Source organism: Staphylococcus sp. Mo2-1, assembly GCF_046721385.1.
Taxonomy (GTDB): Bacteria; Bacillota; Bacilli; order Staphylococcales; family Staphylococcaceae; genus Staphylococcus; species Staphylococcus equorum_A.
This window is the reverse complement of the sequence record NZ_JBEUUK010000001.1, coordinates 2,825,903-2,877,945: the sequence shown is the minus strand read 5'-3', so window position 1 is coordinate 2,877,945 and position 52,043 is coordinate 2,825,903. Positions and strand designations below refer to the sequence as shown.

Annotated in this window: 30 protein-coding genes, 8 tRNA genes, 7 rRNA genes and 10 pseudogenes (1 of these 55 cut by a window edge); all 55 read right to left on the bottom strand. The window is 37.2% G+C overall.

Going from position 1 to position 52,043, the window contains the following annotated elements; all coding sequences use genetic code 11:
- Nucleotides 1-14: 14 nt before the first annotated feature.
- Nucleotides 15-90: transfer RNA gene (locus tag ABLV95_RS14630), tRNA-Ala, on the bottom strand.
- A 17-nt stretch (nt 91-107) separates the two neighbouring features.
- A tRNA-Pro gene (locus ABLV95_RS14625) sits at nt 108-181 on the bottom strand.
- 32 nt (nt 182-213) lie between these two features.
- A tRNA-Arg gene (locus ABLV95_RS14620) sits at nt 214-290 on the bottom strand.
- A gap of 17 nt (nt 291-307) precedes the next feature.
- A tRNA-Leu gene (locus tag ABLV95_RS14615) sits at nt 308-393 on the bottom strand.
- A gap of 8 nt (nt 394-401) precedes the next feature.
- Nucleotides 402-476: transfer RNA gene (locus ABLV95_RS14610), tRNA-Gly, on the bottom strand.
- Nucleotides 477-489: 13 nt separating this feature from the next.
- Nucleotides 490-562: transfer RNA gene (locus tag ABLV95_RS14605), tRNA-Lys, on the bottom strand.
- A gap of 6 nt (nt 563-568) precedes the next feature.
- Nucleotides 569-644, bottom strand: a tRNA-Thr gene (locus ABLV95_RS14600).
- A 13-nt stretch (nt 645-657) separates the two neighbouring features.
- Nucleotides 658-730: transfer RNA gene (locus ABLV95_RS14595), tRNA-Val, on the bottom strand.
- A gap of 18 nt (nt 731-748) precedes the next feature.
- A 5S ribosomal RNA gene (gene rrf / locus ABLV95_RS14590) occupies nt 749-863 on the bottom strand.
- A gap of 520 nt (nt 864-1,383) precedes the next feature.
- Nucleotides 1,384-2,871, bottom strand: a complete 1,488-nt coding sequence (lysS, locus tag ABLV95_RS14585; RefSeq protein ID WP_427705480.1) for a lysine--tRNA ligase — start codon at nt 2,869-2,871, stop codon at nt 1,384-1,386.
- Nucleotides 2,872-3,137: 266 nt separating this feature from the next.
- A pseudogene (gene folK, locus ABLV95_RS14580) lies at nt 3,138-3,618 on the bottom strand (2-amino-4-hydroxy-6-hydroxymethyldihydropteridine diphosphokinase).
- Complete coding sequence (gene folB / locus ABLV95_RS14575) at nt 3,618-3,983, bottom strand: dihydroneopterin aldolase (RefSeq protein ID WP_460872321.1); 366 nt, start codon at nt 3,981-3,983, stop codon at nt 3,618-3,620. Before folB ends, folK begins: the two are co-directional and overlap by 1 nt.
- A complete protein-coding gene (gene folP / locus ABLV95_RS14570) occupies nt 3,961-4,764 on the bottom strand; it encodes a dihydropteroate synthase (RefSeq protein ID WP_427705487.1) in 804 nt (267 codons plus the stop codon). The genes folB and folP overlap by 23 nt, the downstream gene beginning before the upstream one ends.
- A 217-nt stretch (nt 4,765-4,981) precedes the next feature.
- On the bottom strand, nt 4,982-5,914 hold the full coding sequence (gene cysK / locus ABLV95_RS14565; RefSeq protein WP_460876046.1) for a cysteine synthase A: 933 nt from the start codon (nt 5,912-5,914) through the stop codon (nt 4,982-4,984).
- A 154-nt stretch (nt 5,915-6,068) separates the two neighbouring features.
- Nucleotides 6,069-6,951, bottom strand: a pseudogene (hslO, locus tag ABLV95_RS14560) (Hsp33 family molecular chaperone HslO).
- A 220-nt stretch (nt 6,952-7,171) separates the two neighbouring features.
- Nucleotides 7,172-9,259 (bottom strand): ATP-dependent zinc metalloprotease FtsH, encoded by a 2,088-nt coding sequence (ftsH, locus tag ABLV95_RS14555; protein WP_460872319.1) that lies wholly within the window; start codon nt 9,257-9,259, stop codon nt 7,172-7,174.
- A 296-nt stretch (nt 9,260-9,555) separates the two neighbouring features.
- Nucleotides 9,556-10,095: a hypoxanthine phosphoribosyltransferase gene (gene hpt / locus ABLV95_RS14550; RefSeq protein WP_002508753.1), complete on the bottom strand. Its 540-nt coding sequence runs from the start codon at nt 10,093-10,095 to the stop codon at nt 9,556-9,558.
- 4 nt (nt 10,096-10,099) lie between these two features.
- On the bottom strand, nt 10,100-11,389 hold the full coding sequence (gene tilS, locus ABLV95_RS14545; RefSeq protein WP_427705492.1) for a tRNA lysidine(34) synthetase TilS: 1,290 nt from the start codon (nt 11,387-11,389) through the stop codon (nt 10,100-10,102).
- A gap of 212 nt (nt 11,390-11,601) precedes the next feature.
- A complete protein-coding gene (locus ABLV95_RS14540; RefSeq protein WP_002508751.1) occupies nt 11,602-12,000 on the bottom strand; it encodes a S1 domain-containing RNA-binding protein in 399 nt (132 codons plus the stop codon).
- 99 nt (nt 12,001-12,099) lie between these two features.
- A pseudogene (locus ABLV95_RS14535) lies at nt 12,100-12,499 on the bottom strand (FtsB family cell division protein).
- 18 nt (nt 12,500-12,517) lie between these two features.
- Nucleotides 12,518-12,781 (bottom strand): RNA-binding S4 domain-containing protein, encoded by a 264-nt coding sequence (locus ABLV95_RS14530; protein ID WP_057511366.1) that lies wholly within the window; start codon nt 12,779-12,781, stop codon nt 12,518-12,520.
- Complete coding sequence (locus ABLV95_RS14525) at nt 12,778-13,971, bottom strand: MazG nucleotide pyrophosphohydrolase domain-containing protein (RefSeq protein WP_427705495.1); 1,194 nt, start codon at nt 13,969-13,971, stop codon at nt 12,778-12,780. The genes ABLV95_RS14530 and ABLV95_RS14525 overlap by 4 nt, the downstream gene beginning before the upstream one ends.
- Nucleotides 13,971-15,518: an oligosaccharide flippase family protein gene (locus ABLV95_RS14520; RefSeq protein ID WP_427705498.1), complete on the bottom strand. Its 1,548-nt coding sequence runs from the start codon at nt 15,516-15,518 to the stop codon at nt 13,971-13,973. The genes ABLV95_RS14525 and ABLV95_RS14520 overlap by 1 nt, the downstream gene beginning before the upstream one ends.
- Nucleotides 15,508-19,020, bottom strand: coding sequence for a transcription-repair coupling factor (gene mfd, locus ABLV95_RS14515; protein WP_460876043.1), 3,513 nt, complete (start codon nt 19,018-19,020; stop codon nt 15,508-15,510). Before mfd ends, ABLV95_RS14520 begins: the two co-directional genes overlap by 11 nt.
- Nucleotides 19,017-19,590: pseudogene (pth, locus tag ABLV95_RS14510) on the bottom strand (aminoacyl-tRNA hydrolase). The gene mfd and the pseudogene pth overlap by 4 nt, the downstream one beginning before the upstream one ends.
- Before the next feature lie 207 nt (nt 19,591-19,797).
- Nucleotides 19,798-20,442 (bottom strand): 50S ribosomal protein L25/general stress protein Ctc, encoded by a 645-nt coding sequence (locus ABLV95_RS14505; RefSeq protein WP_069818259.1) that lies wholly within the window; start codon nt 20,440-20,442, stop codon nt 19,798-19,800.
- A gap of 128 nt (nt 20,443-20,570) precedes the next feature.
- The gene (locus tag ABLV95_RS14500; protein ID WP_002508743.1) at nt 20,571-21,536 is read right to left on the bottom strand and encodes a ribose-phosphate diphosphokinase; all 966 of its coding nucleotides are present in this window, start codon (nt 21,534-21,536) and stop codon (nt 20,571-20,573) included.
- 153 nt (nt 21,537-21,689) lie between these two features.
- Nucleotides 21,690-23,046: pseudogene (glmU, locus tag ABLV95_RS14495) on the bottom strand (bifunctional UDP-N-acetylglucosamine diphosphorylase/glucosamine-1-phosphate N-acetyltransferase GlmU).
- Nucleotides 23,047-23,524: 478 nt separating this feature from the next.
- Complete coding sequence (gene spoVG / locus ABLV95_RS14490) at nt 23,525-23,833, bottom strand: septation regulator SpoVG (protein ID WP_002508741.1); 309 nt, start codon at nt 23,831-23,833, stop codon at nt 23,525-23,527.
- 65 nt (nt 23,834-23,898) lie between these two features.
- Entirely contained in the window at nt 23,899-24,273 is a 375-nt protein-coding gene (locus ABLV95_RS14485) for a RidA family protein (protein WP_069818261.1), read from the bottom strand.
- A gap of 18 nt (nt 24,274-24,291) precedes the next feature.
- On the bottom strand, nt 24,292-25,116 hold the full coding sequence (gene purR, locus ABLV95_RS14480) for a pur operon repressor (RefSeq protein ID WP_002508739.1): 825 nt from the start codon (nt 25,114-25,116) through the stop codon (nt 24,292-24,294).
- Nucleotides 25,117-25,134: 18 nt separating this feature from the next.
- A complete protein-coding gene (gene ispE / locus ABLV95_RS14475) occupies nt 25,135-25,983 on the bottom strand; it encodes a 4-(cytidine 5'-diphospho)-2-C-methyl-D-erythritol kinase (protein ID WP_460872311.1) in 849 nt (282 codons plus the stop codon).
- 344 nt (nt 25,984-26,327) lie between these two features.
- Nucleotides 26,328-26,591 carry a biofilm formation stimulator Veg gene (gene veg, locus ABLV95_RS14470; protein ID WP_002508737.1) on the bottom strand — a complete coding sequence of 88 codons (264 nt, stop codon included), beginning with the start codon at nt 26,589-26,591 and terminating at the stop codon, nt 26,328-26,330.
- A 99-nt stretch (nt 26,592-26,690) separates the two neighbouring features.
- On the bottom strand, nt 26,691-27,581 hold the full coding sequence (gene rsmA, locus ABLV95_RS14465; RefSeq protein ID WP_069833241.1) for a 16S rRNA (adenine(1518)-N(6)/adenine(1519)-N(6))-dimethyltransferase RsmA: 891 nt from the start codon (nt 27,579-27,581) through the stop codon (nt 26,691-26,693).
- Nucleotides 27,582-27,584: 3 nt separating this feature from the next.
- Nucleotides 27,585-28,133 (bottom strand): ribonuclease M5, encoded by a 549-nt coding sequence (gene rnmV / locus ABLV95_RS14460; protein ID WP_069818264.1) that lies wholly within the window; start codon nt 28,131-28,133, stop codon nt 27,585-27,587.
- Nucleotides 28,134-28,271: 138 nt separating this feature from the next.
- Nucleotides 28,272-29,046: pseudogene (locus tag ABLV95_RS14455) on the bottom strand (TatD family hydrolase).
- A gap of 25 nt (nt 29,047-29,071) precedes the next feature.
- Nucleotides 29,072-31,055: pseudogene (gene metG, locus ABLV95_RS14450) on the bottom strand (methionine--tRNA ligase).
- A 329-nt stretch (nt 31,056-31,384) separates the two neighbouring features.
- Nucleotides 31,385-32,228: pseudogene (gene rsmI, locus ABLV95_RS14445) on the bottom strand (16S rRNA (cytidine(1402)-2'-O)-methyltransferase).
- A 3-nt stretch (nt 32,229-32,231) separates the two neighbouring features.
- Nucleotides 32,232-32,480 carry a GIY-YIG nuclease family protein gene (locus ABLV95_RS14440; RefSeq protein WP_002508731.1) on the bottom strand — a complete coding sequence of 83 codons (249 nt, stop codon included), beginning with the start codon at nt 32,478-32,480 and terminating at the stop codon, nt 32,232-32,234.
- A complete protein-coding gene (locus tag ABLV95_RS14435; protein ID WP_460876762.1) occupies nt 32,473-33,198 on the bottom strand; it encodes a tRNA1(Val) (adenine(37)-N6)-methyltransferase in 726 nt (241 codons plus the stop codon). The genes ABLV95_RS14440 and ABLV95_RS14435 overlap by 8 nt, the downstream gene beginning before the upstream one ends.
- Before the next feature lie 121 nt (nt 33,199-33,319).
- Nucleotides 33,320-33,661 carry a DNA replication initiation control protein YabA gene (yabA, locus tag ABLV95_RS14430; protein ID WP_427705504.1) on the bottom strand — a complete coding sequence of 114 codons (342 nt, stop codon included), beginning with the start codon at nt 33,659-33,661 and terminating at the stop codon, nt 33,320-33,322.
- Between the two features lie 15 nt (nt 33,662-33,676).
- Nucleotides 33,677-34,480, bottom strand: coding sequence for a PSP1 domain-containing protein (locus ABLV95_RS14425; protein ID WP_069818268.1), 804 nt, complete (start codon nt 34,478-34,480; stop codon nt 33,677-33,679).
- 2 nt (nt 34,481-34,482) lie between these two features.
- Complete coding sequence (locus ABLV95_RS14420; RefSeq protein WP_069818269.1) at nt 34,483-35,409, bottom strand: DNA polymerase III subunit delta' C-terminal domain-containing protein; 927 nt, start codon at nt 35,407-35,409, stop codon at nt 34,483-34,485.
- Between the two features lie 135 nt (nt 35,410-35,544).
- The gene (locus ABLV95_RS14415) at nt 35,545-35,874 is read right to left on the bottom strand and encodes a cyclic-di-AMP receptor (RefSeq protein ID WP_002508726.1); all 330 of its coding nucleotides are present in this window, start codon (nt 35,872-35,874) and stop codon (nt 35,545-35,547) included.
- A gap of 26 nt (nt 35,875-35,900) precedes the next feature.
- Nucleotides 35,901-36,518 carry a dTMP kinase gene (tmk, locus tag ABLV95_RS14410; RefSeq protein ID WP_069818270.1) on the bottom strand — a complete coding sequence of 206 codons (618 nt, stop codon included), beginning with the start codon at nt 36,516-36,518 and terminating at the stop codon, nt 35,901-35,903.
- A gap of 1 nt (nt 36,519) precedes the next feature.
- Nucleotides 36,520-37,864: pseudogene (locus ABLV95_RS14405) on the bottom strand (lysine decarboxylase).
- A 365-nt stretch (nt 37,865-38,229) separates the two neighbouring features.
- Nucleotides 38,230-38,344, bottom strand: a 5S ribosomal RNA gene (gene rrf, locus ABLV95_RS14400).
- Nucleotides 38,345-38,424: 80 nt separating this feature from the next.
- Nucleotides 38,425-41,349 (bottom strand): 23S ribosomal RNA (locus ABLV95_RS14395).
- A gap of 289 nt (nt 41,350-41,638) precedes the next feature.
- Nucleotides 41,639-43,191: ribosomal RNA gene (locus ABLV95_RS14390) — 16S ribosomal RNA — on the bottom strand.
- Nucleotides 43,192-44,903: 1,712 nt separating this feature from the next.
- A 5S ribosomal RNA gene (gene rrf / locus ABLV95_RS14385) occupies nt 44,904-45,018 on the bottom strand.
- An 80-nt stretch (nt 45,019-45,098) separates the two neighbouring features.
- Nucleotides 45,099-48,026, bottom strand: a 23S ribosomal RNA gene (locus ABLV95_RS14380).
- A gap of 289 nt (nt 48,027-48,315) precedes the next feature.
- A 16S ribosomal RNA gene (locus tag ABLV95_RS14375) occupies nt 48,316-49,868 on the bottom strand.
- The 16S, 23S and 5S rRNA genes sit together here, the layout of an rRNA operon.
- Before the next feature lie 539 nt (nt 49,869-50,407).
- The gene (gene recR / locus ABLV95_RS14370) at nt 50,408-51,004 is read right to left on the bottom strand and encodes a recombination mediator RecR (protein ID WP_002505985.1); all 597 of its coding nucleotides are present in this window, start codon (nt 51,002-51,004) and stop codon (nt 50,408-50,410) included.
- A 4-nt stretch (nt 51,005-51,008) separates the two neighbouring features.
- Nucleotides 51,009-51,326, bottom strand: a complete 318-nt coding sequence (locus ABLV95_RS14365) for a YbaB/EbfC family nucleoid-associated protein (RefSeq protein ID WP_069816781.1) — start codon at nt 51,324-51,326, stop codon at nt 51,009-51,011.
- Nucleotides 51,327-51,412: 86 nt separating this feature from the next.
- Nucleotides 51,413-52,043: pseudogene (dnaX, locus tag ABLV95_RS14360) on the bottom strand (DNA polymerase III subunit gamma/tau); it runs 1,089 nt beyond the window's last position.

The following is a 52,043-nucleotide window of genomic DNA, read 5'->3' as shown; positions in this document are numbered from 1 at the left end:
TTCAATAAATAATATGGTGGAGACTAGCGGGATCGAACCGCTGACCTCCTGCGTGCAAAGCAGGCGCTCTCCCATCTGAGCTAAGCCCCCATATGAATTTTAAAGAGTCGGGAAGACAGGATTCGAACCTGCGACCCCTTGGTCCCAAACCAAGTGCTCTACCAAGCTGAGCTACTTCCCGTACATAATTTAATTGATTAACACTTTTAAAGATGGTGCGCCCGACAGGGGTCGAACCTGTAACCTCTTGATTCGTAGTCAAGTACTCTATCCAGTTGAGCTACGGGCGCTATATTAAAAATGATAATGCCGAGAACCGGAATCGAACCGGTACGGTGATCTCTCACCGCAGGATTTTAAGTCCTGTGCGTCTGCCAGTTCCGCCACCCCGGCAAAAATAATGGAGCAGAAGACGGGATTCGAACCCGCGACCCCGACCTTGGCAAGGTCGTATTCTACCGCTGAACTACTTCTGCAAATAAAACTGTATGAGCCATAGTGGGCTCGAACCACTGACCCTCTGATTAAAAGTCAGATGCTCTACCAACTGAGCTAATGGCTCATGAAATGGTGCCGGCCAGAGGACTTGAACCCCCAACCTACTGATTACAAGTCAGTTGCTCTACCAGTTGAGCTAGGCCGGCTATCATGAAGTGATGGAGAATGACGGGTTCGAACCGCCGACCCTCTGCTTGTAAGGCAGATGCTCTCCCGCCTGAGCTAATTCTCCACATATTTTTAATATAAAGCCTGGCAACGTCCTACTCTTGCGGAACGTAAGTCCGACTACCATCGGCGCTAAAGAGCTTAACTACTGTGTTCGGCATGGGAACAGGTGTGACCTCTTTGCTATTGCCACCAGACAAATTAACTTACTCAATTAATAATACATTGTTTGTTAATCATTTGCAATAGTCAATTTTACACTATCTTAAAGATTTGTTTACAAGACTTTTACTTGAGTTATGTATGTAGTGCTTGTCGTTTTTGACGACTTTTATATATTAATTCATTTTCACTTTAAAGTCAATACTTTCCGAACATTTCTCGAAAATAAATATTTTAAATGTTTATGCATGTCTTGTTTCGTTTCCTTAACTCGACTTGAATAATCTTATCACATAGAATCTATCTTTACCATACCTTTTTTAGGATATTATTATATTTTAATAGCATTATAATACTTAATTGTATCTTATTACTAATTTAATTAATTTATTTAGACTTATTATCCTCTATTCTCTCTCATTTGTGGCCTGTCTATAGAAACCAAAAAGAAAAAAAGACCATATATTACGTCTCACCAATGTGAAATCGCAACATATGATCTAGATTAAATGACTAAATCAATTATTACTTAGCTTATACCCAGCTTTTAATAATTTATTTTTGTTTCATATAAGGGAATAACAATACATCACGGATAGAAGCAGAATCAGTAAGTAGCATAACTAATCTATCAATACCAATACCTAAACCACCTGTTGGAGGCATGCCGTACTCTAATGCTTCAATGAAATCTTCATCCATTTCATGTGCTTCATCATTACCTTCTTCTTTTTCTACTAATTGCGCTTCAAATCTTGCTCTTTGATCAATAGGATCATTTAATTCTGTGAATGCATTACCATGTTCTCTACCTACTATGAATAATTCAAAGCGATCCGTAAATCTTGGGTCCTCTGGATTTTTCTTAGCTAGTGGTGAGATTTCGATTGGATGCCCATAAATAAATGTTGGTTGAATTAATGTCTCTTCAACTTTTTGCTCAAAGAACTCATTTAAGATATGACCATATTTCATATTATCTGTTATTTCAATACCATGTTCTTTAGCTAATGATTTAGCTTCTTCGTCAGTTTGTACCTCGAAGAAGTCTACACCTGTTTCTTCTTTAACTGCATCAGCCATATGAACTCGTTTCCAATCAGACTCTAAATCTATAATCTCTTCGCCATAGTTTACTCTAGCAGTACCAAGTACTTTTTCAGAAATATGTCTAATCATATTCTCAGTTATATCCATGATATCGTGATAGTCAGCATACGCTTCATATAATTCAATCATAGTGAATTCTGGATTATGTCTCGTTGATACGCCTTCGTTTCTGAAAACACGTCCAATTTCATAAACTTTTTCTAATCCACCTACAATTAAACGTTTCAAATGTAATTCGATTGCAATTCGCATATATAATGTTGCGTCTAAAGCATTGTGATGTGTTTCGAAAGGACGCGCAGCAGCTCCACCAGGAATTTGGTGCATCATAGGCGTTTCTACTTCTAAAAATCCTCTTTGATTTAAGTAATTACGCATTTCTTGCAATATTTTACTGCGGTTAATAAATGTTTGCGTGCTATCTTGGTTTGTAATTAAGTCAAGGTAACGTTGACGATAACGCTGTTCGATGTCTTGTAAACCATGGAATTTATCAGGTAATGGACGTAATGCTTTAGTCAACAACGTGAACGCTTTAGCTTTAACAGACAATTCACCTGTATTCGTTTTGAACATTACACCTTCTATGCCTACAATGTCTCCAAGATCTGCAGAATTCCAAACTTCGAATTGTTCGTCTCCAACTTGATCTTTTCTTACGTAAATTTGTATTTGACCAGTTAAATCTTGAACATGGGCAAATCCAGCTTTACCTTTTCCACGTTTAGTCATTAGACGACCGGCGATACTTACGTTGCTTTCATCTTCTTTGTCATGTAATTCTTCTTTTGTATATGTGTCCCAATCTTCATGCAATGGGGCAGCTGTAGAAGTACGCTCAAATTTTTGACCAAAAGGATCGATACCTAAATCATATAATTCTTGTAATTTTTGACGGCGAACTTGCATTTGGTCGTTCATTTCTTCTGACATTACTTTCTCTCCTTTATGCTTCTTGTTCTATTTTTTATTCTACTTTAGCTTCTATTTTCACTTGGAACGTTTGATGGTTATCTATCATTTGTTGTTCTGTTTATTTCAAAGCTTTTCTAGTCTTACCATTTACATAAAGTACACATTTAGCCTACATCCATTTTGACTGTAAGCTGAAATGTAACTTTATCTACACTAGCCATAGGAGCAAGAACTACTCTATTATATATCTCTACGACTCCCATTTTCCACACATTTTATAACTATTAATCTTTATACATTTTGACTGAATCGTCTGCAGTCACTATACTTCCAATTTTTTTATTAGAATGAGGTTCTACACAATCAGATGCTATATCATTTAATGGTATAAGTACAAACGCACGCTCCGAGCATACGTGGGTGCGGTACGCTTAAATCTTCTTCATCAATAATATGATTGCCAAATAATAAAATATCAACATCTAAAGTTCTAGGGCCCCAACGTATATCTCTTACTCGGTGTAACTGTTGTTCAGTATGCAGACATTCTTTTAATAAATCTTGTGGTGTTAATGATGTATAAATCTCAATACATTGATTTAAAAATTGTGGTTGGTCGACATAACCTACTGGCTCTGTTTCATATATCGGGGATTTTTGCGTTACTTGAATGCCCTCTGTATTATCTAATATACGGATTGCTTCATCAAGTTGTGCCGCTCTTTCTCCAACATTACTTCCTAATCCTAAATAAGCATATTCCATTAGAGATTCTCCCTCACTATTTCAACGCCCACACCGTCATAATGACCAGGTATAGGTGGATTTTCTTTAGTGATTCTAACTTTCGTTTCCATTACACGATTATAGTGTGAATTTATACGTTTTGCAATACGTTCAGCTAGATGCTCTAATAAATTTACAGGCTTACCTTCCATGATTGCTTTTACTTCTTCAAAAATTTCACCATAATGGACTGTATCTGTAACATCATCAGATTGCCCGACCATACTCAAATCAACTTTCATTGTGACATCAACAATAAATATTTGTCCGATATCATTTTCAGCTGGAAGCGCACCATGATAACTATAGAATCTCATGCCATTAAGAAATATTGTGTCGCTCATCGTCATTCTCCTTTAAATAGTCCATGCTTTGCCCTAATCGAACATTTAATGCAACATTATGAACTCTTACCGCTTTTACGCCTTTCATTATACCATACGCAGTAGTGCCCGCCGTTGCTTCATCACGTTCAGTAGGTGTTGTTTCTGTGCCTATCATTTCTTTTATGAACCTTTTTCTACTTGTTGCTAATAGTACAGGATAACCCGTCGCTACAAGTTCATCTAAACATGACATCACTTCTTTTTCTTCTTCACGTGTTTTTGCAAAGCCAACACCCGGATCAATCCATACTTTATGTTGAGGTATACCTGCCATTTCCGCTTTATTCGCTTGTTTTAATAAATACAACAACATCTCATCCACTACAGGTTCTGTTCTTTGACCATCACCATTGTGCATGAGTACAATTTCACCATTGTATTTCGCTACTACGTTGAAAATACGTTCGTCATAGTGTCCTGCCCATTGATCATTAATCATCGTGGCGCCTAATTTCATTGCGGCTTCTGCCACTTCACTACGATAAGTATCTATAGATAGTTGTACATCTAATTCAGCCAACGCGCTTACAACAGGCACAACACGCTCCAACTCTTCCTCAACGCTTATCTCTTCAAAGCCTGGACGGGTAGATATCCCACCGACATCTATAATATCTACACCTTCGTCCATCATTTCTTTTGCTCTCTTAATCGCTTTTTCAACTGTATTATATTTACCACCATCGGAAAAAGAGTCAGGAGTTACATTTAATATGCCCATAATTTTTGTATGCGTCATAATTATTCTTCTTCCTTTCACTTTATAAATGATTTTTTCTTATGTATTTTATTTACTATTCTATAATAACGTTAATTTTCATTTTTTTCAGTAATCAAAACTTGAAATCAAATATACTAGTTTATTGTTTTTACTTTGCTTACTTATATTGCTTTATATACATACAAAAAACCGACTCACATGCAAATGTGGTCGGTAATTGTTAAATATATATCGCTTAGTCATCAAATGAATATAACGGTGTAGAAAGATAACGTTCACCATTACTTGGTAATACAGTAACAACTGTTTTACCTTTACCTAATGATTTTGCTTTTTCAATCGCCGCAACAATCGCCGCACCTGAAGAAATACCACCTAAGATACCTTCTTCTTTAGCAACTCTACGTGACATATCCATCGCAGCTTCATTACCTACTTTGATAATTTCATCATAAACGTTTGTATCTAAAGTATCTGGTACAAATCCTGCACCTAAACCTTGTAATTTATGGGGACCAGGTTCGCCACCACTTAAGATAGGTGAGTCTTCTGGTTCAATCGCTACAAGATTGATGTCTGGGTATTTTTCTTTTAATACTTTACCCGCACCACTGAGTGTTCCACCAGTACCTACACCGACTAAGAATGAATCAATTGTTTTGCCTTCAAATTGTTCAACTAATTCTGGTCCAGTTGTTAATTCGTGTACACGAGGATTTGCTGGGTTTTCGAATTGTTGTGGTTCGTAATAACCAAATTCTTCTTTTAACTCTTTAGCTTTTTTGATTGCACCTTTCATTGCTTCTGATCCAGGTGTTAATACTAATTCTGCGCCGTATGCTTTTAATAAGTTACGACGTTCTTGACTCATTGTTTCAGGCATCGTAAATACTGCTTTATAACCTTTAGCCGCACAAACAAAAGCTAAGCCGATTCCTGTGTTACCACTTGTCGGTTCAACAATTGTATCGCCTGGTTTAATTTTACCTGCTTGTTCAGCTTCTTCAATCATTGCTAATGCAATACGGTCTTTTACAGAGCCACCTGGATTTTGATATTCAAGTTTCACATATACGTCTGCGGCATCTTCCCCCACAACGTTGTTTAACTTAACAACAGGTGTATTGCCAATTGCTTTTACGATATTGTCTACTGGTTTATTTGTCATTTAGTATTGCTCCTTTTCATTAAAAAGTTTAAAACCTACTTTTTCTCTCGGATATACTTTATATTTTATCAGATTTTTCAGCAAATACAACTATGAAGATTTGATGTAGCAATTTTTTTGTTCAATAGTATATTCTATATCTAGTTTATACCTTTTACTTACTATTTTCTATTAATCCATGTAACTCATCTTCTGAAAAATCATATTTATTTCTACAGAAATGACATTCAACTTCTGCGCCATGATCTTTATCAATCATATCTTGAATTTCAGCTTCTCCTAAACCTTTAATAGCAGTCAAGAATTTTTCATGACCACAATTACAATCGAAACGTGTAGGAAGATTTTCTAATAATTGTACGTTTTCTTCCCCTAGTATTTCGAAAAGAATTTCTTCAGGCGTTAAACCTTGATCAATCAGTTTCGAAACTGGAGTCATTTGATTGATTGCTTTTTCAAGTTTATCCACTGTTTCATCTTCTGCGCCTGGCATAACTTGTATTAAAAACCCACCTGCAGCTTTAATTGAATTGTCAGGATTAACTAATACGCCTAAACCTACTGATGATGGTACTTGTTCACTTTTAGCAAAGTAATAAGTGAAATCATCTCCTAATTCACCAGAAACGAGTTCACTAGAACCAGAAAAATAATCCTTCATTCCAACATCTTTTACAACTGTCAATGCGCCTTCTGAACCAACCGCACGGCTAACATCTAATTTACCAAGCATCATTTAAAGGGAAATGTGTCTGAGGGTTTGAAACATAGCCTCTTATATTTCCTTTAGCATCAGCGTCAGCAATTATTTTACCAATTGGGCCTTTACCATCAACAGTAACTGTTAATTTTTGATCGCCTTTGAGCATTGCACCCATCATCACTGTTGCTGTCATCGTACGTCCAAGGGCTGCTGAAGCAGTCGGCCAAGTATAATGTCTTGTTTGTGCTTCTTGAACACTTTCAGTTGTTAACGCACTATAAGCGCGAATTTGTCCTCCAAAAGCTAATGCTTTAACTATATAATCGTTAGTCATTTTGTTTATTTCTCCTTTAATATCATCTAGTTTTGAAAATGTTTTTTATATCTTAACTCTAAGATTGTTTTTACACTTTTTATCAATGCAATTTATTGTAATCGTTCGAAGTAGAAAATGCGAAACATCTGTTTGGAAATTGTTCCATCATATCTTGTTATTAAAAAAAGCTTCTTTCTACTATCAATATGATAGCAGAAAGAAGCTTTAAGTTCAGTTATTAATTTCTGTTACTTGGATCATTCGGATCGCTTGGATTGCTAGGTTTATCGATATTAGGTGCTTGTTCATGACCTGTTTTTTCAGTGTCATCGCTGTCTTGTTGTTCATTTTCTTTATCGTTATCCTGTGTTTCATCATCTGAAGATAGTTGTTCTTTACGAACGTCCTCGTAAGATTTACCGTATTTTCCTTCTTCAAAGTTATCGTCTTTATGTTCCACAACTTTGGCGCTATCATAATCAACTTCTGGTAAGACACCATCGTTAAATAATGATTGGATTTGTTCGGCAACTAATGTTTCTTCAGTTAATAATGATTCAGCAATTAAATCTAACTGTGATTTATGCTCTAACAAGATAGTCTTACAACGCTCGTATTGTTCTTTAATGATACGTTGCACTTCTTTATCAATTTCATATGCAATTTGTCCTGAAAATTCAGTGTCACCTTGCATTTCTTTTCCTAAGAACACTTGGCCACCGTTGCTATTTGTGAATTGAACCGTTCCGATTTTTTCACTCATACCATATTCAGTAACCATTTGACGTGCAATTTGTGTTGCACGTTCAAAGTCGTTAGATGCACCTGTAGATACTTCATTAAAGGTAATATCCTCAGATACACGTCCACCAAGTAGACCACAAATTTTATCTAATAATTCTTTTTCTGTCATTAAGAAGCGATCTTGTTTTGGTAACATCATTGCGTAACCGCCAGCTTGTCCACGAGGTACGATTGTAACTTTATGAACAACTTCAGCTTCATCAAGTACCATACCAATAATTGTATGACCAGCTTCATGGTGTGCTACAATATTACGTTCTTTTTCAGAGATTACACGAGATTTTTTAGCTGGACCGGCGATAACGCGGTCTGTCGCTTCTTCAATATCACGCATATCAATTTTTTTCTTACCTTCACGTACAGCAACTAATGATGCTTCGTTTAATAAGTTTTCTAAATCTGCACCAGAGAAACCTGGTGTTCTTTCTGAAACTGCTTTTAAGTCAACTGTTTCATCAAATGGTTTGTCCTTCGCATGAACATGAAGAATTGCTTCACGACCTTTAGCATCTGGGCGACCTACTTGAATTTGTCTGTCGAAACGACCTGGACGTAATAACGCTGGGTCTAAAATGTCTGGGCGGTTTGTAGCGACGATCATAATGATACCTTCATTGTCACCAAATCCATCCATTTCAACGAGTAATTGGTTCAATGTTTGCTCACGCTCATCATGGCCACCACCTACACCGGCACCACGTTGACGACCAACTGCATCGATTTCATCAATAAAGATGATACAAGGCGCGTTTTTCTTAGCATTTTCGAACAAGTCACGTACACGGCTTGCACCAACACCCACAAACATCTCAACGAAGTCTGAACCACTAATTGAGAAGAACGGCGTACCGGCTTCACCAACAACTGCACGAGCTAATAATGTTTTACCTGTACCAGGAGGGCCAACTAAAAGAACACCTTTAGGAATTCTAGAACCCATTTGTTTAAATTGTTTATTGTCTTTTAAGAAATCGACTATTTCAATTAATTCTTGTTTCTCTTCATCTGCACCGACTACATCAGTGAAGCGTACACGTTTTTGTTGATTATCGTACGTTTTCGCTTTGGATTTACCAAAGTTCATCATACGATTACCACCGCCACCGCCGCCACCTTGGGCTTGGCTGAGGAAGAATATAAATAAGAGTGCGATAATTAATACAGGAATTAATGTTGTTAATATACTTACAAATACACTTTGTTTTTCTTCTTCTTTAACTGTAAATTTCAATCCGTCTTGACTTTGTGCTTTATCAGTTATTTTTTCTAGCTCTTTATCGTTGTTATATAAAATAGTTGAAGAATACTCTTCATCTTTATCTGTTTTACCACTTACCATATATACATTTTGTTCAGGTTGAATTTCAAGTGATTTTAACTCACCTTTATCTAACTGCTTAACAAATTGATTATATGTAAGCTGTTTTGGCATATTCCCATTTCCGTTAAGCCACGAAAACAAGCCAAAAATAATAACGCCAATGATTGCGATAACTAGCACGTTACGAAAGGCTTTCTGCATGCGTCGTTTCCTCCTACTTCAATTATAAAACTAACAAAAATTGTAACACAACACTCGAGTTTTCGGCTACTATTTCAACTTTTGCATTATGTTTACAATTCTTATTGTTTTACCCTTTAGTTTTATTTTTCTATTATGCTTAAAGTTAAATGAATATTATATATTGTCACGTACCTACAAGTTTATGTATTAAATTTCAAATGATTTAAGTCTAACCCTACTTTTCACATTCACTAACTTAATTCGACTGTAACTTACAGTATATAACAACTTTTTCTATGAATAAATTGTACTGCTTATTTTGAATAGATTTCTGGTTTCAATGTACCAATGTAAGGTAAATTTCTATAATGTTCAGCATAATCTAAACCATAGCCTACTACAAATTCATCAGGTATCTTTTTACCTACGTATTTTGCTTCAATGTTTGCTTTACGACGGTTAGGTTTATCAAGTAGCGTAACAATTTCAAGTGAGTTAACACGACGTGATTCAAGTAATTCAGTAATTGATTTTAAAGTAGTACCCGTTTCTAGAATGTCTTCAATAATTAAAACATCTTTATTTTCAATAGATCCACTTAAGTCTTTCAAGATTTTTACTTCTCCTGTTGATTCAGTGCCTCCGTGATAACTAGAAACATCCATGAAGTCGATAGCTAAATGCGTATCAATATATTTAATTAAATCTGCCATAAACATAACAGAACCTTTTAATATGCCAATACATACAAGTGGTTTCCCTTTGTATTCCTCTGTTATTTTCTTACCTAGCTCTTCACAAATTTGGTGTATATCTTCCTCTGACAATAAAATGTCTTTTAAATCATCTCGCATATTTTCATTCCTCTCCCATATTTCGTATAAAAATTGATTGATTGTATTTACGCTTTAAATATAATGTGCCAACAGCAATAATCTCATTGTATGCATTAACTATAACTGGCATTTGGTTACGTTCAGTTTGTATAACCTTTTTATCAATAAGCAGTCTACTTATTTTTTTATGCCCTTTCATACCATTCAGTTCAAATTTGTCGCCGTCTTTTCTTGTACGGATAACTATAGGATACTCGAATGTAGGAAATTCATTAGTAATATCAATGCTATAGCGACCATAGTTGTATGCACCTGGTTGATCAATCTTAGTCGGAGCTAGTTTTTCCTTACAATTTGCCATTATTATAAATTTATCATAAGCGATGTGAATTATCCATTCATGTGTCGCATATAATGTGCATTGTGTTACATTTTCTGTAAGTTGTTGAAACCATTCGTTGTAAGTTTTCTCAGTAAACGACTTATCTAGTGGTAAATCAGCAAAAAGTTTATCTAAGACTGCCATTTTGACACTATGTCGTAAATTTAAAAACTGCTTTCTTGAAAAAGTAACTTCACTGCCATCATTACAAAAATCAACAAATGCCGAGATAAATGTTGTAGCTTCATGTCGCACAACTGATAATTGTTCATCATGCCAGTCTTGTAATTTTAGCAATTGTTCTGTAGATAAGTGTTTATTACTTTCTATATCAGGTAATATGCGGTTGCGAATATCATTTCTGACATAATGATTTTCTGCATTCGATTCATCTTCATAATATGGAACATTATGTTTTGTTTGATAGTTACGTATTTCTGATTTCGTGACTTCTAAAAATGGTTTACATAAATTATAATGGCCTCTTGAAGAAAGATATGTCATCCCCAAGCTACTTCTCGTAGAGCGTCCAGTCATAAGTCGATAAAATATCGTTTCAATCTGATCATCTTGATGGTGTGCCGTAAGTAATACATCTGCATTTAACTCAGTCATCATATCATCAAACCAATGATAACGTTCGGCTCTCGCTTCACTTTCAATACTATTACCTTTTTCAATCACAGCAGACAAATCCAGATGTTGTATATGCAATGGGATTTGATGTTTATCACAATACGCTTTAATAAATTGTTCTTCTGCTGCCGCAACAGGACGGATATTGTGATTTACATGGAGACAAGTCAACTTAGTATATGAATCAGCTAAACGTGTAATCAATTGATGTAAAAGCACCATACTATCTACACCTGTAGAAACTGCCAATACAATATGATTACTTTTATCCCAGCCTTCAGTATTTACTCTCAACTTATCTACCTCCTTGCCCTTAATATTACCTTAACACTGCAAATGCTCGTAATATTATGACTTATATACAACAAAAAAGAGACTGTTTCCTCAAGTAAGAAAACAGTCTTAGATTGTTACAATCAAACTTAATTTTGGAAAAAATTATTGTACTTTGTTTTCAAGTCATTAAATTAATTCCTGTGTCAACAGTCTTACGATATATATATTGATTAACGTTTCGCGCCTTTTCCACCACGTCTAGATTCTGTTTGACGTTTAATAGATGTTAATTTATCTTCACTATCTTTCAAGAAATCTGTTAATTTCTTTTCAAAGTCCTCACCTTTTGGTTGAGGTTTTTTATAATTGGGTTTACTTTGAGGTCTACGTGGACGATCTTTTGCTTTTTTAATTGATAAACTAATTTTACCATCATCAGCGATTGAAAGCACTTTAACTTCAACTACATCTCCAACAGATAAATGATCTTCTACGTTTTCCACGTAATTATCTGCAACTTCACTTATGTGAACTAAGCCACTCTTTCCTTCAGGAAGTTCGACGAAAGCGCCAAACTTTTTAATACCAGTGACTTTACCTTTAAGCTTGTTTCCTACTTCGATTGACATATTGTAAATAAATCCTCCCGATTTGTTTCGATTTTAACCCTATTATATGCCTGTTTGCATAAATTAACAATGGTATTGTGACTTAAATGACAAATTTCACTATTTATCCTCTTTTGATGATTTAGAATCTTCCTCGGATTTCTCTCCAGTGCAACTTGAAAATCACTTCTCCATCATTGCTCAAATAGTAATCATCTCGCGCAACTTTCTCTATATAACTTTTATCATTGAGATTGTTTAATTGTTCTTTTAATGCGAGTTCTTCATCTTGTTGCTTTTGATATTGTTGTTCTTTTTCTTGACGCTCAGCCGCGTCATCTATATTACTTTGTTTTTGAGTGACAAGCATTACAGTTAAAATAATAATGAGGATAAGTAATATGCCACCAAATAAAGTTATACGTTTACGTACGACTCGTCTTCTCATTTTTTGCTGTTGTTTCTTTTTATTTTCAGCAGAAGTGAACGTATTCCCTATGTTCTCAACTTTTTTACTCATTGCTTGTCACCTCCTTTTTTAGTCTCCACTAACCTTTTCTTCTTTGACTAATTCATACATACCTTTCGCATTTTCCTTAGTCGCATGTTCACTTAAACCAGTAACTTCAATTGTGATTACTTTTTGTCCAAATCGGATTACAAGTTCATCTGTTACTTTTACGTCAGTGCCTGCTTTCGCTACTGAACCATTGACGGCAATACGTCCTTGATCACTAATTTCTTTAGCTAAAGTACGACGTTTCACTAACCGTGATACTTTGAGATATTTATCTAATCTCATGATTTGTTTCCTCCTTGCTCTAAAATTTTTCTTAAAGCATCTGCGTCTAACGACATATTTTTTGTTTTATCATACAACTTCAAGAAATGCTCTGCAAATACTTTTTCAAATTTAACACGTTTCGTTTTACCTTCTTTTGCTTTTGCTTCTGACCATATATGTTTTAAGTCTTCTTCAGTTTCCGCTTCAGCGTCACCAAAAATGTGTGGATGTCTACGTATCATTTTTTCTGAAAGACTTTGAAGCACTTCATTTATATCAAGGAACCCATCTTTTTTACCAATGCTTGTATGCAATAGTACTTGTAAAAGTATGTCCCCCAATTCTTCAATGATGTGCCAATCATCTTCGTTATCTATTGCTTCAAACAATTCAAACGTTTCTTCTAATAGATAACGTTTTAATGTGTGGTGTGTTTGAACTTTATCCCAAGGACAGCCTGTTTCGTCATCGACAAGTTGATCTATAATGTTCGCAGCAAAATAGAAATCACTATAATACGCTTCTTCTTTTTCTACTTTCGGAACGAATACACTCGACAAATTACTGAAAACAGATGCATGATGGTCTAATTCATAAAGCGGTGTTTCTATTACATTTGCAGCGTTATTTTGTGCGCCGTCGACGATAAATACTGTTTGCTCATCATGATAACGTTCCATCAACGTCACTTTTAAATCGCCTGCCGTCATAGGGCTATAAACTTGAGTAATGAGCGTATGGGTACGAATATTTAACTGCTCTTTTTTTATCGCTGTCGCATCGAGTAATGTAAACCCATCGTTAGGGTCTATCTTTACCGCTTCAAATATATCATCGATAAAGCTTTTGCCTCCCAAAACTTCAACCTGAACATCATTATGCTTTTGTGCATAAGCTTCTAATTTTACAGTTGTCGTTTCAGCTACACGCGGATGCCCAGGTACTGTATAAATGACATTATCACTTTGGGCCGCTTCCATGAGTTGTGACACAATACGTTCATAAACGCCCTCAAATGATGCTTGTGCCTCGTATTCACTATCAAAACTTTTGAATTGTATATTTTCTGCGGTTAACTCTTTAATTACAGGATGATCCAATGTACGTGTGTAAACCATTGTTTGTTTTTTAAGAAATTTGTAGATACCTAAAGGTAAATCATCAATACCGTAGTTACCTAATCCAACAATTGTTATTTTACCTGACATTAATGTTCCCCTCTTTTCATATGATAAAGTTTATCGCCCAATGGTAAATGTTTTAATTCTCTATAACTCAATAAATGCATACGTACAATAGCGAAAATGATTACCAATACACCAATCACTGCCGCAATGACTAATTCAATCAAACCTGTGATTCTACTTTGTGTAGGTACAAGCCACATTCCTATTTGAACAGCCACTGACAGCATCACCATCGTAGCAACCAATTTAATCACAAATTTATTCATCATCTGGAATTTATAGTGTTTTAGTACGTGATAATGTAGTACGAGTGTAAATATAATAAGTGAAATTACAGTGCTGATACTACCACCTAGCATTAATAGTTGTGGTATTAATATCACATTGAGTATTACTTTACTGACCACACCAATGATAAATGCATAAAGCACAGGGCGAACTTGGTTTTTCACTTGTAATAAAGCAATGTCCATCATAATGAGCGAAACACATATAACTGTCAGCATATAGATAGATAACGTACCAGTCAGACTATCATTTTTAAAAAACACACTATTCATGACCGGTAGTAAATTAATTAATCCAATACCAGCTGCTACACTAAACATAACTGTAATCTTGATAGAGGCATTCGCATATCTATTAACCAGAACGTTATTTCGCGCTTTAATCGCATCGGTAAGCATTGGTATAAGAACAAAACAAAATGTCGTTGTCACAATTAAGCCCATTTGTATAAATGAAGCCCCACGATCAAAGATACCTTTTTGCGTGGTTGCTTCTTGAAAATTTAAGCCTGCATTCTGAAGTGCATGTATGACCGTAAAGCTATCTATCACTTGCCAAACAATGACGATAAGCTGACTTACAGCAAAGATGATAATGGCCAATGATAACTTTTTCCACTCTACTATGGCTTTGTCATTTAGTTTATTCGCTTGCTTGAGCTTAAAAGGCTTGCCCTGCATTAGGAATATACTGGATGCTAAAAATCCTACTGCTGAACCGATGATAGCTACTGTACCAGCAGTATAAACAGACCATTGTTGTGTCATAAATAATACAATAGCAATGATGATAATTACAACGCGTATGACTTGCTCTATGACTTGTGATATCGCTGGAACAGTCATATGTTGATGCGCTTGATAATAACCTCTATACACTCCCAATATACCAACAAACAAGAAACTAAAACTTGCTGCTCTTAACATTGGCGTGAGATTAGTGTCACCCATTAGGAGTGCGATCCACTGCGCACCTATGAAAATAATCAAGAAAAAAACAGTACTAATGAGTTGTAACCTCAGCAACACTTTAGTGTATTGTCTTGATTGCCCTTGTGTGCCAAACGTTTGTGTGACTGCACTTGGAATTGCATTCATTGTTAAAATAACACCTAAAGCAACAATCGGATATATTTGTTGATAAGCATATAATCCTTCGTCTCCAAGTATATTTTGATATGGGACACGATAAATTGCGCTTAATATTTTAACAATAACAAGTGCGATTGTAAGAACAACTACGCCGTTGAAGGCCGTATTCTTATCGTCCTTAGATTTCATCTGATATAACCATACTTTCTTCTAAACATTTCGCTAAGAATTTCAAACTATCTAACCAATTACTTACTTTATTTAAAGTTACTTTCATTTTACCATCTTGAACGCCAACTTTCATTGCACGGCCTAATGGTTGGGTTTGTTTAAATAACGTTTCTCCGTTAATATCTGTCGTTCCTTTTTCAGACAGATAAACTTCCACCTTTTTGCCTACATCTTTAATAAGCGCCACTCCGGCATTTAAAGCGTGAACTTTTATCTCCATCATATCCAACAGTCTTTCTACTTCTACTGGGTAATCATTGAAACGATCTATTAATTCATCTTTTACATCCATAAGTTGTGCTTCAGTTTCAATCTTACGTAATTTTTTATAGATTTCTATTTTAGACTGTTCATTTTGAATATATTCAGCAGGTAAATAAGCATCAATGTTGAGTTCAATTTCAATTTCAGGTGCATCTTGTTTCTCATCTTTAACACCACGTTTTTCATTCACCGCTTCTTCTAGCATTTGTGAGTAAAGGTCGAAACCGACAGAATCAATAAATCCATGTTGTTGTTTACCTAAGAGGTTGCCCGCGCCTCGAATATTCAAATCACGCATTGCAATTTTAAATCCTGAGCCTAACTCAGTAAATTCTTTAATTGCTTGCAAACGGTCTTCAGCTGTTTCTGACAATACTTTATTCGTAGGGTGTAAGAAATAAGCATAGCCAATACGGCTCGAACGTCCGACACGACCTCTTAATTGGTATAACTGACTGAGTCCGAAACGGTCCGCATCTTCGATAATGAGTGTGTTGGCATTTGGAACATCAACCCCAGTTTCGATGATTGTAGTCGTCACAAGAATATCGTATTCATGATTAATGAAACTTAGCATTGTTTCTTCTAAGTCTCCTTCTTTCATCTGTCCATGTGCAATACCAATATTCGCTTCTGGCATTAACATTTGTAATTGCTCTCGTTTTTCATAAATAGACTGCACTTTATTATATAAATAAAAGACTTGCCCTTCTCTAGATAATTCTCTTTCTAGTGCTTCTTTAATAAAATTCGTATTCTGTTCTAATACGTAAGTTTGTACTGGAAAACGATTTTCTGGTGGTGTTTCAATCACTGATAAATCACGAACACCCAACATACTCATGTGCAATGTACGTGGTATAGGCGTAGCCGTCAGTGTTAAAACGTCCACATTCGTTTTTAATGATTTAATTCTTTCTTTATGACGTACGCCAAATCGCTGTTCTTCATCCACGATTAATAATCCTAAATCTTTATAATGAATATCTTTACTTAATAATTTATGAGTACCTACGACGATATCAACAAAGCCTGATTTTAATCGTTCTTTTGTTTCTTTAACTTCTTTAGTACTTCTAAATCGACTAATGAGTTGGACTTCGATTGGAAAATCCTGCATACGCTCAATTAATGTTTCATAGTGCTGTTGTGCCAAAATTGTAGTTGGAACTAAGAAGGCAACTTGCTTTCCTTCCATAACAGCTTTAAAGGCCGCACGTACTGCCACTTCTGTCTTACCATAACCTACATCACCACATAACAATCGATCCATTGGGCGTTCAATTTCCATGTCCTGCTTAATTTCTTCAATTGATTTACCTTGGTCTGGCGTTAATTCGTAAGGGAAATCTATCTCAAATTCGTTTTGTTCTGCCGTATCTGGACCATATTTATAGCCAACAGACATTTCGCGTTCTTTATATAGATCGATTAATTCATCAGCCATGTCTTCAACACTTTGTTGTACTTTAGCTTTTGTTTTTTTCCATTCCGTACCACCAAGTTTATTTAACCTAGGTGTCTTATCCTCTGATGCCACATATTTTTGAACTTGGTCCATCTGATCAACTGGTACAAACAATTGGTCTGTCCCTTTATATTGAAGTTTAATATAGTCTTTATGTACGCCACCGACATCAAGTGTTTCAACACCTAAATATCTACCAACACCGTGGTGCACGTGAACGACATAGTCGCCTACTTTTAAATCTTGATATGATTTAATTTTTTCAGCATTTGTTAGTGTCTTTTGTTGTTTTGGTTTTTTCTTTTGTTTGGATTTGAATAGTTCGCGTTCCGTCACAACGACAAGTTGCATATATGGTAGCTCAAAGCCTTCTGATAAACTACCCTCAGTAATGATTGCATTGCCTCCATCGTTTCGTTGACTTGGCGTATCGATAAATGTTGGAATATGCATTTCATTGAGCATAGATTGAATACGTTCTTTTCTCACTTCAGTTTCAGCAAGCACAACGACAGTATAATCATTTTGAATAAAGCGCTGAAATTCTGAGCGCATAATATCATATTGACCATAAAATTGTTGTACGGGCTTACATGAAAACTTGATGATTTCATTGAGTTGAACAGGCATTGTCGCTGTGAATAACGTGAAATACGTCACTGGATAATGTTTCAACAATGCTTCGAATCCATCATATTGCAAGAAGTTTTGATCAATAAATCCTTTACCACTTTCTATCAGGTTTTGCATAAATTCATCAACTTCAGTTATAAGTGTTTGTTCAGTTTCTTTAATTCTATTATGTTCATCAACTGCAACAATAGCGTCATCTTTAAAATAATCCATAATAGTTGTCGGCTGTTCATACATAAATGACACAAGTCGACGTAATACTTGATGGTCAAACATCGTTGATTCAAAAAGTTCGAAACTTTCGTAAGTTTCTTTCAAATCATTACGAGCTGATTTTTCAATTTTTGGACGTGTATTTTCGTAAGCTTCTTTTAATTTTAACTTTGTATGTTTAAGTACATCGTCTGTGATAATATAATCACTTGCTGTTGTAATATTGACTTCTTCTATATTCTCTTTTGATCTTTGTGTCTCCACATCAAAATCACGAATCGAATCCACTTCAGTATCGAATAGTTCAATTCTTACTGGTTGACCAATTAAAGGGTAAATATCAACAATGCCTCCACGTAATGAAAACTCACCTATATGTGACACTACACTTTCTCTGCGATAACCCATATTTACTAATTTATTTAAAAATTCATCAATTTCAATATCGTCACCTACAGATAGTGTTAACTGATGGGATTTCCACATTTCAACTGGAGTGAGCCATTTTTTCAAACCGTTTAATGGTACGATAAATAACCCTCTCTTTTCTTGAGCAAGTGCCGTTAGTGTACGTACACGCTCGCTCATAAATTGAGGGCTTTGTGTTGAGAATTCTTCTGTCATGATATCTTGCATTGGATATTTGTAGACCTCGTCTGCATCTACAAATTGCAATAAATCACTTTCCAATTTATCTGCTTGATATAAATTATTTGTAACAACTAGTAATTGTTTAGTACTATGCAAATATTTTTCGGCTATAATCGTTGATTTAGTCGCGCCAGATAGGCCAGTGACCAGTACATTTTCTTTACCAAATACGTCGTTTAATTCTTGGTATCGTTTGTCTTCATTTATATATTGTGTAATTATTGATTTCACTTGACTTCACCATTATATTCATTCATCACACGGTCAAAACGAGAACTTTCTATATAAGCCTCAACTGCACGCGCAGAATGTTCTATTACTTTATTCATTATTTGCATTTCTTGTTTTGAAAATTTTTGTAACACATAATCGACAATTGACATACCATTTGAAGGTCTATCTACACCGATTCTAATGCGTTTGAATTGGTCCGTACCTAGTACTTGAATCATTGATTTAATACCATTATGTCCACCAAGCACTGCCTTTTTGTCTTAGGCGAATCTCTCCTTGTGGTAAATCTAAATCATCATATAAAACAACTAAATCATCTATATCTATATCATAATATTTCATTAACGGGCCTACCGCTTCGCCTGACAAATTCATCATTGTTAGTGGTTCAATAAACATGACTTTTTCTCCAGCCATACGTTCAATCGTATAGGCACCTTTAAATTTTTGTTTATCTAATGAGAATTGATTTTGATCTAACATGTAATCTATAACTTCAAAACCAATATTATGTTTTGTTTGTTCAAAACGTTTACCTATATTGCCTAGGCCTACAATACATTTCATTATGTTACCTCCAATTGTTGTTGTCACTTAACTATATATATCATTTTCATGTATTTGAATTAATAAACAATTAAAAATTATTTTTTCATATCATTGACTATAATAACATAAAAAAGCACCTGCTTAACGTATTAAGCACGGTGCTTTTTATAAGATATTACAATGTTGGTATCATCAACTTATGTTGACAATGAAGCATGAAGTATATTATTTTTCTTCGTCTTCTTTAGATTCGCCTACAACTTCTGGTTCTTGCGTTTGTGCTTCGCCTTCCATTGCTTCGATTTCTTCTTCAGTTGGCTCTTCAGTTGGAGCTACTACTGTAACTACTGAATCAGTAGCTTCGTTTTCGATAGTAAAATCGCCTGATACTTTAATATCTTCAACTGAAATGCTGTCATTGATTTCTAATTCGCTGATTTCAACTTCGATTGCTTCAGGAATATTGTCTGGAGTAGCTGTAACTTCAAGGTTGAATAATGGTTGTTCAACCACGCCACCTTCTTTAGCACCTGCCGCTTCACCAATTAAATGAACAGGTACTTCAACAGTACGTTCTTCAGTCATATTGATTGCTAAGAAATCAATGTGAGTGATTTGGTTTTTAAGTGGGTCGAATTGGTAGTCTGAAACCATTACTTTAATTGTTTTAGAACCTACGCCTAATTCGATAACACCGTTACGTCCAACTTCACGGATAACTTTAATAAATGCTACTTCGTCTACTTTAACAGAAGTATTTTTTGTACCATAACCGTAAACGATTGCAGGTACTTTACCAGTATTTCTTAGTGTTTTAAGGTCTGAACGTGTTTGTTTACCTTGACGAATAATTGACTTTAATGCAGTCATATTCATTTTCCACCTTTCGTTTTGCTCAAATATGAGCCCCTCACTTGCCCATCAACATAATGTTGCTTGCAAGCGTTTATTTTGCTCGTGAATTCACGAACGAAACCATTATACATTCATATAATATATTAGTCAAATAGCACACTAACAGATTCGCGTTCGTAAACACGGATAATTGCTTGTGCTAATAAACCAGCTACAGATAACTCTTTCGTATTGCTTGGTTTACGTGTTTCATCTAATTGAATTGAATTTGTTACGATTAGTTCTTTGATTGCTGAATTTTCAATACGTTCTTTAGCTGGACCTGATAATACAGGGTGTGTACAACAAGCATATACATCTTTAGCACCTTTATCTTTTAATGCTTGAGCTGCCAATGTGATTGTCCCTGCTGTATCAATGATATCATCAATAATAATAGCCGTACGTCCTTCTATTTCACCAACAATGTTCATCACTTCTGCAACATTTGGTTTTGGACGACGTTTATCAATAATAGCAATCGGTGATTTAAGTATATCTGCAAGTTTACGTGCTCTTGTTACGCCACCGTGGTCTGGAGAGACTACAACACACTCTTCAAGATCAATACCTGACTCATTCTTGAAGTATTCTGCTAAGATTGGCACGCCCATCAAGTGGTCAATTGGCATATCGAAGAAACCTTGGATTTGAGGTGCATGTAAATCTAACGCTATCATACGATCTGCGCCTGCAGTTTCGATTAAGTTTGCTACAAGTTTAGCTGTAATTGGTTCACGACTACGTGCTTTTCTGTCTTGGCGCGCATAACCATAATACGGGACAACTATATTAATGTTAGCTGCTGATGCACGTCTACAAGCATCAACCATAATTAATAATTCCATTAAGTGTAAATTTACAGGATTCGATGTAGGTTGAATAATAAATACGTCACAACCACGAATACTTTCCTCTATGTTGATTTGAATTTCTCCATCGCTGAAACGTTTTACTGAACATTTTCCTAGTTCGATTCCAACATGATCTGCTACTTCTTGGGCTAAAGGTTCATTACCTTTTAAAGAAAATATTTTCAAAGCAGAATTCTTATACTCATTGTTTAACATTTATAGTCCTCCAATTAATTCATTCAATTAGTTTTCATTTAAATACAAGCGCAAACTTACATTGTTTTTCAATATAAAGCATTTTGTGGTTAACAAGTTACTCAATTACATTAAGTTTAACAGTTCAAGCATGCATGTCTAAACATACACCTTTTATTTTTTCAAATAACCTTCTTTGGTTGTTTGTCTAGCTCTCGCTAATGCTAAACTGTCTTCTGGTACACTATCAGTAATCGTAGAGCCAGCGAGCAATTAAAGAACGTTCGCCTAACGTAATAGGTGCTACCAGATTCGTATTGCACCCTATAAACGAATCATTACCAATAACCGTCTTGAATTTGTTAATACCATCATAGTTTACTGTGATTGAACCACAGCCAAGATTCACACGTTCTCCTATTTCTGCATCACCAATATAACTCAAGTGAGGTAATTTAGCTCCCGCTTTTACGACTGATTTTTTAACTTCAACAAAGTTGCCGACTTTCACTTTTTTGCCTAAGTCTGTACCTGGACGAAGTTGTGCAAACGGTCCAATTATCGCATAATCATCAACCATTGCTTCATTGATCACTGAATGTTTAATTGTAACATTATCACCTATTTTACTATTCGTGATTTCCGTATATTGTCCTACAACTGTCTCTTCTCCAATTTCACTATGTCCTGCAAGTTTAACTCCAGGTTCTATAATTGTGTCTTCTCCAATAGTTACATCTGCACCGATATAAGTATTTGATGGATCCACGATTGTTACACCATTTCTCATATGAAATTCGTTGATGCGTTTTCTAAATGCTTTTTCCGCTTCACTCAACATCACTCGGTCATTTACACCCATAATTTCTTCAAAATCATTTGTATGGTAAATACCTACTGTGCCTTTATCTTCTAAAATTAATGAAAGTACATCAGGCAAGTAGTATTCGCCTTGTACATTATTGTTATTCACTAACTCTAACTTTTCAAATAGCATTTGATTGTCAAATGCGAAAATACCTGAACTAATTTCATTAATTTGTTGTTCTGTATCTGTTGCATCTTTTTGTTCGACTATTTTAACTAATTGATTGTCTGCATCACGTATAATTCGGCCATAACCATATGGGTTTGCCGCTGTAGCTGTTAATACAGTAGCTTGTGCTTGGTTATTTTCGTGATGTTCAATTAAAGATTTAAGTGTTTCTGTCGTAATTAATGGTGTATCTCCACAAACTACTAACGTTGTGCCCTGTTTATCATTTAAATGTTCACTAGCCGTTTTAACGGCATGAGCAGTACCTAATTGTTCTTCTTGAAAACTATAAAGCGATGCATCGCCTAATGTTTCTTTCACGCTTTCTGCGCCATGACCTACGATTGTTACTAGCTGTTCTACGCCAGATTGTTTAACGTTATCCACGACATGTTCAATCATTGATTTGCCGGCGACATCATGTAGTACTTTGTATTTCTTTGATTTCATACGTGTACCCTTACCAGCTGCGAGTACTATTGCATGTCTTTGCATGTATGTTAACCCTCCATTAAAATATACACTTCTTTATTATTATAATTTAACGCTAGTCACACTTTCAAGGCTCAAAGTGCCAATGTTTTTTATTAACGCGTTTTTTATTACAATTGTTATAAATAAAGTGCATAGTATTTGTCATCTATTTAGGTTTTGAAAGCCGCTTCATTTTCTACAGTAACTTTTCTTATTATCGATAATTTCTAACATATTATTATGAATGAAACATACGGTGTCACTTCTTTAGACATTTGTTTCATTCATAATAATATAGTTAAGTAAAAACATGTAAGTTTTGGTTATTTATTATAAATTTCAAAATTATAATTTTTGTCACCTTTACATTTTGTAAATAATTTTAATATTTTATGTTTTAGTCACGCTTACATAAATAAAGAAGATTGAATTTCCCAGTTTTAGAAATTCAATCTTCTTTAAAACGATATTAAATTCACTATAATCTCAAATAATTAAATTAAGCTTCCTCATTAGTATCTTCTGATGATTGAGCATTTTTATCAGGGATGACCTCATCAGTTTCTTCATATACTTTCATCACAGCATCCTGTATTTCTTGTCTCATTTCTGAATTGATTGGATGTGCGATATCTCGGAATTCACCATCTGGTGTACGTTTACTTGGCATTGCGACGAATAGACCTGTGTTGCCTTCAATAACGCGTAAATCATGTACCACAAATGATTCATCTAAAGTGATTGAAACAAGCGCTTTCATTCTTCCGTCTGTTTGTATTTTTCTAAGTCTTACATCTGTCACTTTCATGTAGTGAGCCCCCCATAGTATCTCTTTGTTAGAAGCTTAACAATTTTATTAAAAATTATAAATCCTTACTTCACTTGTGCAATTACTTCTATTTCTACTTTAACATCTTTAGGTAGTCTCGCTACCTCAACGCAACTTCTCGCAGGTTGATGATGCTCAAAATATTTGCCATAAACTTCATTTATATTTTGAAATTCATTCATATCAGCAATAAAAATAGTAGCTTTTATAACCGAATCTATATCTGATCCAGCTTGGTCTAGTACAACTTTTAAATTTTCTAAGACTTGTGTCGTCTGTTCTTTTACATCATCGCTAACAATCTCTCCATTTAAATTTAATGGGATTTGTCCAGATGTGAATACTAGACCATTTACTTCTGTTGCATGTGAGTATGGCCCTAACGCTTCCGGTGCTTTGGTTGTATTAATCGTTTTCATGATGCCGTAATCGCTCCTTTAAGAAAATTTAGTTAAACTGTTGCCTTTCTCCACTTTAAATTCCTGATTGTATTCATCTACATCAGATAATCTAACTAAGGAAGTATAATCTTCAATTAATCTTTGTTTAACTTCTTTTGATTCTACTAGTACCGATACCCCTTTCACATGTGCTTTAAACTCGTTCATTAAATTCATCACACCATTGATGGATCCACCTGCGCGCATAAAATCATCTACTACAAGGACATTAGAATTTTCTGGTAATGTTCTCTTGGATAACACCATAGTTTCAATTTTTCGAGAAGATCCAGACACATAATTAATTGATACCGTAGAACCTTCAGTCACTTTGTTATCTTTTCGAATGACAACTACTGGTAAATTCAATACGTTAGCTACTGAGTTGGCAAGAGAAATACCTTTCGTAGCAATCGTAACGATTGCATCTAATTCTTCATCCATATAAAGTGTAGCGATCAGTTTTCCGACACGGTTAAGTAACGTCGGGTCTCCCATTAAATCAGACAAGAATAAATACCCACCTGGTAGCAAACGATTCTTCTCTTGGAGTTGTGCGATAACGTCATCAATGACTTCACTCGCTTCTTCTTTACTCATTTCAGGTTTATACGTCACACCGCCACTAGCCCCAGCTGTGGTAATCACTGTCCCTAATTTTTCTTTTTGGAATGTGGTTTTAATAATTTGAACATCTTCACTTATAGATGATTTCGCTTGTTTAAATTTTTGTACGAAATAAGTTAATGGTATCAATTTATTAGGGTTATTCATCAAGTATTGTGTCATATAAACAATTCGTTCGCTTCTTTTATAGCGCATTTAACTCATCCCTTCTCACTAGCCTAATAATCTTACTATATACACTTCATTACAACAGCCATTGACTGCATTGTAAACATGTCTTGCCTGGCGTTCTTTTTGTGTTAGTCCATAAACAGATGGGCCACTTCCGCTCATAACAGCACCATCCGCACCATTTTCTAACATATTTTCTTTTATTTTTAAAATCTCAGTATGCATCTTACCCGAGACAGGTTCCAATCGGTTTGAAAGACTTTTGCAAAGTAATTCATAATCTCCTGAAATTAAAGCTGATTTACAAGTTGTCGTATCCACATGATGCGGCTTATTTAAGTCTAATTTTTTGAAAATACTCGGAGAAGATATACCTAAATTTGGTTTTGCTACAACAACCCATGCTGATGGAGGTTTATTCAGAAACGTAATACGTTCACCTTTACCTCTACATAATGCTGTTTTACCAAAAATACAAAAAGGGATATCTGTGCCTATCTTAATACCGAGCTCACACAACTCATTTAACGGTCTATTTAGCTCATACAGGCGATTCATCCCTCTCATTGTAGCTGCAGCGTCAGTAGAGCCTCCTGCAAGCCCTGCTGACACAGGTATGTTCTTATCTATAGTGATTGTGACACCTTGCTTTAAATTATAATTTCTTTTCATTAATTCTGCAGCTTTATACGCCAAATTTTTATTATCGGAGGGAACGTAAGTTTGCTCTACATCAACAACTATTTTTTTGTCGTTGCGTAGTTCAAATGACAAGCGATCATTTAAATCAATCGTCGTCATAATCATTTCAACTTCATGAAAACCATCATCTCGTTTAAAGAGTGTATCCGGCGTTAAATTAATCTTTGCCGGAGCTGTTTCATAAATCATATTCCCACCCTCTTCCAATTCGATATGGTAATAAAATGATTTTAACATATTGTTATAGTTGCATTGTCTGTTTTTTAAAACTTATTTTCGATATTTTGATAAATATTTTTATAAATATACATTTAACTATATTGGACAATAAATCATTTCTTAATTTACTATTCTACAATATAGTACGCTTCTATTAAAATTATATCCATTTCCTACACCATAAATTGTGGCACAGAAAAAGGTATGTTGGCGAAGTTACACCAACATACCTTTTCATTTAATGATCTTAATATTAAAGTTTAAATTAAAAAGTATGACTCCTAAGAGACGAACTTTATTTAAATCACTTTTATTTAGTGTGCAATTGCTTCTTGCTGATTATCATCTTCAAAAGAAACTTGTACGTTTTCAGTTAAAACGTCAGCGTATGTATAAGATACACGCTCAAAGTTGTAAATTTCTTGATCTAGCTCGACAATGAAAACAGAAGGGTACGTTTCTTTTAACACACCACTACGCTCAATTGTTTTCTTACGACCACCATTCGCTTTAAGTACGATTCGGTTTCCTAATTGACAATCAAGTGAATTTTTGATGTCTCCAATAGATTTTGGCATATTGCTCCACCTCGCTACAAGTTGTATAATAACACAAATCGCGAGCTTTTGTCAAACAAAACATCAATTTTAGCAATGTAACTCAAGCTTGTCAATAATTTAAAATGCTAATTCTGTGAAATTTTTCAATTCATTGTATAATTTTGCAAATTCTTTTATTGAAAGCGTTTCTCCACGTCTTCTTGGATCTATATCGCTAGTTTCCAACCATTTTTTAATAATTTCTTTGTTCGCTTTACCATCTACAAACAAACTTTGATAGTTATTGTTGATTGTTTTTCGTCTTTGGCTAAATGCAGCTTTTGTCATTTTGAAAAATCTATCCTCGTCATCTATATCTACCTCCGGCGTCTGACGCTTCATCAATTTCACAACAATTGAATCTACATTTGGCGGTGGTAAGAAGACTGTCTTCGGCACTGTTAACACTTTACTTGTTTCAGTATAATATTGGGTAACAATTGATAGTGATCCATAAGCTTTTGTTCCAACTTGGGCATTCAATCTTTCACCGACTTCTTTTTGCATCATAACTACGTACCCATCGATAGGTAAAGTTTGTTGCATTAGATTCAATAATATCGGTGTTGTAATATAATATGGCAAGTTAGCGACCACCATGATATTGTCACAATCTGCTAAATGCTCCGTGACATAATGTGCAATATCAGCTTTTAATATATCTTCGTTTATAATTTCCACGTTTTCATAAGGTCCCATTGTATCTTTCAATACCGGTATCAAACGTTGATCAATTTCAAACGCCACAACTTTCTTTGCCTTTTTAGCTAATTGCTCTGTAAGTGAACCCATACCAGGTCCTATTTCTATAATACCTGTATTTTCACCTATATCACTCGCATCGATAATTTTTTGTATAATGTTAACGTCAATCAAGAAGTTTTGTCCTAAACTTTTTTTGAAATTAAAACCATACTGATTGAGCAATGCTTTCGTACGCGATGGTGTAGCAACATCTTTAATATCCACTTATCATTCACTTCCTTCGTTATCACTTAATGCATTTCTAACATCTGCTTCAGTATAGCCAAACGCATTGAGCTTATTTATTAATTGTTTGCCATTAGAATGTCCTATATGTAGCTTACGCCCAAGTATTTCTCTTTTTCTGCGTGCATCTTTGCCAATTATTAATCCTAAATCAATTAACACTGATTTACTGATTGTTTCGTGTCCTTCTTCAAATGGTGTACTTACATTCATTAAGGCATCTTTAATATCTGCAAGTTGTGCATGTTCTACACCAATCTTGCCTCGTTTACTTTTGGCTTTTTCTCTGTCGATATATGCGTGTTTTACGCCTGGTATATGTTTTTGAATAGTATTACGTATTTTATCACCCGGGAAATCAGGATCTGTTAATACAATTACACCTCTTGTTTCAAATGCCTGTGCTATAACAGTTAAAGTTTGCTCGTTAATCGCACTCCCATTTGTTTCAATCGTATCACATTCTACCGCTCTTTTAACACGTTCCGTATCGTCTCTACCTTCTACTACAATAAATTCGTTAATCTTCATTTATTGTTACACCTTTCATCACTTTAATTCGATTTTAGATAAAAATAAAAAAGGTATCGTCGCAAATAATGGTTACTACTTAGCATTTACTCTATGAACTAAGCCCTATTTCAGACCGATACCTTTTTTGTAATGTGTCTATCCTTCTAATTTAAATAAACGTTCTGCATTTTCAGTTGTTTGTTTGCAAACTTCCTCATAGCTAACACCGCGTAATTCAGCAATTTGTTCTGCAACCAATGTCACACGGACAGGTTCATTTCTTTTGCCTCTATATGGATGTGGTGATAAGAATGGTGCATCTGTCTCAACTAATAATCGATCAAATGGAACATGTTTCGCTACTTCTTTAGGTTGTTTCGCATTTTTAAAAGTGACTGGACCACCTAAAGATACATAGAAATTCAATTTATTAATTACATCATCTGCAATTTCAGGAGAAGCGCTGAAGCTGTGCATGATACCACCAATTTCTTCAGCATGCTCCTCTTTAAGAATATCTATACAATCTTGCGTTGCTTCCCTATTGTGAATAATAATTGGTAAATTGACGCGTTTAGCCAATGCGATTTGTTTTCTAAATAATGTTTGTTGCACATCTTTAGGCGACTTGTCCCAATGATAATCTAATCCCGTTTCACCTATACCAATCACTTTAGGGTGTGCTTGCAAGCTTTTCTATCCATTCTAATCGTTCTTCTGTACAATCAACCGCATCTACAGGGTGCCATCCAATAATGCCATAGATAAATTCGTATTGGTCAATGAGTTCCATCGTACGCTCGACTGTTGGTGTATCAAACCCAACAACAAACATGCGATCTACACCATTGTCTCTTGCACGTTCAATGACCGCTTCTAAATCTTCATCATATTGTTCTGCATTTAAATGAACATGTGTATCGATAAGCATATTATATCGCTCCCTTAATTTGTGATTACTTAATTATTGCACCATTTGGAATTGCGTTTGGTAAACTTACAAGTGTCAGTACGCCGTCTTTTTCAGCAGATAAAATCATACCTTCTGATTTTCTACCCATCAATTTAGCAGGTTTTAAATTTGTTACAACTGCAACTTTTTTACCTATAATATCTTCTGGTTGATAGTATTTTGCAATGCCTGAGACGATTTGACGTTGTTCGCTATCTAAATCGACTTGGATTTTCAATAATTTATCAGATTTTTTAACTTGTTCAAGCATCCGTAATCGTAGCGGCTTTAATTTCTACCTTATCAAAGTCTTTGATATCAATTTGTGGCTTACTAGGTACTTCTTCAGTTTCTTCTGAAACTTCTGCCGCTTTTTCTGGCTGCATAGATTGTTTAATATAATCAATTTCTGCATCACTATCTAAGCGTGGGAAGATAGGTTGTGGTTTATCAATAACAACAATTGGTGCAGTTAAAACACCATATTGTTTCACGCTATCAAATTCATATAATTCAGGTGAATTAATATTCAACTGTTCAAAAATTTGTTTTGGTGCATGCGTAAGGAATGGTCTTAATAACACTGCTATAATACGAATGTTTTCTACTAAATGCGCCATAACATTACTTAGCATGTCTTTTTGACTCTCATCTTTTGCTAATACCCACGGCGATGTTTCGTCAATATATTTATTAGTACGGCTGATTAACTTCCAAACCGTTGAAAGTGCTACTGAGAATTGTAAATCGTCCATATTCTCATGGAACGTCTTCACTGTGTCTATCGCCATTTGCTCCATATCTTCATCCAACTCATGTTTTGGACCTTGATATGTTGGTAATTCGCCATCGAAATACTTATTAACCATAGAAATCGTACGATTAACTAAATTACCTAAGTCATTCGCTAAATCATAATTTGTACGTTCAACGAAACCTTCAGGCGTAAAGACACCATCTGAACCAAATGGTAATTCACGCATTAAATAATAACGCGTAGCATCTAGTCCATAACGATCTATAAGTACATTAGGATCGACCACATTACCTTTAGATTTACTCATTTTGCCATCTTTCATAAGAATCCGACCATGAGCAAAGACTTTCTTAGGTAGTGGAACATCTAATGCCATCAACAAGATTGGCCAGATAATTGAATGGAAACGCACAATTTCCTTCGCCATGATATGAATATCTGCCGGCCAATATTTTTTGAATAAGCTATCATCATCTGATAAATAACCTAATGAAGAAATGTAGTTCACAAGCGCATCAATCCACACGTAAACAACGTGTTTAGGATTTGATTTCACATGGATGCCCCAATCGAATGATGTACGTGAAACTGCTAAATCTTCCAACCCTGGTTTGATGAAATTATTAATCATTTCATTTTTACGTGAAGGTGGTTGAATAAAATCAGGATTTTCATCGTAAAATTCTAATAAACGATCTGTATATTTAGATAAATTGAAGAAATAACTTTCCTCTTTAACTAATTCTACTTCGTGACCTGAGTCTGGACTTTTACCGCCAACGATTTCACCATTTTCAAATATCGGATCCACTAATTGCGTCTCCGTATAATAAGTTTCATCTGGTACAGAATACCAACCTTCATATTCACCAAGATAAATATCTTCTTGCTTTAATAAACGTTCAAAAATTTGTTGTACCACTTCTTTATGTCGTGCTTCTGTTGTACGAATAAAATCATCATTTGAGATTTCTAATTTATTCCATAAATCTTTAATGCCCGCTATCATTTCATCCAAATATTCTAATTCAGATTTTCCAGCTTTTTGTGCTTTTTCCTGTATTTTTTGACCATGTTCATCCGTACCTGTTAAATAACGAACATCATAGCCTTGCATTCTTTTATAACGTGCGATTACATCACCAGCTGTTGTTGTATATGCATGACCGATATGTAAATTCCCACTTGGATAATATATTGGTGTAGTGATATAAAATGTTTCTTTCGCCATCAATGTTCCTCCTCGTTTCCTACGCTTTAAATATATCTAAATTCATTTTTCCCTCAATGAAACAGATGTATGTTTTTTATTTCGTTTTCTAATTTAGCCACTTTTAAAATGATATGGATAGATTACTATTCACATCGGACTTTTCATGACTTAATTTTGCTAAAATTTTAATATGATTAATAATCTCTATCTTGTCTACATTACCATAAATCACGCGTGTTATGGGAGTTTTTCAACTCATTTCTCTTGATTAAACGTGATTTTATCCTGTAAAAGTTCTTCGTTTTATCTTAGAAACTTTATCCTAAGAATAATCCATCTGACTTAGATTAATTATTGGAAACCTCATGATAAATATCATAAACTTCGCCAGTCTTCATATGACGCATTTCAGCAACTTGTTTAATTGCAGATTTAGGTTTCATATTTTCATTTATATAGTAATCCACATGTGCTTGTATCGACATATCTTCAAACCATGACGTATCTTCTTCAGCTATCGCACCTTCAATGACTACAACAAATTCACCTTTAGTTGGAATTCGATTTTCATTAAGTCTGGTTTAGTAATTCTCCAACTTCTCCTGTGACAATTTGCTCAAACTTTTTAGTTAATTCTCTACCTAGTGAAACTTTTCTAGTTTCATCTACTTTTTGAATTGTTTTCAACGTCTCTTTCACACGATGTGGCGATTCATAAATAATTAGCGTACTATCTTCAAACATCCGCTGCTCTAAAATATCTAATTTCTGCTTTTCTTTTCGTGGTAAAAACCCTAAAAACGTATAAGTAAATGAGGGTAAGCCACTCGCCATCAGTGCCGTCAATCCAGCATTAGGACCTGGCACTGTTTCCACTCTAATTTCATTTGCTCTCGCCGCAACAACAAGTTCGTAACCCGGATCACTAATCAATGGTAAGCCCGCATCTGATACAAGCGCTATGCTAACATCCTGCCGCAGTTGTTCTATTAGGTAATCCGTTTGTTGTTCCTTATTGTGGTCATGATAGGATTTCAGGGGTGCTTGAACATCATAATGTGCACATAACTTTTTAGTCACTCTTGTATCTTCACAAGCAATCAAATCCACCGACCTTAAAATATCTACAGCTCTATATGTAATATCTGCTAAATTCCCTATGGGTGTTCCTACTAAATATAGTGTCGCCATTAGTTATCCCTCACTTATTAATACTAATTTTTGTTGCCTAGAATACGTTTTTATTTCATATTCTCGTTTTAAAGCTTCTGATTTCGTATCAAACATTTCTTGATAAACTAACTCTACTGGACGTCTTATTTTAGTATATTTGGCGCCTTGTCCCTTATTATGCTTTTCTACCCTTTTTTCTATATCTTTTGCATAACCAGTATATAAACTTCCATCTTTACACTTAACAATATATATATAATGTTTATCCATAATATATTTCTCTCATTTCTTTAGTATACGTTCCATCATTATTGTATATGTAAAATGGCGTTTGGATGTCTAGCCCTTGATTACCACCTTTTCTACCTTCAACAACAATTGTTTGCGCAACTTTGCCTTGCTTACTATAGATGAAATAAAGTTTCTTAGGTTCAATCTGGTATGCTCTCATATAGCTTAAGACATCCATAAGACGTTCTGCTCGATGTACCATCACAAAGCGTCCACCTTGTTTCAGTAAATGTCTTGTCGCAAAACAACAATCCTCTAATGTACACATAATCTCATGTCGTGCGATCTTATGTGCTTCTTTCTGATGTTGGAACGCTTGATTCTCTTTAAAGTACGGTGGATTACAAGTAATAAGACTATATTTCGCTGGATTAAACTGTTTGTGTGCCTCTTTCAAATCCATATGATGCATCTGAATTCTATTTTCTAGATGGTTATGTACGATACTGCGTTGTGCCATATCTACGAGTTGTTGTTGTATTTCAATTCCATCTATAGCCTGCTGTCCTTTATCAGAAAGTAATAAAGGTATCACGCCATTACCCGAACACAAATCCATGATTGTATCCTGTTTTTTTAATTTTGTGAAATGTGCAAGTAGTAAAGCATCTGTTGAAAAAGAAAACACATCATCATTTTGAATAATTTCTAGTTTTTCTTTAATTAAATAATCTAATCTTTCATTTTCCATATGCATATTCATTATATCCTCCAAAAAAAGGACGAGACTGCGATGCTTAATAACCAAGCCTATCGCTACATCTCATCCTCAATCACATTTCCTCCATATTGTTTTATAGGCAATTTTGTTCTTTCAATTATTCACTCAGCACTTCCAAACAAAATAAACAGTCGTCACCTTTTCTATGTTTGCCGAATAACTCACCATTACAAATATGAAAACCCTCTTTATAAAGCATCGCTAAATTATCTTTACTGCGAAGTGGTCGCTTATATTGTGCTTTATGACCACTTTCTATTTTTTTAGGTTTTTCTTCTTTATCTATTAAAGTTTTTAGATTTTCATTCTCTATTTGTAAGGCTACATTTTCTTCTATGAGTTCGACAGTAAGATTTTTCAAATTAACCATATCACCGTTGATTTGATTAATATTTTCTTCTAATTGTGCTAACTTTTCAAATATCTCGCTTCGATTCAATGTTGCAACGGCCTCCTAATTAAACGTTTCTAATTCTTCCATTTTATATTCTAGTGGTTGCTCTAGGCCTTCCACTTTAATTTGCATGGAAATGTCTAAAATATTTAACCCTATCACTTTACCGTTACCTTCTGGTGTTTCAATCGGATCACCAACATCAGGTAATTGTGCACGTGCTTCCTCATAATAATCATTTTCATACTTGAGACAACACATCAAACGTCCACATGCTCCCGAAATTTTAGTTGGATTTAAAGATAAGTTTTGGTCCTTAGCCATTTTTATAGATACTGGTTCAAAATCACCTAAAAATGTTGAACAACATAAAGAACGTCCACATGGTCCAATGCCACCCAATAATTTTGCTTCGTCTCTAACACCTATCTGTCTTAACTCAATACGTGTTTTCAACTTCTGTGCCAAGACTTTTACGAGTTTTCTAAAATCAACACGTTCATCTGAAGTAAAATTAAATATTACTTTTGATTTATCTAATGTGAATTCACAGTTAACCAAACGCATTTCTAATTGTTGTTGTTGAATCGTATCTTTACACAATTCCAAAGCTTCTTTTGCGGCTTGCTCATTTTGTTCATATCTAACTAAATCTTCTTCAGTTGCAATACGTACGATTTCTTTTAATGGTAGCGTTACATCTTGATCCGCAACATTTAATGGTTCGTATTTTACACGCCCCATCTCTAAGCCTCTTTTAGACTCTACTACCACCCAGTCTCCTACAGCTAAATTAAAGTGTTGAGGCGAATAATACTCCATTTTTCCTGACTTTTGAAAATCAATGCCTACTACATTTTGCATAACTAATTCACCCCTTTTATTACGATTTGCTCAAACACTAAAGTTGGATTCACATTTTGATTCAACTTTTTATGTGCTTCTGTTATTTGATCATACATCAAAATAATTTGATTATATGTTAGTTTTTTCGTATATTCTTGTACATCGACTTGTAAATCTTGATATATCATATCATCAGTCATCCCTACTTTAGCATGCATAACATCTTGAAAGAAACCATTAACTGCAGCTAATGTGACCATTTGTAACCTTCTGTTTTTAGCCTGTTTCAATAAATCTACAATAGCAATCAATGCCATAGGTCGATTTGTTAAAAGTAATTGGCACCATTTAATAATACTTTTACGTAGCGCCATTAAATCTGCTTCTTCATTTAGCGTAACTGCCGTTTCAATTTGCGTAGTATATGTACTTAGTAATTCAGCTACTGGACGCGAAATATCACGCTCTACTAATCTATTTATAAAATTAGCTTTATTAATAGGTTTAAAATAAACATGCTGACATCTCGAATGTATTGTGTCTAAGATTTGCTCGGGTTTCGTAGTTAATAAGATGGCGATGGTATTTTCAGGAGGTTCCTCTAAAAATTTCAAAATGCTATTTTCACCTTGAATTGTTAACTTTTCAAAGGATTCAATAATATATACTTTATAGTCACCTTCTATTGGTAATTGATTCATATGATGTAATAACTGTTCTATTTGATCTTTCTTTATTGTAGTCTCTTCAGAGGATATATACATAAAATCAGGATGATTAAATGTTTCTACCTTTAACTGACATTGATTGTCTTGATTACATAAAATAAGTTTCGTAAAATCAATAGCGACTTGTTGCATTGTCTGACCATCATCACCCTCAAATAAATAAGCATGTGACAATTTATTTGATTGATAGGCTTTCGTCAGTCTTTCTCGTTCATCCATTATAAAGTTACTCCTTTATATAAAAAGGCTGCTTATATATAGTTGCTCTACAAAAAACATTCTAAAGATCACCATAGGTAAATCTCTTTAGCTAAAATGTAATTTGAGAGGCTACTATATTAAGCAACCATGATTTTAGAATTGATGGAAAGTTTCAACAGGCATTACAAATACCGTTGCTCCTCCAACTTCTACTTCAACCGGATACGGTATATAAGAATCTGCACTACCACCCATCGGTGTAATAGGTGAGACAAGTTGCTCTCTGTTACCACAAGTATCATTGATAACTTTCAACATCTCATCCACGCGATCATCTTCAACACCAGATAAGAACGTAGTATTACCAGCTCTTAAAAATCCACCAGTGGTTGCAAGTTTTGTTGCTCTAAAATTATGCTTAACAAGTTTATCCGACAGTTCCTGACTATCCTGGTCTTGTACAATTGCTATAATCATTTTCATACTAAACACCTCTTCCAAATATTATATCACAATTTTTCTAAGTATTTGCTGATAGATTTATACGTCGCATTTACTACTTCTTCTAAACTTCGATTTGCATCAATCACAATAAAACGTTTAGACTCATTATGAATAATTTTCCTATAACCTTCAACTACTTTTTCGTGAAATATTACATCTTCTTGATCTAAGCGATTTTGATTTCGCTGATTTTTTTGTATACGGTCACGACCTACCTCCACGCTCACATCAAGGTAAATGGTTCTATCTGGATATAAACCATTGATAGCAAATTCATTAATAGATTTCACTTCTTCTATTCCTATACCCCGTGCATAACCTTGATAAGCTAATGAACTATCTATATAACGATCACATAATACTAACTTGCCCTCATCTAATGATGGTATAACTTTACCAACAAGATGTTCTCGCCTTGACGCCGCAAATAATAAGGCTTCAGTGCGCTCATCCATATCGTCACCTTCAAGTAATACTTCACGTATTTGCTCTCCAGTTTTAACACCACCAGGTTCTCTAGTAAGTACAACATCATACTCTGTTTCTAACCGTTCTGCCACTTGTTGAATGACTGTAGTTTTACCTGAACCTTCTGGGCCCTCAAAAGTTATAAAAGCTGACATTTTATTCATCCTTAATTTCTATTTTATAATTTTTAATTCCTTCTACTCTTATATTATTATCATACCAATAATTCATTAATTTTATCATATTTTCTGTAATTTTTTCTCCTTTAAACATAACAGGGATGCCAGGAGGATATGGAACGATATTTGTTGCTAAAACTTTAGATTCAGCATGACTAATATTGATACTTTTTGTATCAACTATATCGCCCGCTTGGTATGTACCTTCTTCAGTTCTAAACGCGGACTGAGCAGGTGATTGTGTGTCTCTCTCTTCCAACTCAATCTGTCGTATTCTTTCTATTAATAAATCAAATGGATATGTATCTTCCTTATGCCATAAAGGCAAAACGAACAATACCTGATGTTCATCAGCAAGTTCAACGTAAATATCTTTAGTTTCAAAATGCTTTTGTAATTCAAAACCAGTATAACCATTACAACGTATATTCAATTTCAGTGGATCTTCAACTTTAACGATTTCAGCTCCAATTTCTTTTAACTCTTGAATTAATTGACCTCTTTTTTCAAAAAAGAGATGACTGTTATAATCTTTATAAAACTGATGCGCTAATTCCAAACTCGTCATTAATAGATAGGAAGGGCTTGAAGATTGAAAATAGGACAAATATTTAATAACCTTTTCCCGTCTCGGTGCATTCTTATGAATAAATATAATAGAACTCATTGTTAGTGCTTGGTAATGATTTATGATACGATTGCACTACGTAATCCGCACCCATATTTAAAGTGGAATTGGGAAAGCCTTCTAAATCAAAATGAGCACCATGTGCTTCATCTATCAATACAGGTATATTGTGCTCTTTTAGACCTTTGATAGCAATAGATACATCAAAACACTCACCATAATAATTAGGATATGTAAGAATTGCTAATTTAGTTTGTTCTATTTGAGAAAAAAATGCATCCAAATTCGGACCTAAATATTGGTTCGTTTTTTCACTCATTTTCATTTCCAATAATTGACACTGCTCTGATGTTAAATCCAAAGCATGAAATACAGATTTATGTGCATTCCGAACTATGGAATAATGCCCCTCTTGTCCTGAAAATCCTTGGATTACTGATAAAATCCCAGACGTAGTCCCATTGACTAAATAATATGCATCATAGTCAGGATGTTTCTCTAAACCTTCCATACTTTGTGCTATCACTTCATCAGGGTGATGTAAATCATCTAATTCTGTAATCTCAGTCATATCCATTTTAAAATTTAATTGTTCTAAATAACCGATTGTCATATTTTTATGCCCAGGTACATGCATCGAAATCGGATTTCTATTTAATATATCATTAAGTTTATTAGTTAATGGTAATTTCATATGTATCCTCGCTTTTCAAACAATAATTCCAACTCCTATAGTTCATTATATTTTAACATATAGAGAGTGGAATATGTGTTTGTCCCTACCTCTAATCCTAAATGTACTGCATATAAAAAACTTTGTCTTTAATCAAGCTTCACTAATTTTTCACTCAAAAAAAGACACTTACTCACTTACCGCTTGTAAGCTCGTCGCGTCTTTCGCTGAGTTCGTCAGCTTCTAAAGAACTACTTCCCAATCTCATTGGGATTAGTAGTTCTTACACATGAGCTTCAGCTTATGTGTTCATATTTTAAACCAGTTGTTTTTGGTAGTTAAGCTCTTTTTCTCCATAAAAAAAAGACCCTTTCGGGTCCTTAATTGCCTGGCAACGTCCTACTCTTGCGGAACGTAAGTCCGACTACCATCGGCGCTAAGGAGCTTAACTACTGTGTTCGGCATGGGAACAGGTGTGACCTCCTTGCCATTGTCACCAGACAATGAACTGTATAAAAATTATACATTCAAAACTAGATAGTAAGTAAAATTTGATAATGCCAAACAAAACACTTTTAAATTTGATTAAGTCTTCGATCGATTAGTATTCGTCAGCTCCACATATCGCTATGCTTCCACCTCGAACCTATTAACCTCATCATCTTTGAGGGATCTTATAACCGAAGTTGGGAAATCTCATCTTGAGGGGGGCTTCATGCTTAGATGCTTTCAGCACTTATCCCGTCCATACATAGCTACCCAGCGATGCCGTTGGCACGACAACTGGTACACCAGAGGTATGTCCATCCCGGTCCTCTCGTACTAAGGACAGCTCCTCTCAAATTTCCTGCGCCCACGACGGATAGGGACCGAACTGTCTCACGACGTTCTGAACCCAGCTCGCGTACCGCTTTAATGGGCGAACAGCCCAACCCTTGGGACCGACTACAGCCCCAGGATGCGATGAGCCGACATCGAGGTGCCAAACCTCCCCGTCGATGTGAACTCTTGGGGGAGATAAGCCTGTTATCCCCGGGGTAGCTTTTATCCGTTGAGCGATGGCCCTTCCATGCGGAACCACCGGATCACTAAGTCCGTCTTTCGACCCTGCTCGACTTGTAAGTCTCGCAGTCAAGCTTCCTTATGCCTTTACACTCTATGAATGATTTCCAACCATTCTGAGGAAACCTTTGAGCGCCTCCGTTACTCTTTAGGAGGCGACCGCCCCAGTCAAACTGTCCATCTGACACTGTCTCCCACCATGATAAATGGTGCGGGTTAGAAATCCAACACAGCAAGGGTAGTATCCCACCAACGCCTCGACGTAAGCTGGCGCTCACGTTTCAAAGGCTCCTACCTATCCTGTACAAGTTGTACCGAATTTCAATATCAGACTACAGTAAAGCTCCACGGGGTCTTTCCGTCCTGTCGCGGGTAACCTGCATCTTCACAGGTACTATGATTTCACCGAGTCTCTCGTTGAGACAGTGCCCAAATCGTTACGCCTTTCGTGCGGGTCGGAACTTACCCGACAAGGAATTTCGCTACCTTAGGACCGTTATAGTTACGGCCGCCGTTTACTGGGGCTTCGATTCGTAGCTTCGCCGAAGCTAACCACTCCTCTTAACCTTCCGACGACCGGGCAGGCGTCAGCCCCTATACATCACCTTACGGTTTAGCAGAGACCTGTGTTTTTGATAAACAGTCGCTTGGGCCTATTCACTGCGGCTCTCCTGGGCGTTAACCCTAAAGAGCACCCCTTCTCCCGAAGTTACGGGGTCATTTTGCCGAGTTCCTTAACGAGAGTTCGCTCGCTCACCTTAGAATTCTCATCTTGACTACCTGTGTCGGTTTGCGGTACGGGCACCAAAATTCTAGCTAGAGGCTTTTCTTGGCAGTGTGAAATCAACGACTCGAGGAAACAATTTCCTCTCCCCATCACAACTTGACCTTAAGAGTGCCGGATTTGCCTAACACTCAGTCTCATTGCTTGGACGTACAATCCAATAGTACGCTTCGCCTATCCTACTGCGTCCCCCCATCGCTTAAAACGAAATTTGGTGGTACAGGAATATCAACCTGTTATCCATCGCCTACGCCTATCGGCCTCAGCTTAGGACCCGACTAACCCAGAGCGGACGAGCCTTCCTCTGGAAACCTTAGTCAATCGGTGGACGGGATTCTCACCCGTCTTTCGCTACTCACACCGGCATTCTCACTTCTAAGCGCTCCACATGTCCTTGCGATCATGCTTCAACGCCCTTAGAACGCTCTCCTACCACTGTCCTTACGGACAATCCACAGCTTCGGTAATATGTTTAGCCCCGGTACATTTTCGGCGCAGTGTCACTCGACTAGTGAGCTATTACGCACTCTTTAAATGATGGCTGCTTCTAAGCCAACATACTAGTTGTCTGGGCAACGCCACATCCTTTTCCACTTAACATATATTTTGGGACCTTAGCTGGTGGTCTGGGCTGTTTCCCTTTCGAACACGGACCTTATCACCCGCGTTCTAACTCCTAAGATAAAATTGATTGGCATTCGGAGTTTGTCTGAATTCGGTAACCCGATAAGGGCCCCTCGTCCAAACAGTGCTCTACCTCCAATAATCATTACTTAAGGCTAGCCCTAAAGCTATTTCGGAGAGAACCAGCTATCTCCAGGTTCGATTGGAATTTCTCCGCTACCCACAACTCATCCGCTCACTTTTCAACGTAAGTCGGTTCGGCCCTCCATTCAGTGTTACCTGAACTTCAGCCTGGTCATGGGTAGATCACCTGGTTTCGGGTCTACGACCAAATACTCAACGCCCTATTCAGACTCGCTTTCGCTACGGCTCCACATTAACTGCTTAACCTTGCATCAAATCGTAACTCGCCGGTTCATTCTACAAAAGGCACGCCATCACCCATTAACGGGCTCTGACTACTTGTAAGCACACGGTTTCAAGTTCTATTTCACTCCCCTTCCGGGGTACTTTTCACCTTTCCCTCACGGTACTGGTTCACTATCGGTCACTAGAGAGTATTTAGCCTTGGGAGATGGTCCTCCCGGATTCCGACGGAATTTCTCGTGTTCCGTCGTACTCAGGATCCACTCAAGAGTGAACAAACTTTCGACTACAGGATTATTACCTTCTTTGATTCATCTTTCCAGATGATTCGTCTAATTTGTTCTTTTGTAACTCCGTATAGAGTGTCCTACAACCCCAACAAGCAAGCTCGTTGGTTTGGGCTCTTCCCGTTTCGCTCGCCGCTACTCAGGGAATCGATTTTTCTTTCTCTTCCTGCGGGTACTAAGATGTTTCAGTTCCCCGCGTCTGCCTTCAGATATGCTATGTATTCACATATCGATAACACGACATAACTCGTGTTGGGTTTCCCCATTCGGAAATCTCTGGATCAAAGCTTACTTACAGCTCCCCAAAGCATATCGTCGTTAGTAACGTCCTTCGTAGGCTTCTAGTGCCAAGGCATCCACCGTGCGCCCTTAATAACTTAATCTTTTCGACTTTCAACACGAAAAAAATCGGTTGAAAACCTAAAATGTTATTAATCTGTGAGTGTTCTTTCGAACACTAGCGATTATTTCTATTTTTTTGAATTCAAGCTTTTTAAAACTCTAATTCACTCGGTTTTGCTTGGTAAAATCATAAATTTTACTTACATATCTAGTTTTCAATGTACAAAATAACGCAATGAATACTCGTAATGAGCATTCAAAACTGAATGCAATATGTCAATGTCATTCCTCTTCATCTTCTCAAGGAAGATGTTCCGAATATATCCTTAGAAAGGAGGTGATCCGACCGCACCTTCCGATACGGCTACCTTGTTACGACTTCACCCCAATCATTTGTCCCACCTTCGACGGCTAGCTCCATAAATGGTTACTCCACCGGCTTCGGGTGTTACAAACTCTCGTGGTGTGACGGGCGGTGTGTACAAGACCCGGGAACGTATTCACCGTAGCATGCTGATCTACGATTACTAGCGATTCCAGCTTCATGTAGTCGAGTTGCAGACTACAATCCGAACTGAGAACAACTTTATGGGATTTGCATGACCTCGCGGTTTAGCTGCCCTTTGTATTGTCCATTGTAGCACGTGTGTAGCCCAAATCATAAGGGGCATGATGATTTGACGTCATCCCCACCTTCCTCCGGTTTGTCACCGGCAGTCAACCTAGAGTGCCCAACTAAATGCTGGCAACTAAGTTTAAGGGTTGCGCTCGTTGCGGGACTTAACCCAACATCTCACGACACGAGCTGACGACAACCATGCACCACCTGTCACTTTGTCCCCCGAAGGGGAAGGCTCTATCTCTAGAGTTTTCAAAGGATGTCAAGATTTGGTAAGGTTCTTCGCGTTGCTTCGAATTAAACCACATGCTCCACCGCTTGTGCGGGTCCCCGTCAATTCCTTTGAGTTTCAACCTTGCGGTCGTACTCCCCAGGCGGAGTGCTTAATGCGTTAGCCGCAGCACTAAGGGGCGGAAACCCCCTAACACTTAGCACTCATCGTTTACGGCGTGGACTACCAGGGTATCTAATCCTGTTTGATCCCCACGCTTTCGCACATCAGCGTCAGTTACAGACCAGAAAGTCGCCTTCGCCACTGGTGTTCCTCCATATCTCTGCGCATTTCACCGCTACACATGGAATTCCACTTTCCTCTTCTGTACTCAAGTTTCCCAGTTTCCAATGACCCTCCACGGTTGAGCCGTGGGCTTTCACATCAGACTTAAGAAACCGCCTACGCGCGCTTTACGCCCAATAATTCCGGATAACGCTTGCCACCTACGTATTACCGCGGCTGCTGGCACGTAGTTAGCCGTGGCTTTCTGATTAGGTACCGTCAAGATGCGCACAGTTACTTACGCATTTGTTCTTCCCTAATAACAGAGTTTTACGATCCGAAAACCTTCATCACTCACGCGGCGTTGCTCCGTCAGACTTTCGTCCATTGCGGAAGATTCCCTACTGCTGCCTCCCGTAGGAGTCTGGACCGTGTCTCAGTTCCAGTGTGGCCGATCACCCTCTCAGGTCGGCTACGTATCGTTGCCTTGGTAAGCCGTTACCTTACCAACTAGCTAATACGGCGCGGGTCCATCTATAAGTGATAGCAAAACCATCTTTTACTTTAGAACCATGCGGTTCCAAATGTTATCCGGCATTAGCTCCGGTTTCCCGAAGTTATTCCAGTCTTATAGGTAGGTTACCCACGTGTTACTCACCCGTCCGCCGCTAACTTCAAAGGAGCAAGCTCCTTATCCGTTCGCTCGACTTGCATGTATTAGGCACGCCGCCGGCGTTCATCCTGAGCCAGGATCAAACTCTCCATAAATGAATTATGATGTTTGATTAGCTCATAAAATACTAATTTGTGTGTTATCTCTAACACGTTTGAACCAACAATTTAATGTTGCGTTCGGAATTAACGTTGACATATTGCAATTCAGTTTTCAATGTTCATTTCTTAATCACAAGACTTAATTTTACAGGTTATGACTCAGAAAGTCAAGAACTTTTTAAAATTAATTTTCGTTGTGTTTCGTATTTCTTTTTGTGTTTGTCGTGTTGTTTAGCTCGACTAGTAATACTATACACGCATAAAAAGCTTTTAACAACAGTAAAATTTACACTATCGCTACAAAACTTACATTTATTAAACAAATCTAATTCATTAAGACTATATTATAGTCGAATCTCTAGTAACTACAGCTTTTTCAATGTAATAAATCCAAATACAAGGAAGGCTAATCCCTTTCTAAAATAACTATATATCACTCTATTTGGAAGATTATTCACTATTTTATTTCTCGTTGCTCACTATGTTTTTTTAAACTTTTTCTCTATTCATAATTTATATAATCTAATTCTTCCAAATAATAAAAGTGAAAATCTCGAAAATATTGCTCTAATTATTCTTCCAATAATTTTTATCTTTTAAAACATACTTAAAAATTTATAGATCAAGTAAAAAACAACCTATGTCTTTAATCTTATGAATATCAGAACTATTAAATAAATTTATATTAACACATTGAAAACTCACAAATGGAAATTCCATACATAAAAGAGATGATACTCTAATTCTTATATCAGTTGAAAAGTTATATATTGATAAGCCTTTTGGATAATATAAGCGAAAAAAATTTTTACTCTATGCAGTAGTAAATTAAGTGAATACTAAATGTTAACTAGAACTCTAGAATACTTTATTTACCTAACCCAAAAATAAATCACATTTAATATGGCCTTCAACTCTTATATTCCTATAAACTACCACTTTTTAATTTATAAAGAACCACTTTTTCGCTTGCGAAATTAGTAGTTCTTATACAAGAGCACCAGACTCTTGTAATCCTTAAATTATTCTCATATCTCTTAGGATGAGATTCACACTATTTTTCCACAAAAAAGAGACCTCTCAGTCTCGACTCCTCGTATCCTATAACACTGGCTGTAAAAACTTCTACTTCTCAATTTATTGAGGTTAGTAGTCCTTACACATGATCTCAGCTTATGTGTTCATGTTTTAAATCAAAATTTCAGTTCTTCGATAAAGACTGCCCCTCAGTTTATAGAGGTTAGTAATACTTATGCAATCGCTTCACTCTTGTAACCCTGGTAGTTAAGCTCTTTTTATCCATAAAAAAAAGACCCTTTCGGGTCCTTAATTGCCTGTAAAGTGCTCCTTATTCTAATAATTAGAGTTTAGGAGCACTTATACAAAAGACTTGTCTTTTGTATCCCTCTTACCCTACTCTTGCGGAACGTAAATCAGCTACCATCGGCGCTAAGGAGCTTTCCTGATATAAGCCAAGCGCTCGCATCTTTTCTCACTTGCGCTCTTTCCTTACTCACTTACCGCTTTTAAGCTCGTCGCGTCTTTCGCTGAGTTCGTCAGCTTCTAAAGAACTACTTCCCAATCTCATTGGGATTAGTAGTTCTTACACATGAGCTTCAGCTTATGTGCTCATATTTTAAACCAGTTGTTTTTGGTAGTTAAGCTCTTTTTCTCCATAAAAAAAAGACCCTTTCGGGTCCTTAATTGCCTGGCAACGTCCTACTCTTGCGGAACGTAAGTCCGACTACCATCGGCGCTAAGGAGCTTAACTACTGTGTTCGGCATGGGAACAGGTGTGACCTCCTTGCCATTGTCACCAGACAATGAACTGTATAAAAATTATACATTCAAAACTAGATAGTAAGTAAAATTTGATAATGCCAAACAAAACACTTTTAAATTTGATTAAGTCTTCGATCGATTAGTATTCGTCAGCTCCACATATCGCTATGCTTCCACCTCGAACCTATTAACCTCATCATCTTTGAGGGATCTTATAACCGAAGTTGGGAAATCTCATCTTGAGGGGGGCTTCATGCTTAGATGCTTTCAGCACTTATCCCGTCCATACATAGCTACCCAGCGATGCCGTTGGCACGACAACTGGTACACCAGAGGTATGTCCATCCCGGTCCTCTCGTACTAAGGACAGCTCCTCTCAAATTTCCTGCGCCCACGACGGATAGGGACCGAACTGTCTCACGACGTTCTGAACCCAGCTCGCGTACCGCTTTAATGGGCGAACAGCCCAACCCTTGGGACCGACTACAGCCCCAGGATGCGATGAGCCGACATCGAGGTGCCAAACCTCCCCGTCGATGTGAACTCTTGGGGGAGATAAGCCTGTTATCCCCGGGGTAGCTTTTATCCGTTGAGCGATGGCCCTTCCATGCGGAACCACCGGATCACTAAGTCCGTCTTTCGACCCTCGCTCGACTTGTAAGTCTCGCAGTCAAGCTTCCTTATGCCTTTACACTCTATGAATGATTTCCAACCATTCTGAGGAAACCTTTGAGCGCCTCCGTTACTCTTTAGGAGGCGACCGCCCCAGTCAAACTGTCCATCTGACACTGTCTCCCACCATGATAAATGGTGCGGGTTAGAAATCCAACACAGCAAGGGTAGTATCCCACCAACGCCTCGACGTAAGCTGGCGCTCACGTTTCAAAGGCTCCTACCTATCCTGTACAAGTTGTACCGAATTTCAATATCAGACTACAGTAAAGCTCCACGGGGTCTTTCCGTCCTGTCGCGGGTAACCTCGCATCTTCACAGGTACTATGATTTCACCGAGTCTCTCGTTGAGACAGTGCCCAAATCGTTACGCCTTTCGTGCGGGTCGGAACTTACCCGACAAGGAATTTCGCTACCTTAGGACCGTTATAGTTACGGCCGCCGTTTACTGGGGCTTCGATTCGTAGCTTCGCCGAAGCTAACCACTCCTCTTAACCTTCCGAGCACCGGGCAGGCGTCAGCCCCTATACATCACCTTACGGTTTAGCAGAGACCTGTGTTTTTGATAAACAGTCGCTTGGGCCTATTCACTGCGGCTCTCCTGGGCGTTAACCCTAAAGAGCACCCCTTCTCCCGAAGTTACGGGGTCATTTTGCCGAGTTCCTTAACGAGAGTTCGCTCGCTCACCTTAGAATTCTCATCTTGACTACCTGTGTCGGTTTGCGGTACGGGCACCAAAATTCTAGCTAGAGGCTTTTCTTGGCAGTGTGAAATCAACGACTCGAGGAAACAATTTCCTCTCCCCATCACAACTTGACCTTAAGAGTGCCGGATTTGCCTAACACTCAGTCTCATTGCTTGGACGTACAATCCAATAGTACGCTTCGCCTATCCTACTGCGTCCCCCCATCGCTTAAAACGAAATTTGGTGGTACAGGAATATCAACCTGTTATCCATCGCCTACGCCTATCGGCCTCAGCTTAGGACCCGACTAACCCAGAGCGGACGAGCCTTCCTCTGGAAACCTTAGTCAATCGGTGGACGGGATTCTCACCCGTCTTTCGCTACTCACACCGGCATTCTCACTTCTAAGCGCTCCACATGTCCTTGCGATCATGCTTCAACGCCCTTAGAACGCTCTCCTACCACTGTCCTTACGGACAATCCACAGCTTCGGTAATATGTTTAGCCCCGGTACATTTTCGGCGCAGTGTCACTCGACTAGTGAGCTATTACGCACTCTTTAAATGATGGCTGCTTCTAAGCCAACATACTAGTTGTCTGGGCAACGCCACATCCTTTTCCACTTAACATATATTTTGGGACCTTAGCTGGTGGTCTGGGCTGTTTCCCTTTCGAACACGGACCTTATCACCCGCGTTCTAACTCCTAAGATAAAATTGATTGGCATTCGGAGTTTGTCTGAATTCGGTAACCCGATAAGGGCCCCTCGTCCAAACAGTGCTCTACCTCCAATAATCATTACTTAAGGCTAGCCCTAAAGCTATTTCGGAGAGAACCAGCTATCTCCAGGTTCGATTGGAATTTCTCCGCTACCCACAACTCATCCGCTCACTTTTCAACGTAAGTCGGTTCGGCCCTCCATTCAGTGTTACCTGAACTTCAGCCTGGTCATGGGTAGATCACCTGGTTTCGGGTCTACGACCAAATACTCAACGCCCTATTCAGACTCGCTTTCGCTACGGCTCCACATTAACTGCTTAACCTTGCATCAAATCGTAACTCGCCGGTTCATTCTACAAAAGGCACGCCATCACCCATTAACGGGCTCTGACTACTTGTAAGCACACGGTTTCAAGTTCTATTTCACTCCCCTTCCGGGGTACTTTTCACCTTTCCCTCACGGTACTGGTTCACTATCGGTCACTAGAGAGTATTTAGCCTTGGGAGATGGTCCTCCCGGATTCCGACGGAATTTCTCGTGTTCCGTCGTACTCAGGATCCACTCAAGAGTGAACAAACTTTCGACTACAGGATTATTACCTTCTTTGATTCATCTTTCCAGATGATTCGTCTAATTTGTTCTTTTGTAACTCCGTATAGAGTGTCCTACAACCCCAACAAGCAAGCTCGTTGGTTTGGGCTCTTCCCGTTTCGCTCGCCGCTACTCAGGGAATCGATTTTTCTTTCTCTTCCTCGCGGGTACTAAGATGTTTCAGTTCCCCGCGTCTGCCTTCAGATATGCTATGTATTCACATATCGATAACACGACATAACTCGTGTTGGGTTTCCCCATTCGGAAATCTCTGGATCAAAGCTTACTTACAGCTCCCCAAAGCATATCGTCGTTAGTAACGTCCTTCGTAGGCTTCTAGTGCCAAGGCATCCACCGTGCGCCCTTAATAACTTAATCTTTTCGACTTTCAACACGAAAAAAATCGGTTGAAAACCTAAAATGTTATTAATCTGTGAGTGTTCTTTCGAACACTAGCGATTATTTCTATTTTTTTGAATTCAAGCTTTTTAAAACTCTAATTCACTCGGTTTTGCTTGGTAAAATCATAAATTTTACTTACATATCTAGTTTTCAATGTACAAAATAACGCAATGAATACTCGTAATGAGCATTCAAAACTGAATGCAATATGTCAATGTCATTCCTCTTCATCTTCTCAAGGAAGATGTTCCGAATATATCCTTAGAAAGGAGGTGATCCAGCCGCACCTTCCGATACGGCTACCTTGTTACGACTTCACCCCAATCATTTGTCCCACCTTCGACGGCTAGCTCCATAAATGGTTACTCCACCGGCTTCGGGTGTTACAAACTCTCGTGGTGTGACGGGCGGTGTGTACAAGACCCGGGAACGTATTCACCGTAGCATGCTGATCTACGATTACTAGCGATTCCAGCTTCATGTAGTCGAGTTGCAGACTACAATCCGAACTGAGAACAACTTTATGGGATTTGCATGACCTCGCGGTTTAGCTGCCCTTTGTATTGTCCATTGTAGCACGTGTGTAGCCCAAATCATAAGGGGCATGATGATTTGACGTCATCCCCACCTTCCTCCGGTTTGTCACCGGCAGTCAACCTAGAGTGCCCAACTAAATGCTGGCAACTAAGTTTAAGGGTTGCGCTCGTTGCGGGACTTAACCCAACATCTCACGACACGAGCTGACGACAACCATGCACCACCTGTCACTTTGTCCCCCGAAGGGGAAGGCTCTATCTCTAGAGTTTTCAAAGGATGTCAAGATTTGGTAAGGTTCTTCGCGTTGCTTCGAATTAAACCACATGCTCCACCGCTTGTGCGGGTCCCCGTCAATTCCTTTGAGTTTCAACCTTGCGGTCGTACTCCCCAGGCGGAGTGCTTAATGCGTTAGCTGCAGCACTAAGGGGCGGAAACCCCCTAACACTTAGCACTCATCGTTTACGGCGTGGACTACCAGGGTATCTAATCCTGTTTGATCCCCACGCTTTCGCACATCAGCGTCAGTTACAGACCAGAAAGTCGCCTTCGCCACTGGTGTTCCTCCATATCTCTGCGCATTTCACCGCTACACATGGAATTCCACTTTCCTCTTCTGTACTCAAGTTTCCCAGTTTCCAATGACCCTCCACGGTTGAGCCGTGGGCTTTCACATCAGACTTAAGAAACCGCCTACGCGCGCTTTACGCCCAATAATTCCGGATAACGCTTGCCACCTACGTATTACCGCGGCTGCTGGCACGTAGTTAGCCGTGGCTTTCTGATTAGGTACCGTCAAGATGCGCACAGTTACTTACGCATTTGTTCTTCCCTAATAACAGAGTTTTACGATCCGAAAACCTTCATCACTCACGCGGCGTTGCTCCGTCAGACTTTCGTCCATTGCGGAAGATTCCCTACTGCTGCCTCCCGTAGGAGTCTGGACCGTGTCTCAGTTCCAGTGTGGCCGATCACCCTCTCAGGTCGGCTACGTATCGTTGCCTTGGTAAGCCGTTACCTTACCAACTAGCTAATACGGCGCGGGTCCATCTATAAGTGATAGCAAAACCATCTTTTACTTTAGAACCATGCGGTTCCAAATGTTATCCGGCATTAGCTCCGGTTTCCCGAAGTTATTCCAGTCTTATAGGTAGGTTACCCACGTGTTACTCACCCGTCCGCCGCTAACTTCAAAGGAGCAAGCTCCTTATCCGTTCGCTCGACTTGCATGTATTAGGCACGCCGCCGGCGTTCATCCTGAGCCAGGATCAAACTCTCCATAAATGAATTATGATGTTTGATTAGCTCATAAAATACTAATTTGTGTGTTATCTCTAACACGTTTGAACCAACAATTTAATGTTGCGTTCGGAATTAACGTTGACATATTGCAATTCAGTTTTCAATGTTCATTTCTTAATCACAAGACTTAATTCTACAGGTTATGACTCAGAAAGTCAAGAACTTTTTAAAATTAATTTTCGTTGTGTTTCGTATTTCTTTTTTGTGTTTGTTGTGTTTGACTTGTTGTTTCGCTCTACTAGTAATACTATACACGCATCAAAACCTTTTAACAACTATAAAATTTACACTTTAACCCGCTCACAACAGCCTTCGAACACCAATAAACATACTTTAATATCTCCTTCTTATTTAAAGTTCGCTTTGTAGATAATAAGCATCTAAAAACTACCTATAAACACTTGAAAAACGCTTATTACGCGTACTTTAAATTCTTTTACATCTTTTTAATTTTATTTACAAATAATTAAAGCTACCTATATAGGTAGCTTTAATCGTTCATATATATGTTTAATAGCGTACTACATCTCTGTTCGGCCCATAATCGCTTTCGACAATGTAACTTCATCGGCGTATTCTAAATCGCCACCTACAGAAAGACCTTGAGCTAATCTCGTTACAGTAACACCAATTGGTTTTACTAACCTCGAGATATACATCGCTGTAGATTCACCTTCTAGGTTTGGGTTCATCGCTAAGATAAGCTCTTTAACTTCTTCATCTTTCAAACGATTAATTAAACTCGGTATATTAATATCCTCTGGTCCAATACCATCCATTGGAGAAATAGAGCCATGTAAGACGTGATATAAACCTTTATATTCACGCATCTTCTCCATAGCAATGACATCTTTATCATCTTCAACTACACAAATAATTGTGCGATCTCTCTGTTTATCTTGGCAAATGTAACATGGATCTTGTTCAGTTATATGTCCGCATTCACTACAATAGGTAAGTTCTCGTTTAACATCCACTAAAGATTTGGCAAATTGGACAACATCGTCTTCTTTCATATCTAATACATGAAACGCCAGACGTTGAGCGGTCTTCGGCCCAATGCCTGGCAGTTTCATGAAACTGTCAATAAGTTTTGAAATCGGTTCAGGATAGTGCATATGATCACATTCCAGGAATGTTTAAGCCTTGAGTGTGCTTGCCTAAGCGTTCTTGTGTAAGTTCATCAGCTTTATTCATTGCTTCATTCGTTGCGGCAATCACTAAGTCTTGTAACATTTCAACGTCGTCTGGATCTACCGCTTCTTCTTTTATTTCTACATCTAGTACTTCTTTATGGCCTGATACTGTTACAGTTACCATGCCACCGCCAGCTGTACCTTGGACTTTCTCCTCTTTTAATTTCTCTTGCTCTTCGCCCATTTTCTTTTGCATTTTTTGCATTTGTTTCATCATCTGTTGCATATTTCCGCCACCGCGCATAAATTTTTCCTCCTTGAATCTTCTATATCATTTTTATGGTTATTCTTTCGTCTCATTATACATGCCTTTTTATTCATTGTCATGTATCACTCTTCATCTATTACATTTACAGTACTCTCACCAAATAAATCTTTAGCTTTTTGAACAACGTCAACTTCTTCCGCTACTTCTGGAGTAGAAGCTTGGTTATCACTTTCACCTTCTGTTGTGGTACTACTCTTTCTATTTTGTAGATACTCTGTTCTAACTCTCATCCATTGATCGGCAGGTACACCTACAACTTTGACTGTTTTATCGATGATTTTACAAACAACATTCTCAATATTTTCCCGTTTTTCATCATCTTTATTAACAATTTCGCAGTGTATTTCTTCTTCAAACTTAATCAGAACATGCGTTTCACTTGCGGCAACAGGTTCAGAATTTTGCAAGAGGCTCACTAATGATTTCATATCATTGCCTTTCGCATGATTAATAACCTCTTCCCAATGGTCTTTCAATTGCTTAATATCATCTTTATTGGCTTTGTCTAATACTTTAGCAATTTGTTGCATAGAAAAAGCATTCTTAGACTGTCCACCTTTGTTGGTAGTTCGTTTAGTCTGTTGAGGCGTGTTGCTAGTCGTCACACCTTGCGCTTTTATTGTCTTCAATTCACTTTCTAACTGTTCCATTCTTTGCAACAGCACATCATTATTAGGTTCAGTTGCAATACCT

What these genes read in the sequence shown, in the direction of transcription:
- folB (WP_460872321.1), bottom strand. Translation starts at nt 3,983, where the DNA reads ATGAGCGACACAATATTTCTTAATGGCATGAGATTCTATAGTTATCAT.
- cysK (WP_460876046.1), bottom strand. Translation starts at nt 5,914, where the DNA reads ATGACAAATAAACCAGTAGACAATATCGTAAAAGCAATTGGCAATACA.
- ABLV95_RS14435 (WP_460876762.1), bottom strand. Translation starts at nt 33,198, where the DNA reads ATGCATATGGAAAATGAAAGATTAGATTATTTAATTAAAGAAAAACTA.
- ABLV95_RS14420 (WP_069818269.1), bottom strand. Translation starts at nt 35,409, where the DNA reads ATGGATGAACGAGAAAGACTGACGAAAGCCTATCAATCAAATAAATTG.
- tmk (WP_069818270.1), bottom strand. Translation starts at nt 36,518, where the DNA reads ATGTCAGCTTTTATAACTTTTGAGGGCCCAGAAGGTTCAGGTAAAACT.
- ABLV95_RS14365 (WP_069816781.1), bottom strand. Translation starts at nt 51,326, where the DNA reads ATGCGCGGTGGCGGAAATATGCAACAGATGATGAAACAAATGCAAAAA.
- ABLV95_RS14525 (WP_427705495.1), bottom strand. Translation starts at nt 13,971, where the DNA reads ATGTCAGGTAAAATAACAATTGTTGGATTAGGTAACTACGGTATTGAT.
- ABLV95_RS14440 (WP_002508731.1), bottom strand. Translation starts at nt 32,480, where the DNA reads ATGGATAAACATTATATATATATTGTTAAGTGTAAAGATGGAAGTTTA.
- veg (WP_002508737.1), bottom strand. Translation starts at nt 26,591, where the DNA reads ATGCCAAAATCTATTGGAGACATCAAAAATTCACTTGATTGTCAATTA.
- ABLV95_RS14425 (WP_069818268.1), bottom strand. Translation starts at nt 34,480, where the DNA reads ATGCAAAATGTAGTAGGCATTGATTTTCAAAAGTCAGGAAAAATGGAG.
- ABLV95_RS14505 (WP_069818259.1), bottom strand. Translation starts at nt 20,442, where the DNA reads ATGACTGCATTAAAGTCAATTATTCGTCAAGGTAAACAAACACGTTCA.
- spoVG (WP_002508741.1), bottom strand. Translation starts at nt 23,833, where the DNA reads ATGAAAGTGACAGATGTAAGACTTAGAAAAATACAAACAGACGGAAGA.
- purR (WP_002508739.1), bottom strand. Translation starts at nt 25,116, where the DNA reads ATGCGCTATAAAAGAAGCGAACGAATTGTTTATATGACACAATACTTG.
- hpt (WP_002508753.1), bottom strand. Translation starts at nt 10,095, where the DNA reads ATGCGAGATGATTTAAAAGACATTTTATTGTCAGAGGAAGATATACAC.
- ABLV95_RS14520 (WP_427705498.1), bottom strand. Translation starts at nt 15,518, where the DNA reads ATGAAATCTAAGGACGATAAGAATACGGCCTTCAACGGCGTAGTTGTT.
- ABLV95_RS14415 (WP_002508726.1), bottom strand. Translation starts at nt 35,874, where the DNA reads ATGAAAATGATTATAGCAATTGTACAAGACCAGGATAGTCAGGAACTG.
- folP (WP_427705487.1), bottom strand. Translation starts at nt 4,764, where the DNA reads ATGACGCATACAAAAATTATGGGCATATTAAATGTAACTCCTGACTCT.
- ABLV95_RS14485 (WP_069818261.1), bottom strand. Translation starts at nt 24,273, where the DNA reads ATGAAAACGATTAATACAACCAAAGCACCGGAAGCGTTAGGGCCATAC.
- ABLV95_RS14540 (WP_002508751.1), bottom strand. Translation starts at nt 12,000, where the DNA reads ATGTCAATCGAAGTAGGAAACAAGCTTAAAGGTAAAGTCACTGGTATT.
- ABLV95_RS14530 (WP_057511366.1), bottom strand. Translation starts at nt 12,781, where the DNA reads ATGAGATTAGATAAATATCTCAAAGTATCACGGTTAGTGAAACGTCGT.
- ftsH (WP_460872319.1), bottom strand. Translation starts at nt 9,259, where the DNA reads ATGCAGAAAGCCTTTCGTAACGTGCTAGTTATCGCAATCATTGGCGTT.
- lysS (WP_427705480.1), bottom strand. Translation starts at nt 2,871, where the DNA reads ATGTCAGAAGAAATGAACGACCAAATGCAAGTTCGCCGTCAAAAATTA.
- ispE (WP_460872311.1), bottom strand. Translation starts at nt 25,983, where the DNA reads ATGATTTATGAAACAGCTCCGGCAAAGATTAATTTAACGCCGGATACA.
- recR (WP_002505985.1), bottom strand. Translation starts at nt 51,004, where the DNA reads ATGCACTATCCTGAACCGATTTCAAAACTTATTGACAGTTTCATGAAA.
- ABLV95_RS14500 (WP_002508743.1), bottom strand. Translation starts at nt 21,536, where the DNA reads ATGTTAAACAATGAGTATAAGAATTCTGCTTTGAAAATATTTTCTTTA.
- rnmV (WP_069818264.1), bottom strand. Translation starts at nt 28,133, where the DNA reads ATGAAGATTAACGAATTTATTGTAGTAGAAGGTAGAGACGATACGGAA.